The organism is Leifsonia sp. 10N434 (genome assembly GCF_056394405.1).
This window is the reverse complement of record NZ_JBFTHV010000007.1, coordinates 168,060-208,995: the sequence shown is the minus strand read 5'-3', so window position 1 is coordinate 208,995 and position 40,936 is coordinate 168,060. Positions and strand designations below refer to the sequence as shown.

42 protein-coding genes (1 of these 42 running past the window's edge) are annotated in these 40,936 nt (G+C 66.5%); 40 read left to right on the top strand and 2 right to left on the bottom strand.

All coding sequences use genetic code 11. The features are described 5' to 3' along the window. The first annotated feature begins 398 nt into the window (after window positions 1-398). The 13 genes from AC1DB1_RS17300 (at window position 399) to AC1DB1_RS17240 (ending at window position 15,056) form a co-directional block, all read left to right on the top strand. Window positions 399-2,069, top strand: a complete 1,671-nt coding sequence (locus AC1DB1_RS17300; protein ID WP_477201686.1) for a GspE/PulE family protein — start codon at window positions 399-401, stop codon at window positions 2,067-2,069. A gap of 26 nt (window positions 2,070-2,095) precedes the next feature. Continuing rightward, the gene (locus AC1DB1_RS17295; RefSeq protein WP_477201685.1) at window positions 2,096-3,979 is read left to right on the top strand and encodes a type IV pilus twitching motility protein PilT; all 1,884 of its coding nucleotides are present in this window, start codon (window positions 2,096-2,098) and stop codon (window positions 3,977-3,979) included. A 3-nt stretch (window positions 3,980-3,982) separates the two neighbouring features. Beyond that, window positions 3,983-5,209 (top strand): type II secretion system F family protein, encoded by a 1,227-nt coding sequence (locus AC1DB1_RS17290; protein WP_477201684.1) that lies wholly within the window; start codon window positions 3,983-3,985, stop codon window positions 5,207-5,209. Window positions 5,210-5,382: 173 nt separating this feature from the next. After that, a complete protein-coding gene (locus AC1DB1_RS17285) occupies window positions 5,383-5,823 on the top strand; it encodes a prepilin-type N-terminal cleavage/methylation domain-containing protein (protein ID WP_477201683.1) in 441 nt (146 codons plus the stop codon). Between the two features lie 136 nt (window positions 5,824-5,959). Continuing rightward, complete coding sequence (locus AC1DB1_RS17280; protein WP_477201682.1) at window positions 5,960-7,279, top strand: type IV pilus modification PilV family protein; 1,320 nt, start codon at window positions 5,960-5,962, stop codon at window positions 7,277-7,279. 2 nt (window positions 7,280-7,281) lie between these two features. After that, window positions 7,282-8,016: a PilW family protein gene (locus AC1DB1_RS17275; RefSeq protein ID WP_477201681.1), complete on the top strand. Its 735-nt coding sequence runs from the start codon at window positions 7,282-7,284 to the stop codon at window positions 8,014-8,016. A gap of 86 nt (window positions 8,017-8,102) precedes the next feature. Then, window positions 8,103-9,872 carry a hypothetical protein gene (locus AC1DB1_RS17270; protein WP_477201693.1) on the top strand — a complete coding sequence of 590 codons (1,770 nt, stop codon included), beginning with the start codon at window positions 8,103-8,105 and terminating at the stop codon, window positions 9,870-9,872. A 17-nt stretch (window positions 9,873-9,889) separates the two neighbouring features. Beyond that, window positions 9,890-10,717 carry a prepilin peptidase gene (locus AC1DB1_RS17265; RefSeq protein WP_477201680.1) on the top strand — a complete coding sequence of 276 codons (828 nt, stop codon included), beginning with the start codon at window positions 9,890-9,892 and terminating at the stop codon, window positions 10,715-10,717. A 41-nt stretch (window positions 10,718-10,758) separates the two neighbouring features. Then, window positions 10,759-11,808 carry a type IV pilus assembly protein PilM gene (pilM, locus tag AC1DB1_RS17260; protein ID WP_477201679.1) on the top strand — a complete coding sequence of 350 codons (1,050 nt, stop codon included), beginning with the start codon at window positions 10,759-10,761 and terminating at the stop codon, window positions 11,806-11,808. After that, complete coding sequence (locus AC1DB1_RS17255) at window positions 11,805-12,473, top strand: hypothetical protein (protein ID WP_477201678.1); 669 nt, start codon at window positions 11,805-11,807, stop codon at window positions 12,471-12,473. Before pilM ends, AC1DB1_RS17255 begins: the two co-directional genes overlap by 4 nt. 1 nt (window position 12,474) lies before the next feature. Further along, complete coding sequence (locus tag AC1DB1_RS17250; protein ID WP_477201677.1) at window positions 12,475-13,224, top strand: hypothetical protein; 750 nt, start codon at window positions 12,475-12,477, stop codon at window positions 13,222-13,224. Window positions 13,225-13,337: 113 nt separating this feature from the next. Then, a complete protein-coding gene (locus AC1DB1_RS17245; RefSeq protein WP_477201676.1) occupies window positions 13,338-14,528 on the top strand; it encodes a hypothetical protein in 1,191 nt (396 codons plus the stop codon). A gap of 33 nt (window positions 14,529-14,561) precedes the next feature. Then, the gene (locus AC1DB1_RS17240) at window positions 14,562-15,056 is read left to right on the top strand and encodes a DUF6121 family protein (RefSeq protein WP_477201675.1); all 495 of its coding nucleotides are present in this window, start codon (window positions 14,562-14,564) and stop codon (window positions 15,054-15,056) included. Between the two features lie 254 nt (window positions 15,057-15,310). Here the strand turns inward: AC1DB1_RS17240 and AC1DB1_RS17235 are convergent, their stop codons facing one another. Continuing rightward, window positions 15,311-19,795, bottom strand: coding sequence for an FtsK/SpoIIIE domain-containing protein (locus AC1DB1_RS17235; RefSeq protein WP_477201674.1), 4,485 nt, complete (start codon window positions 19,793-19,795; stop codon window positions 15,311-15,313). Window positions 19,796-19,908: 113 nt separating this feature from the next. Here AC1DB1_RS17235 and AC1DB1_RS17230 point away from each other — a divergent pair, with 113 nt between their 5' ends. Genes AC1DB1_RS17230 through AC1DB1_RS17215 form a run of 4 tightly spaced genes read left to right on the top strand, consistent with a single transcriptional unit; the run spans window position 19,909 to window position 22,794 of the window. Further along, window positions 19,909-20,193, top strand: coding sequence for a hypothetical protein (locus tag AC1DB1_RS17230; protein WP_271175725.1), 285 nt, complete (start codon window positions 19,909-19,911; stop codon window positions 20,191-20,193). Continuing rightward, entirely contained in the window at window positions 20,190-21,548 is a 1,359-nt protein-coding gene (locus tag AC1DB1_RS17225) for a putative T7SS-secreted protein (RefSeq protein WP_477201673.1), read from the top strand. The genes AC1DB1_RS17230 and AC1DB1_RS17225 overlap by 4 nt, the downstream gene beginning before the upstream one ends. 11 nt (window positions 21,549-21,559) lie before the next feature. Further along, a complete protein-coding gene (locus AC1DB1_RS17220; RefSeq protein WP_477201672.1) occupies window positions 21,560-22,192 on the top strand; it encodes a hypothetical protein in 633 nt (210 codons plus the stop codon). Continuing rightward, on the top strand, window positions 22,189-22,794 hold the full coding sequence (locus AC1DB1_RS17215) for a hypothetical protein (protein ID WP_477201671.1): 606 nt from the start codon (window positions 22,189-22,191) through the stop codon (window positions 22,792-22,794). The genes AC1DB1_RS17220 and AC1DB1_RS17215 overlap by 4 nt, the downstream gene beginning before the upstream one ends. On the opposite strand, the gene AC1DB1_RS17210 is transcribed toward AC1DB1_RS17215, so the two are convergent. After that, window positions 22,751-23,506, bottom strand: a complete 756-nt coding sequence (locus tag AC1DB1_RS17210) for a hypothetical protein (protein ID WP_477201670.1) — start codon at window positions 23,504-23,506, stop codon at window positions 22,751-22,753. The two genes, AC1DB1_RS17215 and AC1DB1_RS17210, sit on opposite strands and share 44 nt — an antisense overlap. 139 nt (window positions 23,507-23,645) lie before the next feature. Between AC1DB1_RS17210 and AC1DB1_RS17205 the strand changes: the two genes are divergently transcribed. From AC1DB1_RS17205 to rplF, 23 genes are all read left to right on the top strand, one after another. Next, window positions 23,646-23,942: a WXG100 family type VII secretion target gene (locus AC1DB1_RS17205; protein WP_271175720.1), complete on the top strand. Its 297-nt coding sequence runs from the start codon at window positions 23,646-23,648 to the stop codon at window positions 23,940-23,942. Between the two features lie 123 nt (window positions 23,943-24,065). After that, window positions 24,066-25,130, top strand: a complete 1,065-nt coding sequence (locus tag AC1DB1_RS17200; protein ID WP_271175719.1) for a hypothetical protein — start codon at window positions 24,066-24,068, stop codon at window positions 25,128-25,130. A gap of 372 nt (window positions 25,131-25,502) precedes the next feature. Continuing rightward, window positions 25,503-25,877, top strand: coding sequence for a 30S ribosomal protein S12 (gene rpsL / locus AC1DB1_RS17195; protein ID WP_055811472.1), 375 nt, complete (start codon window positions 25,503-25,505; stop codon window positions 25,875-25,877). Next, window positions 25,877-26,347 carry a 30S ribosomal protein S7 gene (gene rpsG, locus AC1DB1_RS17190; protein ID WP_163287610.1) on the top strand — a complete coding sequence of 157 codons (471 nt, stop codon included), beginning with the start codon at window positions 25,877-25,879 and terminating at the stop codon, window positions 26,345-26,347. The genes rpsL and rpsG overlap by 1 nt, the downstream gene beginning before the upstream one ends. A gap of 84 nt (window positions 26,348-26,431) precedes the next feature. Next, entirely contained in the window at window positions 26,432-28,546 is a 2,115-nt protein-coding gene (fusA, locus tag AC1DB1_RS17185; protein WP_271175718.1) for an elongation factor G, read from the top strand. Window positions 28,547-28,703: 157 nt separating this feature from the next. Next, window positions 28,704-29,897, top strand: a complete 1,194-nt coding sequence (gene tuf, locus AC1DB1_RS17180) for an elongation factor Tu (protein WP_271175717.1) — start codon at window positions 28,704-28,706, stop codon at window positions 29,895-29,897. Between the two features lie 253 nt (window positions 29,898-30,150). Next, complete coding sequence (locus AC1DB1_RS17175) at window positions 30,151-32,778, top strand: DUF7927 domain-containing protein (RefSeq protein WP_477201669.1); 2,628 nt, start codon at window positions 30,151-30,153, stop codon at window positions 32,776-32,778. A 688-nt stretch (window positions 32,779-33,466) separates the two neighbouring features. After that, on the top strand, window positions 33,467-33,775 hold the full coding sequence (gene rpsJ, locus AC1DB1_RS17170) for a 30S ribosomal protein S10 (protein ID WP_005050520.1): 309 nt from the start codon (window positions 33,467-33,469) through the stop codon (window positions 33,773-33,775). Window positions 33,776-33,783: 8 nt separating this feature from the next. Continuing rightward, window positions 33,784-34,443 carry a 50S ribosomal protein L3 gene (rplC, locus tag AC1DB1_RS17165; protein ID WP_271175715.1) on the top strand — a complete coding sequence of 220 codons (660 nt, stop codon included), beginning with the start codon at window positions 33,784-33,786 and terminating at the stop codon, window positions 34,441-34,443. 4 nt (window positions 34,444-34,447) lie between these two features. Beyond that, complete coding sequence (rplD, locus tag AC1DB1_RS17160; RefSeq protein WP_271175714.1) at window positions 34,448-35,098, top strand: 50S ribosomal protein L4; 651 nt, start codon at window positions 34,448-34,450, stop codon at window positions 35,096-35,098. Further along, window positions 35,098-35,394, top strand: coding sequence for a 50S ribosomal protein L23 (rplW, locus tag AC1DB1_RS17155; RefSeq protein WP_271175713.1), 297 nt, complete (start codon window positions 35,098-35,100; stop codon window positions 35,392-35,394). Before rplD ends, rplW begins: the two co-directional genes overlap by 1 nt. Before the next feature lie 25 nt (window positions 35,395-35,419). Continuing rightward, window positions 35,420-36,259, top strand: coding sequence for a 50S ribosomal protein L2 (gene rplB, locus AC1DB1_RS17150; RefSeq protein WP_271175712.1), 840 nt, complete (start codon window positions 35,420-35,422; stop codon window positions 36,257-36,259). Between the two features lie 9 nt (window positions 36,260-36,268). Next, a complete protein-coding gene (rpsS, locus tag AC1DB1_RS17145; RefSeq protein ID WP_157157198.1) occupies window positions 36,269-36,550 on the top strand; it encodes a 30S ribosomal protein S19 in 282 nt (93 codons plus the stop codon). Window positions 36,551-36,574: 24 nt separating this feature from the next. Continuing rightward, entirely contained in the window at window positions 36,575-36,967 is a 393-nt protein-coding gene (gene rplV / locus AC1DB1_RS17140; protein WP_271175711.1) for a 50S ribosomal protein L22, read from the top strand. After that, on the top strand, window positions 36,967-37,734 hold the full coding sequence (gene rpsC, locus AC1DB1_RS17135) for a 30S ribosomal protein S3 (RefSeq protein WP_271175710.1): 768 nt from the start codon (window positions 36,967-36,969) through the stop codon (window positions 37,732-37,734). Before rplV ends, rpsC begins: the two co-directional genes overlap by 1 nt. Before the next feature lie 2 nt (window positions 37,735-37,736). Beyond that, window positions 37,737-38,156, top strand: coding sequence for a 50S ribosomal protein L16 (rplP, locus tag AC1DB1_RS17130; protein ID WP_271175709.1), 420 nt, complete (start codon window positions 37,737-37,739; stop codon window positions 38,154-38,156). Beyond that, window positions 38,156-38,482 (top strand): 50S ribosomal protein L29, encoded by a 327-nt coding sequence (gene rpmC, locus AC1DB1_RS17125; protein ID WP_271175708.1) that lies wholly within the window; start codon window positions 38,156-38,158, stop codon window positions 38,480-38,482. Before rplP ends, rpmC begins: the two co-directional genes overlap by 1 nt. Continuing rightward, window positions 38,482-38,787, top strand: coding sequence for a 30S ribosomal protein S17 (rpsQ, locus tag AC1DB1_RS17120; RefSeq protein ID WP_271175707.1), 306 nt, complete (start codon window positions 38,482-38,484; stop codon window positions 38,785-38,787). Before rpmC ends, rpsQ begins: the two co-directional genes overlap by 1 nt. Further along, on the top strand, window positions 38,784-39,152 hold the full coding sequence (gene rplN / locus AC1DB1_RS17115) for a 50S ribosomal protein L14 (RefSeq protein WP_271175706.1): 369 nt from the start codon (window positions 38,784-38,786) through the stop codon (window positions 39,150-39,152). The genes rpsQ and rplN overlap by 4 nt, the downstream gene beginning before the upstream one ends. A gap of 3 nt (window positions 39,153-39,155) precedes the next feature. Then, window positions 39,156-39,518: a 50S ribosomal protein L24 gene (gene rplX, locus AC1DB1_RS17110; RefSeq protein ID WP_271175705.1), complete on the top strand. Its 363-nt coding sequence runs from the start codon at window positions 39,156-39,158 to the stop codon at window positions 39,516-39,518. Next, window positions 39,518-40,102, top strand: coding sequence for a 50S ribosomal protein L5 (rplE, locus tag AC1DB1_RS17105; RefSeq protein WP_271175704.1), 585 nt, complete (start codon window positions 39,518-39,520; stop codon window positions 40,100-40,102). Before rplX ends, rplE begins: the two co-directional genes overlap by 1 nt. Window positions 40,103-40,207: 105 nt before the next feature. Beyond that, the gene (rpsH, locus tag AC1DB1_RS17100) at window positions 40,208-40,606 is read left to right on the top strand and encodes a 30S ribosomal protein S8 (protein ID WP_271175703.1); all 399 of its coding nucleotides are present in this window, start codon (window positions 40,208-40,210) and stop codon (window positions 40,604-40,606) included. 6 nt (window positions 40,607-40,612) lie between these two features. Further along, window positions 40,613-40,936, top strand: partial view of a 50S ribosomal protein L6 gene (rplF, locus tag AC1DB1_RS17095; protein WP_271175702.1) — the 5' portion only. It continues 213 nt past the right edge of the window; only the first 324 of its 537 coding nucleotides appear in the window; its start codon is at window positions 40,613-40,615; its stop codon lies beyond the right edge, outside the window.

The following is a 40,936-nucleotide window of genomic DNA, read 5'->3' as shown; positions in this document are numbered from 1 at the left end:
CGTCGCCGCGCCGCGCGCCCGCGCCGCCCGCGCCCGCCGCGTCGCCGCGCCGCGCGCCCGCGCCCCCTCGCCGCCCGATCGACTTTCGCGAAACGTGCGGTCCCCGGCCTCCCGCACCGCACATCTGACGCAACTCGTCGAACGCCCCCGCCCGAGAGGTGCGTACGGTCGCTCATCCGGGGCGTTCGAGAGACATTTCGCACCCCTCGCGGGACGGGGTACACGGTGGCCCCCGTGAGCGTGGCACCCGCACGCGGGGCTGTTGTGCCTGTGACCCGTGCGAATAGTGTGACAACGCTTCACCCGACCGAAGCACCGAGTGCACCGCACTCCTTATCGCCGCACTCTGCCGTGGAACCCGAACCGCCTCGGCAGCGTCCTTGAACAAGGAGGCAACCGTGGCGTCCATGACGGAGATCCTCATTCTCCACGGCCATCTGCCGATCGAGTACCTCGACTCGGTCACCAGCGAGCCCGCGGCCGACGAGGCCGCCGTGACCGATCTGCTCGCGCGCGGCGCGATCAGCGAACTCCAGCTCGCCAAGGCCCGCGCCGCTCAGGCCGGCATGCCCTTCGTCGAGCTCGTCGACTACCCCGTCGACCGCACCGCCGTCGCCCTCGTCCCCGGCGCCATCTGCCGCCGCCACAACGTGCTCCCCATCGCGATCACCGACGGAACGCTCATCCTGGCGATGTCCGACCCCGGCAACGTGTTCGCCGTCGACGACGTGCGCGCCGCCGCCCGGATGCGCGTCTCGCCCGCTCTCGCCGACAGCGCCGACCTGCTGGCCGCCATCGACCGGTACATCCGCGCCGACGACGAACTCAGCGACCTGACGACCACCCTCGAGGAGGAGAACGCCCCCGCCGACGACTCCTCGATGAGCATCGGCGACGCCTCGGAGGACGATGCGCCCATCGTGCGCTTCGTCAACCTGCTGGTGAGTCAGGCGATCCAGGACCACGCGTCCGACATCCACATCGAGCCCGCCGAGCACGACGTGCGGGTGCGGTACCGCATCGACGGCGTGCTGCACGCCATGCAGAGCGCGCCGAAGAGCATCCAGAACGGCGTGATCTCGCGGCTCAAGATCATGAGCGACATCGACATCGCCGAACGTCGCAAGCCGCAGGACGGCCGCATGTCCGTCGTGCACGGCGGCCGCCAGATCGACCTCCGCGTCGCAACCCTCCCGACCGTGTGGGGCGAGAAGGTCGTCATGCGAATCCTGGACAACACCAACACCGGGATGACGCTGCGCGACCTCAACCTCCTCGAGCGCAACTTCGAGACCTACCGCACGTCGTACTCCAAGCCGTACGGGATGATCCTGGTCACCGGTCCGACGGGCTCCGGCAAGTCGACGACCCTGTACACGACGCTGAACGCGGTCGCCCGTCCCGAGATCAACGTCATCACTGTCGAAGACCCGGTGGAGTACCGGATGCCCGGCATCAACCAGGTGCAGGTGAACCCCAAGGCCGGCCTCACCTTCGCGAGCGCGCTGCGCTCCATCCTGCGAAGCGACCCGGATGTCGTGCTGCTCGGTGAGATCCGTGACCACGAGACCGCGCAGATCGCCATCGAGGCATCGCTGACCGGCCACCTCGTGCTCTCCACGCTGCACACCAACGACGCGCCGAGCGCCATCACTCGACTTACCGAGATGGACATCGAACCGTTCCTCGTCGGCTCGGCTCTGGACTGCGTCGTCGCCCAGCGCCTCGCGCGCCGCCTCTGCGACCGCTGCAAGCAGCCGGCGCAGTACTCGGCGGAGGACCTGCACGCGCTCCGCTTCGGCGTCTCGGCAGGCGAGATTCCGCCGGTCGTCTACGCGCCTGTCGGCTGCGCTACCTGCTCGAACACGGGCTACCGCGGACGCATCGCGGTGCACGAGGTCATGGCGGTGAGCGAGGACATCGAGCGTCTCGCCGTTGCCCGCGCATCCAGTGCCGAGATCGGGCGCGCCGCGCGCGAACAGGGGATGCTCACCCTGCGCGAGGACGGCTGGGAGAAAGCCAAGCTCGGGCTGACGAGCGTCGAAGAGATCTTGAGGGTGGTCGCGTAGTGAACGATTCCGAGTGGGGAGACCGCATGAGCCAGCCGATCTACGAGATTCCGGTGACACCGCCCGGTCAGGATGCCGACGGCTGGCATCCGGGCACGCCGGTGCCGCTCCCGGATTCCGCGGTGGGCTCGCAGCCGTCGTTCGACGCGATGCTGGGGCTGACGCCGCCGGCTCCGCCCGTGTCGGCGGTACCGCCGGTGTCTGCGGTGCCTCCGGTGTCGGCGGTACCGCCGGTGTCGGCTGCGCCGCTGGCAGCGTCCGCGCCGGTTCCGCCTGCGTCCTCCGTCGTGCCGCCGACGCTTCCGCTCCCCGTGCCCGCGGCGGCTCCGGCATTCCCTGCGCCGACCTCGGCTCCGGTCACCTCGTTCGCTCCGCCGGCCTCCGCGCCGGTCACGCCCGAACCCGCCGTCTCCGCGCCGAGCGCTCCGGCGGCCTTCCCGCCCCCGACCACCGCGCCGATCGCCGCCGACATCGCCCCGCCGGCGTTCACCGCACCGCTGCCGCCGGCCGCCTCGTTCGATCCGCCCACCGGATCCTGGTCCCTCACCTCGCACGAACAGCCCGCGCAGACGGCGCAGCCCGGCCAGACCGCGCACCCCGAGCACGCCGGGCAGACCGCGCCCGTGCAGCGCCTGGTGCCCGAGGGTCGCCGCGCCGCCGAGGTCGCTCCGGAGACACTCACCGAGACCACGCCGGCCCCACGCGCCCCTGAGCCGATCGACGAACGTCTGACCGCCGCCGAGCGCGAGGCCCTCGAACGCGCGGACAAGGAACTCGTCGCCGCCCTGCACGAAGTCGTGTACCAGCGGGCCTCCGACCTCCACATCACCGTCGGCGCACCCCCGACCATCCGGGTCGATGGCGGCCTGCGCCCCGCAGCCAGCACCGAGCCCTGGAACAACGACCGCACCATGAAGGCGCTCACCAGTCTGCTGAGCGAGCGCCAGGCCGAGATCTTCAAGCGCGAACTCGAACTCGACTTCGCCTTCACCATCTCGGCCAACGCCCGCTTCCGTGTGAACTTCTACCAGCAGCGCGGCGCCGTGGGTGCCGCGTTCCGTCTCATCCCGACCGAGATCAAGCAGCTCAAGGAGCTGGGCGTTCCGGAGAGCGTCGGCGGCTTCTCGCAGCTTCCGCGTGGGCTCGTGCTCGTGACGGGACCGACCGGTTCGGGCAAGTCCACAACCCTCGCTGCGATGGTCGACCTCGTCAACAGCACGCGCGCCGACCACATCGTGACGGTCGAGGACCCGATCGAGTTCATGCACGTGCACAAGAAGGCGATCGTCAACCAGCGCGAGGTCGGCCACGACACCCACAGCTTCAACAACGCGCTCAAGCACGTGCTGCGGCAGGACCCCGACGTCATCCTGATCGGCGAGCTCCGCGACCTCGAGACCATCTCGGTGGCCCTGACCGCCGCCGAGACCGGCCACCTCGTCTTCGCCACCCTGCACACCCAGGATGCCGCGCAGACCATCGACCGCGTCATCGACGTCTTCCCGCCGCATCAGCAGGACCAGGTGCGCGCCCAGCTCGCCGGCACCCTGCAGGGCGTCGTCTGCCAGACCCTCGTCAAACGTGCGAACGGCCGCGGCCGTGTCGTCGCCACCGAGGTGCTCATGATGACCCCCGCCATCGCCAACCTCATCCGCGAGGGCAAGACCTACCAGATCGCCTCCATGATGCAGGCCGGCCGTGACTCCGGGATGCACACCATGGACCAGCACCTCGCCGACCTGGTCAACAACGGCACCATCACCCGCAAGGCGGCCCTCGAGAAGGCACACGACGTCGAGGGCATCCACCGGCTCATCCAGCGCGTGGAGTCGCCGACGGAAGCCTCTGCACGGGCATTCGCGACCGCCGGTCCGGACTTCGGAGACACCTACTCAGGGACGGTGAGGTAACCCGTGGCGGGAGCAACCGCGTACGCGTACAAGGGACGCGACGCCGCAGGCAAGATCGTCAAAGGCCGGGTGGATGCGCCGAGTGAGTCCGCCGTCGCGTCGCGGTTGCGCACGATGGGGCTGTCGCCGGTGTCGATCGCCGAAGCGCCGGAAGGGACCGGGCTGAGTCGCGAGATCAACATCGGGTTCGGAACCGGCGTCAAGCTCAAGGACCTCGCCATCATGAGCCGCCAGATGGCGACCATGATCGGCTCGGGCCTCTCACTGCTGCGCACGCTCAACATCATCGCCGAGCAGACCGAGAACAAGAAGCTCGCGACGATCATGGGCAACGTCCGCGACGATGTGGAGACCGGTGTCTCGATCTCCGACTCCCTCCGCAAGCACGCAGAAGTGTTCCCCCCGCTCATGATCAACATGGTGCGGGCCGGAGAGACGGGTGGCTTCCTCGACAGCTCGCTCGAGGCCATCGCGACGAACTTCGAGAAGGAGGTCAAGCTCCGCGGCACGATCAAGTCGGCGTTGACTTACCCGGTCATCGTGCTGATCATGTCCCTCGTCGCCGTCATCGCGATGCTGCTGTTCATCGTGCCCGTGTTCGAGAACATGTTCAAGGGCCTCGGGGGACAGCTCCCGTTGCCCACCATGGTGCTCGTCGAGCTCTCGCACGCCATGGTGTGGATCGCGCCCGTGCTGATCGTCGGCGGCATCGTCGGCGGCGTCTGGTGGTCGAAGAACAAGAACACCGAGAGAGTCCGGATGCGTGTCGATCCGATCAAGCTCAAGCTTCCGGTCTTCGGCCCTCTGCTGAAGAAGATCGCGGTGGCCCGGTTCAGTCGCAACTTCTCCAACATGATCGGCGCCGGCGTTCCCATTCTGCAGGCCCTGAAGATCGTGGGGGAGACCAGCGGCAACTGGGTGATCGAGAGTGCCCTCGTGAAGGTGGCGGACTCTGTGCGCCAGGGAGAGTCGATCGCCGTTCCGTTGTCGGAGCAGCCCGTCTTCCCCGCCATGGTGACGCAAATGATCGCCGTGGGGGAGGACTCCGGATCCCTCGAGGTGATGCTCGACAAGATCGCGGACTTCTATGACCAAGAGGTGGAGTCTGCCACCGAGCAGCTCACCGCGATGATCGAGCCGCTCATGATCGCGTTCCTCGGAGTCGTCATCGGCGGCATGGTCATCGCTCTCTACATGCCGATCTTCCAAATCTCCAGCCTAGTCAAATAGGACCCCCCAACTGGGAGTCAGCTCACCGTTTTCTCCCCCTTACTGGGGTGAAAACTGAGTGATATTCCCCCCTTTCGTGGGATTCTGCCGGGAGTTTTCTGCCAAATACCATCAAGCCAACGGACGGGACTCGCCCCATCCGGACCCGCATTCCCGACCGAATGGACACCGCAATGTACTTCCGACTCATGGGCAAACTGAACGCCCGCCGCAAGGGCCTGCTCGAAGAGAACGAAAAGGGCTTCACGCTCATCGAGCTCCTCGTCGTGGTCATCATCATCGGCATCCTCGCCGCCATCGCCATCCCGGTGTACATCGGGCTCCAGAACAACGCGAAGGATGCCGCCGCGCAGTCCGACCTGAACAACGCCAAGACGGCGGTCGTCGCGTACTACACGCAGACCACCACCGGCACGCCGAACTTCACCACCGACCTTGGCAAGCTCGGCTACACGCAGAGCAAGGACGTTCAGTCCGTCGCCTTCTCGAGCACCGCGCCCACCAAGGCCGGCGACGCGTTCTGCCTCACGGTCCCCAAGGTCAGCGACGCGACGAAGTCCTACTGGGTCACCGACTCCGGCAACGTCACGGACACCAAGCCCTCCGGCTGCTAGAAGCGCGCCAGTCCCTCGGTGGGGTGCCGCACAACGGCATCCCACCGAGGCGTATCGGTGGCGAGGCCCTCAGCCCGTCGCCAGAGCCCCACAGAACGACCCGCCCCGGATACCCGAAAGTCGAGGGAGGTGAACCATGCTCGCATTGCGTAGACGTCTGCGCTTCGACGTTCGTGCGGACGACGGATTGACTCTCATCGAGATCCTCGTCGCGATGATGATCTTCGCGTTCATTTCCGTCGGGGTGGCGATGGCGCTGACGGCTTCTCTCGCCGCTGCCCGTGACAACAGGTCGCGAATCACCGCCGCGAGCCTCGCGGCTGCTGAGATCGATCGCGTACGAGCGATCGGTGATCCCTTCAAAGTGCACGATGTTCCCTCGACCGCAATCGGACCAAGCAACGCGTTCACCCTGACCACAGACACTTCCTGGGTCTCCGCCAGCGGCGCCGACGCTACCTGTGGAACGAGCGGTGGGCCTCTCCAATACAAGCTGGTGACTGTCACGGTGAAGTGGACCGGCGCTCGATCCAACGTCACCTCGGACACGTTGATCGCTCCAACGGGCCGGATCAACGACCCGAAAATGGGCACGATTCTCGTCGCTGTCAAGAATGCAATCGGCACAGGCAGCGCCGGCGTGTCGTTCACCGCAGGATCGTTGGACACGACGGCAACCGACTCCGACGGTTGCTCGTATGTCCTCAAGGTCCCGCCGGGAAACTACACAGTCACTCTCAGCCAGCCGGGCTATATCGACTACCTGCAGAACGTTTCGCCCTCGCAGACCCTCCCTGTGACCGCGGGTGCAGCGACCTCCTATTCGTTCCAGTACGACAAGGCAGGCAAGTTCACGATCGTCTGGGGGTCCGGCTCGCCGGTACCGTTGCTGCCCACGAACCTCGACACCACCTTCCTCAACACCACTCTCGGTGCCTTTGCGCCGATGAAGGTCTCGACGACGACGAAGATCGCCCAACTCCACCCGTACAAGGAGGGCTATCAGGCGGTCGCAGGCGCGTATCGTCCTTCGACGTGTGCCACGCCGAACCCCACGGAATGGGCGCCCGACACGCGAGCGACACCCGCGCTGGTCGGAAAGCTCAACCCCTCGATCGCGGCCGCTCCGGGAGGTTCGGCGACGCTCCAGGCTCCGATGGGTCTCGCGACGATCAGCCCTGGATCCGAGCCCTTCCTGACAGCGGTGTCGCAGCCCGTGGCAGCTGTACCGGGTGAGCCGGTCTGCAACACGACGATGACGTACGATTTCGGATCGGTCATCCCCACCTCTGGCGCCGGCGTGAGGATCGCGTTGCCGTACGGGACGTGGCAGCTCTACTCGAGGACCTCCGCGACCGGCGCGATGCATGCGTTGACAGGTGGACGCGTGACTCGTGTGTCCTCGGGAATCTACACCTCATCATCCGGCGCGTTGACCCTGGATCCGAGGCAATAACCATGTCGGCCACCGGTACGAAGCACCAAGCGCAGAAGCCTGCCTTCAGGAAGAGCCAGGCAGGATTCTCCCTGATCGAGTTGATCACTGCCATTGCGCTTCTCTCGCTCGTGCTGGCTCTCATTACGGGCCTTTTCGTGAGCACCACAAGGTCGACGGCCCTCGCTAAGTCGATGGATGCCAGCACACGTGTCGCGACCAACGCGATGGACGAGATCAGTCGTGTGCTGCGCGTCGGAACCACAGTCAGCCAGAGCGGATCCACCACTCCGAAATCGGCTTTCGTCTACGCGGACAAAGAGGCGCTCATCGTTTACAGCAATGTCGACGTCGACGCGTACGCGTCCGTCGTCACTCTTCCGCCGAAGCCGACGATGGTGAAGTTCGCCCTCGATGCCGGGAGGCAGTTGTGGGAAAGCCGCTGGAACGGAACGGCGTCCGGTGTCTATTGGACGTTCCCCGCCCCAGCGACGACTCCAGCATCTGCTCGGTCACTCGGTGGCACCGTGCTGGCGGCAGCCGCGGGAGAGGACCCGTTCTTCACCTACTACGACAGCACGGGGGCTCCCCTTGTCGTTCCAGCCTCCGGGGGGCTCGGCCCAACGCAACTCGCGAATGTCGCTTCGGTGAAGATCACCCTCCGCATTCGAGCCAATAGCGCCCAGGCGGGCAACCCGGTTGTCATCAACAACACTGTTCTGCTCCCGAATCTCTCCGTCGCGAAGGTCACATCATGATCAGGTTGTGTTCGCGCCGGCTCGGCGCACGTGCGGGCTTCCTCACCAAGAGGGGACTCACCACGGACGAGAGCGGCGTGGCTGTCATGACGGTGGTCGGTCTGGCTGCCGTGATGCTGATCCTTGTCACGACAGCGCTGTCATATTCGGTCGGCGGCATGACGAAGGCGCGCAACGACCAGAACTGGAATGCTGCGCTCGCTGCCGCGTACGCAGGTGTGGATGAGTACGCCAGTCGCCTCGCGAATGACAGCACGTACACCAAATATGGAAACCCGGCCTCGAAATTCACGATCAAGAACGGCAGCGCTACCACCGTCACTATGCCAGCCAGTTCGGCTTCTAACCCGGCATTCACTGTCACTCCCGGCGGACCAGGAACCTGGGCAGCTGTCAGTGGAACCGATGGGCGAGCATCATTCCGCTATGAGGTCGACAACTCGCAATACTCGCGCAACGGCGTTATTCGTGTCCGTTCGACAGGCAAGGTCGGCCAGGAGACGCGCAGCGTCGTCGCCAACCTCAAGCAGCAGGGGTTCTTGCAGTTCCTCTACTTCACCAAATACGAGATACAGGACCCGCAGGTCAGCGACACCCGATGTGTCCCGTCCTACGCGTTCATGTCGGGCGGCACCATCCAGCACAATGACTACTGCAGCGAGATTACGTTTGCCAAGGGTGACACCATCAACGGCCCCCTGCATTCGAACGACGAACTGCGCATCTGCGGCACCACCTTCAACGGCGATGTGTCGACCAGCAGCACGCTCACCCCGAACTGGGTGAACACGTGCTCCTCCGGCACTCAACCCACGTGGATTCCGGGCAAGACCGGCCCCGGTTACAAGTCGGCGCTTGATATTCCCCCTACTAACATCGCGATGGCGAACGAGACGCGGGTCGACCTTGCGGATGTACCTCGACCCGGCTGTCTCTACACCGGTCCAACGACCATCACCCTGCTCAGCAACGGGATGATGAAGGTGATTTCTCCGTGGACCAAGCAGTCGCAGCCGTCATTCACCGCCGGTATCCCCAACGGAAACGGGACCGCGATGTGTGGAAAGCCCGGGACGGGCGCCGGTAATCTCGGTGATGCTAACGGTGCGACCATCCCCGTGCTGGATAGCAATCTGATCTACGTCCAGAACGTGCCGGGCGCTCCCCCGTCCGGCACTCCCGCGGATCCCAACTACAGTGCGACCCCACCTTCAGGCATGACATGCCTCAATGCTGGGCAGCCCACCTCGGGATGGAGTTTCGGCGGCCTGCAGTATCCGGCCACGACCGAGGCGAATCCAACCTCGTCGTCGGCGACAAATCCGGCATATGACTGCCGGCACGGGGATGCTTTCGTCAAGGGCGACATGAAGGGTGCGTTGACGATCGCTTCGCAAAACTTCATATACGTGACCGGAAACATCAAGTACGCGGACAAGGCGTCCGACATGCTCGGGCTCGTCGGCCAGAACTCAGTCTGGGTGCTCAACCAGATGAAGACCTGCACGACCTCGAACGGCAATCGAACGTGCACTGCGCTGAAGGCGGCCGCGGACCTCGAGATCGATGCGGCTATCCTTTCAGTCGCTCACACGTTCATGGTGCAGAACTACGACGTCGGCGGCGTTCGTGGCACGCTCACGATCATCGGAGCGATCGCCCAGCTCTTCCGAGGAACCGTGAGCTCGGTCAGTAGCGGGACGGTCGTCCAGGGCTATAAGAAGGACTATTACTACGACTCGAGGTTGCGGTCGGCCGCCCCTCCGAAGTTCCTCGCACCGACGTCGACCACCTACGGTGTCACTCAGTATGTCGACGTCGCGCCGGCGTACTCATGGGACGGGACTGCGCGATGATTGCGGATATTGCCCTTATGGGAACCATCGTCCTCGTGTTCGTTGGCGTCTTCGGGACGCTTATCGGCTCGTTCGCCAACGTTGTGATCTACCGCGTTCCCGCCGGGATTTCCGTTGTTGCACCGCGAAGTGCCTGCCCAGGATGCGGGACGCCGATCCGAGCTCTCGACAACATCCCCCTGCTCTCTTGGATCGCATTGCGCGGTCGGTGCAGGGACTGCCGTGAGCCGATCTCCGCACGGTACCCGCTCGTCGAATCGGCGGTCGGAGTGCTCTTCGTCGTTGTGGCGCTCTGGAGGTGGCCTTCGATCGCCGACGATCACAGCACGGCTGCGATCGTCGGCGAGCTGCTAACCCTGGCCGCCTTTCTCTACCTGGCTGCGATCAGCGTGGTGCTCGCGATGATCGACATCGACACTCGTACATTGCCGAACGCCATCGTTCTTCCTGCTTACGTCGTCGGGGCGCTCCTCCTCGGCCTGTCGGCAATTCTCACGGACAACATCCCGGGTCTCCTGAGCGCCGTGATCGGCGGCGGAGCGGCATTCGCCTTCTATCTACTGCTTGCAGTCGTGTATCCGGGCGGAATGGGATTCGGCGACGTGAAGCTCGCGGGCGTGATCGGGTTGTTCTTGGGCTACCTCGGCTGGGCGCCGCTCGTCGTCGGCGTCTTCGCGGCGTTCATCCTCGGCGGGATCTTCAGCGTAATCCTTGTGGCTCTCCACAGAGCAGGCCGGGGAAGCGGCATTCCCTTCGGCCCGTGGATGCTCGGCGGTCTGTGGATCGGGGCACTCGTCGGCCCGACGATCGGTTCCGCCTATCTATCACTGTTCGGGCTGGGATGACCCTTGCTCGCACCTGACGAATCCAGAAAGAAGAGGACGATATGGCATCCAGCGTCGTAGGGATCGACATCGCCAGCACCTCGTTGCGCGCCGTCGAGGTGGGTGATGTGAACAAGTCCAAGCCAACCCTCCTGAGATACCACGAAGTCGGATTACCCGACGGGGCTGTCAGCCGAGGAGAGGTGCTCGAGGCGAACACAGTCGCGGCATCACTCAAGCAGCTGTGGAGCCAAGGCGGATTCAAAAGCAAGAACGTCGTGCTCGGGATGGGAAATCAGCGAGTGCTCGCCCGGGACCTGACCGTGCCGAAGATGTCGCTCGCCCGGATCAAGGAATCCCTTCCATTCCAGGTACAGGAGATGTTGCCCGTACCGGTCGCCGACGCCTTGCTCGACTTCTATCCGGTGTCCGAGCAGCAGACTGAGAACGGCCCGGTCGTGAATGGCCTCCTCGTCGCCGCGGTCAAGGAAGTCGTGCTCGGCAATGTGAAAGCGACGCGGCTGGCAGGGCTATCGACCATCGACGTCGATCTCATTCCGTTCGCTGTCAGCCGGGTCCTGCTCAGCCGGCCGAAGGTGGCCGGATCGGTCGCCATTGTCGAGATCGGCGCGAACACGACAAGCGTCGTCATCGCTGCCAATGGAGTGCCGCAGTTCGTGAGGATCATCCCGACAGGCGGAGCGGACCTCACGCAGGCTCTTCGCAGCGGCCTCGAGGTGGAGCAGGCTGAGGCAGAGAGCATTAAGCGCACACTCGGATTGGCGACGCAGGTTGCGACGACGGACGAGCATCGTGCGGTCGAAATTATCTATCAGGTGTCCAGCGAATTGCTGACGAGCCTGCGCAACACCATTAATTTCTATATCAACACGCGCCCGCAAGCAGGAATGGATCAGATCGTCCTTACGGGTGGGGGCGCCCAACTCCCCGGCCTCCCGGAGGCACTCGCCGAAATGACGCGAATTCCCGTGGTTGCGGGGGATCCGTTCACGACGATTGCGTTGTCGAGAAGCTTGGACGCGTCGGACCTCCGTCTACGGCGTTCCTCGTTGACGGTTGCCCTGGGTCTCGCGTTGGGAGGCGCAGCGTGAGCGGAAAGCCGAAGACTGTCGGACTCGTTATCGGCGGTGTACCGCGGGTTGATCTCCTGCCTCCCGAAGTCCGGGCGCATGGAAAGTCGAAGACACTTCGACGTGGGCTCGTCATGGGTGTGCTCGGTGTCACCCTTTTGGTCATCCTCGGTGTGGGCGGAGCGTCGTTCCTCGCGTTGCAATCGCAGAGTGCGCTCGCAGCCGAGCAGGCGCGCACTACCAGCCTCCTGTCGCAGCAATCGAAGTACGTGGAACTGCGAAAGATGCAGAGTGAGGCGACCCTCATTAAGGCCGCACAGTCGGTGGGCGCGTCGACGGAGATCGACTGGAAGGCGTTTCTCGACAACATTCAGGCCACACTGCCGGCCAACGTCGTCGTCAACACTGTGACCGTTGACTCAGCGACACCGCTCGCGATCTATGAGCAGCCGACGGCGCCTCTTCAAGGAGAACGCATCGCCACAGTTTCCTTCACCGCGACCAGTCCTACTCTGCCCGAAATCCCCAAGTGGCTGACCGCTCTCTCCAGCCTGAAGGGCTATTCCGACGCGAATCCCGACTCGGTGACGCTGGACACGACGACGGGCTCATACACGGTGACGATCTCCATGCACGTCAACACGGACGCGTTCGACAATCGCTTCCTCGAAAAGAAGGAGAAGTAGCGTGGATGCCAATCGGATCTGGATCATCGGCGCAGCGATCGCGACCGTGGCTATCGTCGTGCTCGGGTGGTTCCTCGGAATCCAGCCGCAATTGAATGCGGCGGCGTCGGCAACTGTGCAGCAGTTCGGCGTCGCCTCTATGAACTCGGCCTATCAGGCCGCCCTCTCGAAACTCGAAGCAGACAACAAGAACCTGTCCACTATCAAGGACCAGCTAGCTGCGCTTTCGGCTTCTGTGCCGAGTGATGGCCAAGTTCCGGCCTTTTATGACGAAGTCAACGCCCTCGCGGGCGCGAACGGTGTCGTGGTCGTAGACATCACGGCAGCGGACGCCGTTCCGTACTCGCCGGTCAAGCCGCCCACGATTTCGGCCGAGGCATCGAGTGGTTCGAGCTCTACGGCGACCCCAAGTCCGACACCGACCCCTTCGGCATCTGCGTCGTCGGGAACGGCTACTCCGACTCCCGGAGCGACCGCCGCCCCGGTGGCTGGGGCTCCGGAGGTGACGAGTCCACTCATCACGCCGACCACGTTCGCCGCGATTCCGATCAAGATGTCGATCACCGGTGATTCGCCGAACATCCTCTCGTTCGTCAAGGGGCTTCAAACAGCGAAGCGACTGTTCCTCGTCTACGGACTCACCACATCGGTACCTCCAACAGGATCGACCATCGTGGGAGTGCAGGCAACGGTGTCCGGCTTCATTTATGTCGTCCCGACCGCGGTGAAGGCTCCGATCGGCGCAGGATAGCCCTCAATGTCAGGGAGGGCCTTCCCAGCGGGCCCTCCCTGGACTTCGTGCACCTCGTTGCTACAGTGGGCACCACTGACGGAGCCCACCGTGGGCCGATCGAGGAGTGGCACATGAGCAACACGACGCCGGAGAAACCGGACGCACGTTCGGGCGACGCCGCCGCGCAGACCGACTCGGCGACCGGTCAGGTGGCGCCAGCAACGGCTCCCGCCGAGTCCGCCGCGGCCGCACCAGCCCCATCCACTGCGCCCGAGGCGGCCAGCTCCGCCGAGCCGCACGACACCGATCCGGATGTCGCCAACCCGCCGTCCAAGCCCGTCGCAGCCCGCGGCCACGTGAACCACCCCGAGACGCCCGTCGCGGAGGTCCCGGCGACGCCGGCCAAGGCCGCCAAAGCAAAGGCCGCCGCCCCGGCGCCCGTCGAGCCCGAGCCGGTCGTCACGTCCGACGACGACGTCGCCGCCGCGGTCGCGCGTTCGAACACCGCAGACATTCCGGATGTCGAGACCGCTCCTGCCGCCGCTGCCGGCACCGCGACCATCGACACGGCGTCTCCTGCCGAGTCCGCGACCCCCGTGATCGTCGCCGCAGAAGCCGCGACCGCAGGCGCCGCCACGGCAGGCGCCGCAGCAGCGACCGCGCCGTACGCCGGCGAGGCGACGGCCGCGCCCACGGCCGCCTATTCGCAGCAGCCGCAGCCGGTCACTCCTATCTACGTGCAGCGCCCCGAGCCGCCCAAGAAGAAGAGCAACCGCGGCGTGGGCATCCTGATCGCGCTCGTCGGCACGGTCGTGTTCCTCGCCCTGTGGGCTGCCGCGGTCGTCATCGTCGGCAACATCCTGACGCCGGGGACCGCCTTCGTCGACAACCTGAACCTGTTCGTCCGGTCGTATGCGGGCTGGGTGCCCGTCGTGGTGTTCTTCGTCGCGATGGTGGTGCTGATCCAGATCCTGAACCGAGCACGCTGGTGGGCGTACATCCTGGGCGGTCTGTTCGTAGCCGTGCTGGTGTACCTCTCTTACATCGGCGCGGTCTTCCTCGACGCGAACCCCGGCAAGCTCACCCAGAACGAGGCGGGCATCCTGCTGAGCCGCCTGTGGGTGAACCCGTTCGCCGTGCTCGCCGGTGTGATCGCCCGCGAGGTCTCGGTGTGGACCGGCGCGTGGCTTGCAGCTCGCGGCCGCAAGCTCAAGGTGCGCAACGCCGAGGCGCAGGCGGACTACGACCAGCAGCTCGCCGACGCCCAGAACCAGGCGGTCTCGGCTTACGCGACGCCCGCTCCCGCGCAGACCGGGTACTGATCTCTCGAGAGCAACGCACGAGGAGTGCCGGCCATGCGTGACGAGCGTGCGTATGCGGCGGTCGTCGCGGCCTTTGCGGCGTTCCTCTACCTCGCGATCGTGGTCGCGGCCTTCGGCCTGATCTCGCTCGCCACCAATACCGAAGTGATCGCCGACCCCGACGTCGGAACCCTCGTCGGTCCGGTGATGACCGGGGCGGCGACGCTGACCGTGTTCGCGTTCCTGCTCTCCCTGGGCCTGCGGGTTCCCGCGGACAAGCAGCGGGTCATGCCGGGGGTCGCCCTCGGCGTCGGATTGGCGGCCTACTTCGTCTACGCCGCGGCGGGTGGCATTGCGGGGGCGGCCGGCGACCCATCGCAGCCGTTCCACTACTTCCTGTTCACGTTCGCTCAGCTCGGCAGCTGGTACGCGATCACGGTGGGCATCGCCGCGTTCCTCGTGACCCTGCTCTACCAGCTCGTGCTCGTCGGACGCTTCCGCCAGCGCGGCCGGCCCCGCTGGCCGTGGGAGAGCGACGACGACGAGTAGCTCCGGCTCCGGCTCTCCGGCCCTCCGGCTCTCCGGCTCTCCGGCTCCGTGAGTCGGCACTGATTGTCGCGCAGACCCGGATTCCGGGGTCTCACGCGACAATTAGTGACAGCTCATGCTCGTGCATGCCTGGATCCTGTGGATAACTGCCACCCGCGAGGACTGCCACCCGCGAGCACTGCCACCCGCGGGCGCCGCCACCCGCGCGCGCTGGCACCGCGAGCACCCCACCCACGAGCGCCCCCGCACAACACTCACCCGACCAGCGGCACCTGCACCCGCGCGAACTTCCCCTTCGCGATGTACATCCCGCGCCCCGGAGGGAACTCCGCCCGGTTCAGCCGCGGGAGCGGCGTCTTCAGCAGCAGGTCGCCCTCCACCGAGTCCGGCTGCAGCAGCAGTCCACGGCGGCCGTTCTTGACCTCGCCGAGCAGCGGCCACGACGAACCCCACGCACTGGTCTCCGCCTCGGCCACCAGCAGGTGATCGCTCCGCCGAACGGCCCGCACCAGCTCGACGATCGGCGAGTCCGCCGGCGTCTGCAGGAAGTCGCCGATGCTCTCGACGAACACCGCGATCCGCCCCTCGGTATCCGGGTCGGCGACCGCCGCCGCGAGGTCGCGGGCGAGCGCAGCCGCCTCCTCCGGTGTCGTCGCCGTGTCCGTCCAGTGCGCGGCCGAGGCGAGCGGTGAACGCGCGTTGCCCATGTAGTAGAGGCGCGTCTCGGGATCGAAGCGGGCGACGGATGCGGCCAGCGCCGCCAGCGTGCTGGTGCGGCCGCTCGCGGGAGGGCCGGCGACGAGCAGCGTGCCCGACGGTTCGAAGCCGAACGGGCCGAGGTCGAGGTCGCTCACGCCGAGCACCGGTGCGCCGTCGTGCGATGTTGGAAGGCCCGAGAACTGCAGTTCCTTCGGCAGCGCGCCGATGGGCGGAGCGGAAGGCACTCCGGCACGCACCATCGCCTCGGCCAGGCGGGTGGTCGCCGCGGACTGGTCGGAGACCGACGTGCTGCCGCCGAGGATCGCGATCTGCGTCTCATAGTCGCCGACGATCGCGCGTCCGGGAGGCGACGACGGACCCAGGATGTCGCTCGGTACGTCGAGCATCCCGTAGCCGTCGTCCGCGAGCCGCAGCACCACCTTGCGCTGCACCATCGAGCCGATCGAGGTGGGCACCGCGCCGGCGCGGTCGCCGGTGAGCGCCACGTGGATTCCCAGCTGCCGCCCGTCGCTCAGCACGTCCTTGAAGACGTCGTACCAGATCGAGCGGCCGGCGGGGATCTCGAAGTCCTCGCGGAAGTTCGGGAAGCCGTCGATGAGCAGCAGGATGCGCGGCTCCTCCGGGCGTCCGGCGAGGCGGCGGTACTCCGTGATGCTCGAGGCGTTGGCCTCGGCGAAGCGCGGTCCTCGATCGTCGAGCTCGGTCTTGAGCATCCGGAACAGGCGGATGATGCGCTCGGCGTCATCGCCCGGGATGATCGATCCGACGTGCGGCATCGCCTCGAGCATCCGGAGGCTGCCGGCGCCGAAGTCGAGGCCGTAGACGCGCACCGGGCCGCCGCGCGGAGTGATCGCTGCCGCCGAGGCGAGCGTGCGCAGTGCGGCGGACTTGCCGGAACCGCCCGTGCCGTAGATCGCGATGTTGCCGTCGACGTCGGGCGAGAAGTACACCGGCACCTGCTGCTGGCGGTCGGGCACGTCGCTCACGCCGATGAGCAGTTCGGCGTCGGTGCGCTGTCGCAGCAGACCCAGGTCGTAGACCGCCGCGAGCTCGTCGAGCCACGGTCGCCGCGGGCTCGGGATGTGCGCCGCGGCCTGGGCGTGGATGATCGACGTCACGAGACGCTGCTGGTCGGTCGGCCCGAGGTCGCGCTCCTCGTCGACGACGCCACCAGGCTCGTCCCAGCGGATCTCGCCGCCGAAGCGCAGTTCGGCAACCTCGACGCCCGCGCGTTCCGGCTCGCGCGCGGTCCAGCCGCCGGCGTAGGCCGACTGGAACTGCGTGAGCCGCCCCGGACCGGTCTTGGCCATGCCGCGCCCGGGGATGCCCGGATCGAAGTGCGCGGCATCGCTCACGCCGACGACGTCCTGGCTGTCCGACTCGTCCGCCATCCGCAGCGCGATGCGCAGGTTGGTGTTCGCGCGCAGGTTGTCCTTGATCACGCCGGCCGGTCGCTGCGTCGCCATGATCAGGTGGATGCCCAGCGAGCGGCCGCGCTGGGCGATGTCGACGACGCCGTCGACGAACTCCGGCACCTCGCCGACGAGGGCGGCGAACTCGTCGATCACCAGCACCAGGGCGGGCGGGCACTCGGGGTCGCCGCGCTTCTCGAGCTCGAGCAGGTCTTTGGCCTTCTTGCGGTTGAGCAGGTGCTCACGGTAGTGCAGTTCGGCGCGGAGGCTGGTGAGCGCGCGGCGCACGAGGTGCGGGCTGAGGTCGGTCACGAGGCCGACGCAGTGCGGAAGCGTCACGCAGTCGGCGAAGGCCGAGCCGCCCTTGTAGTCGACGAAGAGGAAGGTCACCCGGTCGGAGCTGTATTCGGCGGCCATCCCGAGCACCCACGCCTGCAGGAACTCGCTCTTGCCCGCGCCGGTCGTTCCGCCGACCAGCGCGTGCGGGCCCTGCGTGCGCAGGTCGAGGTGCATGGCGTCGACACCGCCGGAGCCGATGATCGCCCGCAGCGTTCCCGCGCGGCGCTTGACGGGCCGGATGCCCGGAGTCCGGTCGTGGATCGAGGCGTTCTGCCGCCAGCGGTCCACCACCGCGTTCGACGACTCGACCAGCTCGTGACCGAGCAGGCTCACGAGCGAGATTGAGCGCGGGAGGTCGCTGGAGTCGGCGACGAGCGCGCCCGCGTCGATCACGGGGGCCATGCGCTTGGCGAAGTCGAGGGCGACGGCCGCCTGCACCGGCTCGGTGACGACATCCGGGATGGTCTCGCCGACGCGCACGAAGCCGACGGTCGCCCGGTCGGCGCGATCGTCGTGCGCCAGGTAGGTGCGGCAGACCGCGGGCAGCGACGCGGTGTCGTTGCTGAGCCAGACCGGGAAGACCCCGGCGTCGGCGGCGACCTCGGCCAACTGCACGAGCCGTGCGCGGTCAACGGAGACGTCGTCGGAGATGACCACGACGATGGCCGGGATCGGCGAGGGGGTGCCGTCGACCGTCTCCGAGCGGCCGACGTCCGCGCCGCGTTCGAGGGCGGCGCGCTCCTGCTCCATCGCGCCGCGTCGTCGAGCGCCCGTGGCCTCGGCGAGCCTGGCCTCGATCACGCCTTCGAGCGCGCTGAGCACGGTCGCGGCGCTCGAGGCGCTGTCGGCGAGATGGCTGCCGCCGAGCGGGCTGTGCGGCGACGACGTGTGCGGCAGCCACTTGAGCCACTCCAGCTCGCGCGACCAGCGGGGCGACACCAGGGAGGCGACGACGAGCTCGGCGGGGGAGTGCAGGGCTGTGAGCTGCACGAGCGTGGCGTTCAGCGACCCGGCCGCGAGCTCGTCCGGTCCCGCGATGCCGAGGGCGCCCGACTCGTACAGGTTGTCCAGCACGGGAACGCCGTCGACGCGTTCGTGCTCCCGGATGACCGCGTCGAGTCGCTCCTGGAACTCCACGAGCATCTCGCCCCGGTCGACGGCGGCGATGGTGTTACGCGAACGCATCGATCCGATCCCGAGCTGCACGTTGAGGAACGACCAGTGCTCCGGTCGTCTCGTCCAGAGCAGCGGGCCGCGCTGCACGGCGTCTGCCAGCGCGGCGGCGGTCGTCGGCGACTCGGCGCGGCGCAGCTCGATCTCGCGGGTGCGCTCCGACTCGAGCTTCTCCGCGAGGGCGTCGAGGCGCTTGTCGAACACCGCGATCGCCTTCTTCAGCTGGCGTTTCGCTCGCGTCCGGCCGGTGACGTAGTTGCCGATCAGCATCACCGGCGAGAGCAGGATGAACAGCAGCGACGACGCATTGTGCGTGACGAAGAACAGCGCCCCACCGAGCAGCAGGGGGGTGAGCATCGCCAGGAGCGGGAAGGGCGGGTCCTCCTTCTCGGCCGGCACCTCCGGCGCCTGGAACGTCTGGCCGGCGTACCGCTGCTCCACGCGCGGCGACCGGTTGAAGAAGATCGGTCCGGCCTTCGGGGCCGCCGCCGGAACATCGGTGAGCCCGAGCACGGTGATCCGCACCTCGGAATCGCCGATCAGCAGGGTCTCGCCGCGCCGGATGGTGAACCGCGAGACGATCCCGCCGTCCACGACCACTCCGTTGGCCGAACCCAGATCGACCACCTCGACGCCGTCCGCCGCCTCGAAGCGCACGTGCTTCTTCGACACGAGCGGGTCGTGCAGCACGATGTCGCTCTGCTCGTCGCGCCCGAGCACGGTGGTGCCGCGACGCAGCGGGAACTCGCGCCCGGCATCCGGACCGCTCACGACCGCGAGCGTCGCCACGACGGGCGCGTCGGCGAGATCGTTCGGTGCGTAGTAGACGCCGGCATCGGCGAGACTCACCGTGGCGCCGCTGCCGATCCAGGCCTCGCCGATCGGGGCGTCGGGCGGGAGCACGAGCGGCTCGGCCTGCCCGGGCAGTGCCGCGCGCAACGTGAGCGCGCGCGCATCCGTCGTCATCGCCTCTGTTCGGGGATCGAGGCGGCGGATCGTCGAGGCGACCTCCGAGATGCTCGCGGCGGCGTCGGCGGTGACGACGATGTCGTCCCCGGGGCCGGACGCGCGGGACAGCGTGAGTTTGAGTCGCACGGTGAAACGATACCGACTGCCCGGCAGAGAGCCGATGGGGACCCCTCCCCATCGCCCGTCGCGGCGCCGTTGGGTAGCGTGGCGGAGGCAGACATCCTAGGAAGGGGACCGGTGTGGCCGATCTGAAGCTCAACCTCGCGGAGCTCGTGCAGCTGCGGGACGACCTCGACGCCGTCGTGCGCGAGTTCCACAACGCCGACGATTTCAGCGACTCGGTCGCCGACGCCACCGGTCACGACGACCTGGCGAGCCATGTGCGCGAGTTCGCCCACAAGTGGAACGAGAAGCGCAAGAGCATGACCGAGAACGTGGAGAACGTGCAGAAGACGATCGCCGCCGTAGCCGACAACTTCGTCAAGGTCGACGGCGACCTCGCCAAGGCGGTGGAAGGCAAATGAGCGACAGGGAGTTCGCGCCCCTCACGGGCGACCCGGCGGTGCTCGAGGCGAAGGCGGCCCACTACGCGTCCATCGCCGAGGCGATCCAGCGCTCCACCAAGGAGCTCAACAAGATCCACGACCTCGACGGGATGACGTCGCAGGCCGTGTCGAAGCTGCAGGAGATGTCCAAGGATGTCGCCGAGGACATCACCAAGGCCCACGACCGCTACTCCAAGACTGCGGCGGCGCTGAAGACCTACGCGTCGGAACTGCGCGACGCGAAGGACGACGCCGACAAGGCCATCACCCTCATCAACGACAAGCAGAGCGAGGCGGATGCGGCGAGCACGGCCGCCTCGACCGCCCACACCGCCGTCGGCACCGCGAAGGGCGACGACGTCGCCACCGCGAAGGCCGACGCCTCGAAGGCCGACCACGCCGCGCACTCGGCCGACGCCGCGCTGAAGAGCGCACACCAGGCCTGGTACGACGCGCGTGACAAGAAGAACCGCGCCGCTGAGAAGGCCGTCACCGCGATCGTCGACGTGGTCGACCACCACAACAACGGCCTCAAGAACCCCGGGTTCTGGGACAAGGTGATGGACGTGATCTCGACCATCGGCGACATCGCCGGCGTGCTCGCGATCTTCCTCTCCTGGGTGCCGATCCTCGGCCAGGTGCTGCTGGTGATCGCGCTCGTCGCGTCGGTCATCAAGCTGATCGATGCGGTGGTCAAGTTCGCGAACGGCGAGGGCAGCTTCCTGGGCATCCTGGGCGCGGCCGTCGGCGTCGCGCTGAGCCTGTTCGGCGGCCGGATCTTCACGTTCCTCGGCAAGGCGGCCAAGATCAAGGGACTCGCACGAGTGCCCCGGATGGTCGGCGGCGTTCACACCTCGCCGAACGCGATGCTCAAGATGCAGATGGGCAAGCGCCTCATGAAGTCGGCGACCAAGAAGCTGTTCGAGAAGCCGCTGAACGACGTGAACCCCGCCAAGATCTGGCAGGCGGCGGGCGAATCCGCCGCGGGGCAGCGCGAGGCGTACAAGGCGCTCTTCACCAACGGCGCCGACAAGATGAAGGCCGTGCGCACGCTGCTCGGAGTCGACAAGAACGTGGTCAGCGCCATCTCCCACGACGTCGGCAAGCGCGAGCTCAACCCGCTCACCGTCGTCGCGGGCTTCCAGCAGGGGCAGTCCCTGTGGAACAAGGGGGCGGACCTGGTGAGCGTGCCGGCCAAGATCGACGACATCGTGAACAAGTTCGACGGCGGCAACCACACCGACCTCCCGAAGGTGCCGACTCTCGACCTCACGAAGTTCGCCGTGGCCAACGCAGACAAATACACTCCCACGTACGTGAGTCACAACAGCTAGGAGCTCCACGCATGTCGAACCCGACCTCCCTGCGTCCGCGCGACATCGTCGACTTCTCGTTCGAGACCCCCGACGGCTGGTACGACGTCGTGCTGCTCGGCGAGGAGGGGGCGGAGGAGTGGCCGACGGCCCTGGCCGCCGAGCTCGGTGCCGGCGACCTGGCACCCGGCGTCGTCGAGCAGCTCACCGTGCTGCAGCAGGTGCTGTACGGGCAGGATGCGAGCGGCGGCACGCGCGCCCGCGTCTACCTCCCGGTGCCGGAGGCCGGGGTGCTGAGCGCCTACCAGACGTTCGAACTGCTCGAGCTCGAGGCCGACGACTCGCCCGAGAGCTTCCTGGCGGCGACGGATGCGCAGGCCGGGCACCGCGAGCCCGGGTACGAGGTGCGCGGGTACCAGTCGTGGCGTTCCGCGCATCCGGCCGGTGAGCTCGTCGGCTTCACCCACCTGACCGCTCTGGCCGAGCCCGACGCCGACGACGCCGTGCTCGAGCAGCGCGTCGTCTTCGTGATCTTCCCGGTCGGGGCGGCGCAGGCCTTCCAGATGGAGTTCCGTTCGGCGTTCATCGGCGGCTTCGACGACATGGTCGCCGAGACCCAGGCCATCGCCGACAGCCTGGTCGTCACGCTGGGAGACGCCCGATGACGGATGCCAGGCTCACCGCCCTCGACAGCGAGCTGGCGATCGTCTTCCCCGGAACCTGGGCGACCATCCCCTTGCACGACGAGGAGGCGGCCCGCCGCCGCGTCGCACGCCTCGTGACCGAACGGGTCGGTCGTGCCGACCGCCTGGCGCGGACGCGCCGGACCGTGCGCGACGAGCTCGACAAGCTGGTCGCACTCGCCATCGATAGCGATGCCTTCGCGCTCGCCCTCTCGATGGAGATCCTTCCCGGCGTGCCGTTCCCGGCGTCGATCGTCATGGGGCGCGAGAAGTGGCCTGATGGTTCATCCGGCTCCGTGCAGGAGCGGCTGGCGGCGGCGTTCCCCGCCGGCGATCCGCTCGACCTGTCGTTCGGGCCGGCACGCCGTTCGTCCACCGTCAGGCAGACTCGGTACGAGGAGCAGAGCGCTCCCGAGCTGCTGGCCGACTACCGGTTCGCCGCGCCCGACGAGTCGTGCGTCATCCACGTGCGGGTGAACGCCCCGATGGCGGTGGAGCCCGAGCTCTACCTCGAGCTCTTCGACGCGATCGTCGACTCGATCAGCTTCCGGCCGCCACTGGAACGCCCCGCCGAGCCCCGCTGAACCGCACGCGGGCGGCACGCACGACGAGCACGACGGTCGCGACCACCAGGACCAGCGAGACGATGCTCCACACGACGGCCGCCGCCGGACCGACGGGCCAGAGCAGCCACCCCGGCACCAGGAACGACACGAGGCCGTACGGGATGGCCGCCAGCAGCAGGTCCTTGCCGGGGATCCAGCCGAGGAACATCAGCTGGGTCCAGAACCGCGTCCACGGCGTCACGCGCAGCGGCAGCAGCGACATCGCGGTCGGGTAGACCGTGATCGGGCCGATCGCCTCGCGGGTCCATCCGGTCGCCGACAGGCGCTCCGAGGCGTACGACGGCCGCAGCGACCGCACGACGTAGGTGAATGCGAGCACCGCGAGCGGCACGGATGCGAGGGGGAGCGCGATGAACGCGTAGCCGAGCAGGGGCACGAGCACGACGACGGCGAAGAGGCCGGCCAGGATGAGCACGAAGATGTCGCCGTTCTGCACGAAGTCCTTGGTCGTGAAGGAGTCGCTGGACGCCAGGCCGACGGTGAGCAGCGCAGGCAGCGAGAGGGTCACGGCGCCGATGATCGTCCACACCAGCCCGATCAGGAGGTACCCGACGGGGCGGAGTGCCCTGGCCGTGGCCGAGGGCGGTGTCTCGTAGCGCTGAGCACGGGAACGTTTCGCCTGGCCGGCCGACGATTGCGGGTTCGGCTTCATCGGTGAGTACGAAGGCATGGTGACCAGGCTAGTCAAAGACCGGATGCGCGACATGGGGAGTCCTCCCCATTCCACCCCGGCACCGGGCGCCGATAGGTTACCGGTAGCTGGTCGGCCCGAGGGGTTGGCCGTTCAGAACACGAAGGGATTGAACGTCATGGCAAACATGAACGTCACGTACGGCGAGATGACCGATGCCGCCAACCGCCTGACCTCGGGCAAGGACGACATCACCGCGAAGCTCCACGAGCTCCAGAACCTGGTGAACGGCCTCGTGAACGGTGGCTTCGTCACCGACCAGGCCTCGGGCGCGTTCCACAGCTCGTACGAGCAGTTCACCAAAGGCACCACGGAGGCCGTGAACGGCCTCGACGGGATGTCGCAGTTCCTCACCAAGGCGGCCGACGCGCTGCAGAACGTCGACAGCGAGCTGGCCAAGGGCATCGGCGGCTAGTCCTCCGACGGCACCGGAGCCGCCGACGGCTCCGACTTCCCGGAGCGCGGGCACCTGAAAAGGGGCCCGCGCTCCGCCGCGTCCGGTCGCTACACTCGACAACGTTGTGACGAGGGGGAGCCGATGAGCGAGACGATTCCGAGCGCGCCGACGGCCACCGCGAGGCGATCCCGCTCCGGCCTGCTCTGGTGGCTCGTCGGCGCCGCAGCGGTTCTGGTCACGGCCGGGGCCGTCGCCCTCGGTATCGTCACCGTGTCCGCGTACCAGAACCTGCCGAAGACCCTCGTCGGCAGCTACCTGTCCGACCTCGAGCACGCCCACGCCGAAGACGCCCTCCGGCTGGCCGGCATCAGCACGAACGCATCCGACGTCCTCCTCACCGATGCCGTGCTCGCCAAGGCGACCGATCGCATCGCCTCCTTCTCGCTCTCCCGCACCGTCACGCATGGCGACAGCGCCACGATCACGGCGACCATCCGCCGCAGCGACGGCCCGTACGAGCAGGCCTTCACCGTGGAGCGCGCCGGCGGACTGCCCTTCCTTCCCCTGTGGCGGCTGGTCGGCGTCCATCCGGATGTCGTCGGCGTCAGCGTCTCGGGCCCGCGTGGCATCACCTACACGGTCGGGGGCGCCACGCCGGTGAGCACTCCGCTCGGTGTCGCGGTGACTCTGCGGGCGTTCCCCGGCAGCTACCCGGTGATGGTGAAATCGGCGAGCGCGGAGTTCGACGTCTGGAACGCCGACGCCTCCTCGGCGCCGCCCGGCCGGGACCACAAGCCGGCGACGTTCGCCGCGCACCTCACCCCGGACGGCGAGGCGCGGGCGGAGAAGGCGGTCGACGACTGGCTGGATGCATGTCTCGCATCGCACGACGCCGCCCCCGCCGACTGCCCGTTCGGTGTCGTTCCCGACGACGGGATCGACCTCAGTGATCTGCAGTGGCACCTCGACCACCGTCCGTACACCTCGATCGCTCCGCAGTACACGAAAGCGGGCGGCTGGCCGGCGGCGAGCGGCGAAGACGGACGCGTCGAAGCGACCGCGACGCTGACACGCTCCTCCGACGGCGCCACGGGTTCTGGCACCAGTGAGGTGATCACCTTCGGCTTCCAGGGCGTCATCACGTTCGACGGATCGAAGGCGGTCTTCACGCCCTATTTCGCAGATTCACAGGATCAGCAGGGTTGATCGGTGCCCGCGGGGTGCGCGGCGCACAGCCCATACTCCCGAACGGCGCGGTGGTGCCACGCGCCGCGCCGGTGCGGCCTGCATCCGTTTGACCGTCACCCCGCAGTGAGCTAAGATTTATCGGGTGTGCGCTTTGTCGCGCGCTCGTTCGCTGCCCAGAAATGGGCGGTTGCGAGTGGGCAGGCACGTACTCATCCGAATGGGCCGGAACAACCGCACGGTAGTTCCGCGCCCCCACGGCATATCGACGATCACTACGAACCATTCCGACCGATCGTCGATTCCCCGAGAATCCCACTTGTGCCCGCGAGGGCGTGATCTGGCTCGGGTCAGCAACACCTGTCACCGTGCAGTCCATAAAAGGAGAAGTCAGTGCCAACCATTCAGCAGTTGGTTCGGAAGGGCCGCAGCCCCAAGGTCACAAAGACCAAGGCGCCCGCCCTGAAGTCCAACCCCCAGCAGCGCGGTGTTTGCACCCGCGTCTACACCACCACGCCCAAGAAGCCGAACTCTGCTCTGCGCAAGGTGGCCCGTGTCAAGCTCTCGAACGGTACCGAGGTCACGGCCTACATCCCCGGTGAGGGCCACAACCTGCAGGAGCACTCGATGGTGCTCGTGCGCGGCGGTCGTGTGAAGGACCTCCCCGGCGTGCGCTACAAGATCGTCCGTGGCGCTCTCGACACCCAGGCCGTCAAGAACCGCAAGCAGGCTCGCAGCCGTTACGGCGCGAAGATGGAGAAGAAGTAATGCCTCGCAAGGGACCGGCTCCTAAGCGCCCCGTCGTCGCAGACCCCGTCTACGGCGCACCGATCGTCAGCCAGCTCGTCAACAAGATCCTCCTCGACGGCAAGAAGGGCCTTGCCGAGCGCATCGTCTACGACGCGCTCGAAGGCGTCGCCGCGAAGAACGGCCAGGATGCTGTGGCCACCCTCAAGAAGGCGCTCGACAACGTGCGCCCGACCCTCGAGGTCCGCAGCCGCCGCGTCGGTGGTTCGACCTACCAGGTGCCCGTCGAGGTCAAGCCTCACCGTGCCAACACCCTCGCGCTGCGCTGGCTCACCAGCTACGCCAAGGGTCGCCGCGAGAAGACCATGACCGAGCGTCTCACCAACGAGATCCTGGACGCGTCCAACGGTCTCGGCGCCGCCGTCAAGCGTCGTGAAGACACGCACAAGATGGCCGAGTCGAACAAGGCATTCGCGCACTACCGCTGGTAATGATTTCTGTCCGCCGGGTGTTGTACCCCATGGGGGCCAGCACCCGGCGGAACCCCCTCAACTTCTACTTTTCGGAGGAACCCTGTGGCACAGGACGTGCTCACCGACCTGCATAAGGTCCGCAACATCGGCATCATGGCCCACATCGATGCCGGCAAGACCACTACGACCGAGCGCATCCTGTTCTACACGGGCGTCAACCACAAGATCGGCGAGACCCACGACGGAGCCTCGACGACCGACTGGATGGAGCAGGAGAAGGAGCGCGGCATCACCATCACGTCCGCGGCCGTGACCTGCTTCTGGAACAAGAACCAGATCAACATCATCGACACCCCGGGCCACGTGGACTTCACCGTCGAGGTGGAGCGTTCGCTCCGCGTCCTCGACGGCGCCGTCGCCGTCTTCGACGGCAAGGAGGGCGTCGAGCCCCAGTCCGAGACCGTCTGGCGTCAGGCCGACAAGTACAACGTCCCGCGCATCTGCTTCGTCAACAAGATGGACAAGCTCGGCGCCGACTTCTACTACACGGTCGACACCATCGTCAGCCGCCTGGGCGCCAAGCCGCTCGTGCTGCAGCTGCCGATCGGCTCGGAGTCGAACTTCGAGGGTGTCGTCGACCTCATCGAGATGCGTGCCCTCACGTGGCGTGGTGACGCCAAGGGTGACGTTCAGATGGGTGCGAAGTACGCCATCGAGGAGATCCCCGCCGACCTGGTCGAGAAGGCCGAGGAGTACCGTCAGGCTCTCCTCGAGACCGTCGCCGAGACCGACGACGCACTGCTCGAGAAGTTCTTCGGTGGCGAGGAGCTGACCGTCGCCGAGATCAAGGGCGCGATCCGCAAGCTCACCATCAACAGCGAGATCTACCCGGTCCTCTGCGGCTCCGCCTTCAAGAACCGTGGCGTCCAGCCGATGCTCGACGCTGTGATCGATTTCCTCCCGTCGCCGCTCGACGTGCCCGCCATCGAGGCGCACGACCCGCGCGACGAAGAGAAGGTCATCCTGCGTCACGCCGACGCGACCGAGCCGTTCTCGGCTCTGGCCTTCAAGGTCGCCGTGCACCCGTTCTTCGGTCGCCTGACCTACGTGCGCGTGTACTCCGGCCGTGTCGACAGCGGCGCCGGCGTCGTGAACTCGACGAAGGGCAAGAAGGAGCGCATCGGAAAGATCTTCCAGATGCACGCCAACAAGGAGAACCCGGTCGACTTCCTGACCGCGGGCAACATCTACGCCGTGATCGGCCTCAAGGACACCACCACCGGTGACACCCTGAGCGACCCGGACAACCAGGTCGTCCTCGAGTCGATGACGTTCCCGGAGCCCGTGATCGAGGTCGCGATCGAGCCGAAGACCAAGGCCGACCAGGAGAAGCTGGGCACCGCGATCCAGAAGCTCGCCGAGGAAGACCCGACGTTCCGCACCGAGCAGAACCAGGAGACCGGTCAGACGGTCATCAAGGGAATGGGCGAGCTCCACCTCGACATCCTGGTCGACCGCATGAAGCGCGAGTTCAACGTCGAGGCGAACGTCGGCAAGCCCCAGGTGGCCTACCGCGAGACGATCCGCCGCGCCGTCGAGAAGTACGACTACACGCACAAGAAGCAGACCGGTGGTTCGGGTCAGTTCGCGAAGATCCAGATCACGATCGAGCCGATGGACGTCACCCCCGAGACGAGCTACGAGTTCGTCAACGGCGTGACCGGTGGCCGCGTCCCGCGCGAGTACATCCCGTCGGTCGACCACGGTATCCAGGACGCCATGCAGGTCGGCGTTCTCGCCGGCTTCCCGACGGTGGGCGTCAAGGCGACCCTCGTCGATGGTGCCTCGCACGACGTCGACTCCTCGGAGATGGCGTTCAAGATCGCCGGCTCGATGGCCTACAAAGAGGCTGCTCGCAAGGCGAACCCTGTGCTCCTCGAGCCGCTCATGGCGGTCGAGGTTCGCACGCCCGAGGAGTACATGGGCGATGTGATCGGTGACCTCAACTCACGTCGAGGCCAGATCCAGTCGATGGAGGACGCGAGCGGGGTCAAGGTGATCCGCGCGAACGTTCCGCTTTCGGAGATGTTCGGATACATCGGTGACCTGCGGTCGAAGACCTCGGGCCGCGCGGTCTACTCGATGACCTTCGACAGCTACGCGGAGGTCCCGAAGGCAGTCGCCGACGAGATCGTCCAGAAGAACAAGGGCGAGTAGTAGCAGAGCCCCTGACAGATTGGGGATGCCGGTCCGCTGGTTCGCCAGCGTTCCGGTATCCCGGATCGACCAAGTAACATAGGTAAACAATCCCGTAGAGTTGCCGGCCGAAAACCATCGGCCGGGGTTTCTACACGAGAGTCCTGAGGAGGACCCAGTGGCTAAGGCCAAGTTCGAGCGGACTAAGCCGCACGTCAACATCGGAACCATCGGTCACGTCGACCACGGCAAGACGACGCTCACCGCGGCGATCTCCAAGGTGCTTGCTGACAAGTACCCGTCGGCGACCAACGTTCAGCGCGACTTCGCGTCGATCGACTCGGCTCCGGAAGAGCGTCAGCGTGGTATCACGATCAACATCTCGCACGTCGAGTACGAGACCCCGAAGCGCCACTACGCGCACGTTGACGCCCCTGGGCACGCCGACTACATCAAGAACATGATCACCGGTGCCGCTCAGATGGACGGCGCGATCCTCGTGGTCGCCGCCACCGACGGCCCGATGGCTCAGACCCGTGAGCACGTTCTGCTCGCCAAGCAGGTCGGCGTTCCGTACCTGCTCGTCGCGCTGAACAAGTCCGACATGGTGGACGACGAGGAGATCCTGGAGCTCGTCGAGCTCGAGGTCCGCGAGCTGCTCTCCAGCCAGAACTTCGATGGCGACAACGCCCCCGTCGTTCGCGTCTCGGGCCTCAAGGCTCTCGAGGGCGACGAGAAGTGGGTCGAGTCGATCGTCGAGCTCATGGACGCCGTCGACAACTCCATCCCCGACCCCGTGCGCGACAAGGACAAGCCGTTCCTGATGCCGATCGAGGACGTCTTCACGATCACCGGTCGTGGAACCGTCGTCACCGGCCGCGCCGAGCGTGGAACCCTCGCCATCAACTCCGAGGTCGAGATCGTCGGCATCCGCCCGACGCAGAAGACCACGGTCACCGGTATCGAGATGTTCCACAAGCAGCTCGACGAGGCATGGGCCGGCGAGAACTGCGGTCTGCTCCTCCGTGGAACCAAGCGTGAGGACGTCGAGCGCGGTCAGGTCGTCGTCAAGCCGGGTTCGGTCACGCCGCACACCGACTTCGAGGGCACTGCCTACATCCTCTCGAAGGACGAGGGTGGACGTCACAACCCGTTCTACGCGAACTACCGTCCGCAGTTCTACTTCCGTACCACCGACGTCACCGGCGTCATCACGCTGCCCGAGGGCACCGAGATGGTCATGCCCGGCGACACCACCGACATGACCGTCGCGCTGATCCAGCCGATCGCCATGGAAGAGGGCCTCGGCTTCGCCATCCGTGAGGGTGGCCGCACCGTGGGCGCTGGTACCGTCACGAAGATCATCAAGTAGTCTTCGACTGCTGAGACAGAAAGGGGTCGGGCCTTCGGGCCCGGCCCCTTTCTGCATGCCGTGACGCCCCCGTTCTGGGGCCTATGCACAAGTGAGCAATTCTCGATAAGAGAAGACAACGCAGGGTCGCTTCCCGTAAGCTGAGAAAACCTCAAAACCCGATCCGAGGTTTGTCGCGCTTGCCAAGGGGGTCTCGACCATGCGACGTAACACGCACCACTCCGTCTCGTCCGAATCACGTGAACCCGACCGCATGAGGTCCCCGTTCACCGTCGCCGGAACCTGGGCCGCACGCATTGTCGCGCCGGCCATCGTTCTGGCGCTCGCGATCACCGGCTTCACCGCCCCGGCCTACGCCGACGATGCTCCGGCCGCCGACCAGCCCGCGGCAACGGCACCTGCTGTGCCCGCGGCCGATCCCGCATCCGCTGCGGATCCTGCGCCCGATCCGGCCCCCGCGCCCGCCCCCGATCCGGCTCCAGCGCCGGATCCCGCACCCGCGCCCGCTCCAGCGCCAGCGCCCGATCCTGCTCCGGTGACGGCTCCGGACCCCGCGCCGGCGACCTCGCCCGACCCCGGGCCGGCATCGGCGCCCGAAGCCTCTCCCGACAGCTCCACGCCCTCGACGCCTCCGAAGGCCCCGTCGACCTCGACGCCGTCGGCCCGATCGGCGGCTCCGACGGCGAAGGCACTCGCGGCGGTCACCACGACCGTCACGGTCAAGAAGTACATCCAGGACGCATCCGGGGCGCTCATCGACGCGACCCCCGCCGGCTGGGCGTTCACCGCGCAGAGCGCCGGACTCCCGACGAGCCCGCAGGCGCTCACCACCGACGACGCGACCGGCGCCGTGGTCTTCTCGCTGACGCTCCCCGAAGGGCAGTCGAGCGTCCCCATCACGATCACGGAGACGCAGCAGCCCGGCTATGAGCTCGTGCAGCAAGGCGGCAAGAACGCGACCTGTGTGTACGGCTACAGCGGGGTCACGAACGCGGGCGCGCTCGGCTTCACGGTCAGTGCCGCGAGCCAGAACGTCACCTGCACCGTCATCAACAAGAAGGTGCCGGCGACGTGGACCGTCTCGAAGTCGAGCGATCCTGTGTCGGGCTCCACCGTGGTCCCCGGCCAGGTGATCGACTACACCCTGACGCTGAACTACAGCGCCGGAGAGATGCCGGCCTCCATCACGCTCACCGATGACATGTCCGAGCTGCTGAACAACGCCGCACTGGTCGGCGTGCCCGTCGCCAGCCAGGGAACCGCCACCATCACGGGCACCACCCTCAGCTGGACGATCACCACGTTCACCGGGCCGATCACCCTCACCTACTCGGCACGGGTGAACCAGGGCGCCTACGGTGTGCACCTGGTCAACGTGCTGACGGTCCCGCCGGGCGGCAGCTGCTACGGCAGCTGCACGACCGACCATCCGACTCCGCACTGGATCCTGACCAAGACCGCCGATCCCGCGAGCGGGTCCGTCGTTCAGCCGGGCCAGACCATCACCTACACGCTCACCGCGCGCAACGACTCGGATGCCACGGTCGCCGCGGCCACGGCCGTCGACGCGATGGGCAACGTGCTGGATCACGCGACCCTCTCCGGCGCGCTGCCCGTCGCACTGAGCCTCGCCGGCAAGAACGCCACCTGGCACGTGCCGTCGCTCGCGCCGGGGGAGACGAAGTCCGTCTCGTTCAGCGTGGTCGTCGACCCCGACGCCTCGGGCATCATCATCGACAACGTCGTGGCTCCCGGGCCGGGCGGATCCTGCCCGACGCCGTCGACGGGGCCGCAGCCCCAGGGACCGCCGAGCTGTGAGACGACCCACCGCGTCCCCGTCGTGAACCTCTCCATCGTCAAGACCCACTCGACCGCCGACGGCGGCCAGGGCGGTGTCGTCGACTCCGGCAAGGGCGACTCGATCGACTACCAGCTCACCGTGGCCAACAGCGGCCCGGATGCGGCCACCGGCGTGACCGTGAGCGACCCGCTCCCGCAGGGCGTCACCTACGTCGCGGGATCGTTCACCGGACCCGCCGGCTGGACGGCCTCCGTCTCCGGCGGCGTCCTCACGGCGACCTATTCGGGAACGCTGGCCGCCGGCGACTCCGCCGAGTTGCACTTCAACGCGACCGTCGGAACGCTCAGCCGGCCGGGGATCGACTCACCGTACCCGGACATCGACAACTCGGCGTGCGTGACCAGCACCGAGCACGACTCGGACACCTCGGACAACTGCTCGCACGACACCACGAAGGTGAAGGCGATCGCCGTCAGCACTCAGTCGCTCTGTGTGAACGATGCACCGGTCGTCTCGTACTCGCTGACCCCGTTCAACCTCACCTCGGCCCCGACGATCGCGCTGATCTGGTGGACGAGCGACGGCTACGCGAACCGTGACCCGAACATCCCGGCCGGCGATCAGGCCGCACTGCTCGCCGACGGTGCGCAGCAGGTCGACTACGTGGCGCTGCCGGCCGGCTGGATGAACGGGCAGACCATCAGCGGAACGCAGCTGTGGCCCGGTGCCAGTGTCGACGCCAACGGGCGCGGCAACGGCTGGCCCGGATGGCGGCAGCTGGGTGACGGCACCTGGGTGCTCGATCCCGCCGCGCCGTTCTACAACCTGCGCAACGACGCGATCGTCGAGGTGAGGATCAACCCGACCTCGGCCGAGACGGTGGCGTACCCGCCGGCCTCCACCCACTGCACGCCGACGACGTCCACGCCGCCGACGACGGTGACGACGACCGGCACTCCGACCGGCCTCGCCGCCACCGGCAGTGACCTGCCTCTGCCGACGATCGCCGGGCTCGCGCTGATCGCACTGGGCGCTGCGTTCATGCTCTGGATGCGCCGTCGCCGCGGTGAAGCGAGCTAGGGGGTTTACCTCCCGTTCATCCGGACGCACAATGAATGGACCGTTCGTACCGAACGGACCGCCGACGAAAGGAGCGCGTATGGATACCCACAGCCTCGCAAACCAGGCCGACCCGCACACAGGGCCTCGGGCGGAAAGTTCGGGAGCCGCGTAAGCGGACCAGTTGGCATCAGAAGGGAGTGACGGCGCGAGGCGTCACTCGAGCGGGATCGGCAGTGAAAGCCGGTCCCGCTCCTTCGTTTCCGCACCCCGCACCGCGAGCGCGGGGCGAGTGCGAGGCGAGCGCGGGACAATACTCCCGGCACCTTGCCAGCGGGCGCGACACGCCCGGGTTGCAGCAAAGCCGAGAGTCTGGCAAACTTGTCTAGTTCAACATTCCGGAACGAGTGCGCTCACGTGTGCTCCGAACGGATCACTGCCAGGCAGTGCATAGCCCACCGCGAGGTCGTTATTCGACCGGCGGCAGATGGTTAGGCCGCGGGTAGCAGAACAAAGCTTAATCGACAACCTCAGGGAACATGGGTCATCCATGTCTCCGATCCGGGCGACACGCCCGGGCGCGGGGGTCGGTGAGTTGACAGAAGAACAGTGGCGTAACACAGCGTTCGTCGCATCCGCGTCCAATGCGAGAACGGTTCCTCACGGGACCGCGTCTCGTACGACGCCATAACAAGAGAGTGAGTCAGACATGGCGGGACAGAAGATCCGCATTCGGCTTAAGTCGTACGACCACGAGGTCATCGACACCTCGGCGCGCAAGATCGTCGACACCGTGACCCGTGCGGGCGCGACCGTTGTCGGCCCCGTGCCGCTTCCGACCGAGAAGAACGTGGTGTGCGTCATCCGTTCGCCCCACAAGTACAAGGACAGCCGCGAGCACTTCGAGATGCGCACGCACAAGCGCCTCATCGACATCATCGACCCGACGCCCAAGGCCGTCGACTCGCTCATGCGTCTCGACCTGCCCGCCGACGTCAACATCGAGATCAAGCTCTAGGGGGGATCATGTCTGCTATCGAGACCAAGATTTCCAAGGGCCTGCTCGGCAAGAAGCTCGGCATGACGCAGGTGTGGGACGAGAACAACAAGCTCATCCCCGTCACTGTCATCGAGATCACCCCGAACGTGGTCACCCAGGTGCGCACCCCCGAGGTCGACGGCTACAACGCCGTGCAGATCGCCTACGGCCAGATCGACCCGCGCAAGGTCAACAAGCCGTCGGCCGGTCACTTCGACAAGGCCGGTGTCACCCCCCGTCGCCACCTCACCGAGGTCCGCACCGCTGACGCCGCCGACTACGCGGCCGGCCAGGAGCTGACCGTCGACGCGATCTTCGAAGCCGGCCAGCTGGTCGACGTCGTCGGAACGTCGAAGGGCAAGGGCTTCGCCGGTGTCATGAAGCGCCACAACTTCAAGGGTGTCTCCTCCTCGCACGGTTCGCACCGCAACCACCGCAAGCCGGGCTCCATCGGCGCCTCCTCGACCCCGAGCCGTGTCTTCAAGGGCATGCGCATGGCTGGTCGCATGGGTGGCGAGCGCGTGACCGTTCTGAACCTCAAGGTTCAGGCCGTCGACGCCGAGAAGGGCCTCCTGCTGGTCAAGGGCGCCGTTCCCGGCGCGCGTGGCCGCATCGTTTTCGTCCGCAACGCAGTGAAGGGGGCCTAGTCGTATGGCTACCTCAATTGACGTCCTCGATGTCAAGGGCAAGAAGGCCGGCTCTGTCGAGCTTCCCGCCGACCTGTTCGACGTCCAGACCAACATCCCGCTGATCCACCAGGTCGTCGTGGCACAGCTCGCCGCTGCACGCCAGGGCACCCACAAGACCAAGCGTCGTGGTGAGGTCTCCGGCGCCGGCCGCAAGCCGTTCAAGCAGAAGGGAACCGGTCGCGCTCGTCAGGGCTCGATCCGCGCCCCTCAGATGACCGGCGGTGGCATCGTCCACGGACCGGTGCCCCGCAGCTACGCGCAGCGCACCCCCAAGAAGATGATCGCCGCTGCTCTGCTCGGTGCACTCAGCGACCGCGCCCGCGGAAGCCGTCTGCACGCTGTGGAGTCGCTCGCCCTCGGTGAGACCCCGTCGACCAAGGCCGTCGTGGAGTACCTCTCCGGAGTCGCCACCTCGAAGCACGTTCTCATCGTGCTCGAGCGCGACGACGCCGTGAGCGCTCTGAGCGTCCGCAACATCCCCACCGTGCACGTGCTGCACCACGACCAGCTGAACGCCTACGACGTTCTGGTGAGCGACGACATCGTCTTCACCAAGGGCGCCCTCGAGGCCTTCATCGCTGCGAAGACCAAGAAGGAAGAGGTGAACGCGTAATGGCCGTCAACAAGGACCCGCGCGACGTCATCATCGCTCCGGTCGTCTCTGAGAAGAGCTACGGCCTCATCGACGAGGGCAAGTACACCTTCCTCGTCGACCCGCGTTCGAACAAGACCGAGATCAAGCTCGCCATCGAGAAGATCTTCAAGGTCGAGGTCGCTTCGATCAACACCCTGAACCGTCAGGGCAAGACCCGTCGTACCAAGTTCGGTACCGGAAAGCGCAAGGACACCAAGCGTGCGATCGTCACGCTGAAGTCCGGTTCCATCGACATCTTCACGGCAGTTGGCTAAGGCCGGGATCTAGAGGAAAACAGACATGGCTATTCGTAAGTACAAGCCCACGACCCCCGGTCGTCGCGGTTCGAGCGTTGCCGATTTCGCCGAGATCACCCGATCGACGCCTGAGAAGTCGCTGCTCCGCCCGCTCTCCAAGACCGGTGGCCGCAACAACCAGGGCCGCATCACGACCCGGCACATCGGTGGTGGCCACAAGCGCCAGTACCGCGTCATCGACTTCCGTCGCAATGACAAAGACGGCGTGAACGCCAAGGTCGCTCACATCGAGTACGACCCCAACCGCACGGCGCGCATCGCGCTGCTCCACTACGTGGACGGCACCAAGCGCTACATCCTGGCCCCGAACAAGCTGGCGCAGGGCGACATCGTCGAGTCGGGTGCCGGCGCGGACATCAAGCCGGGCAACAACCTGCCGCTGCGCAACATCCCCACCGGTACCGTGATCCACGCGATCGAGCTGAAGCCGGGCGGCGGCGCCAAGATGGCCCGCTCCGCCGGTGCCTCGGTGCGTCTCGTCGCCAAGGACGGCCCCTACGCGCAGCTCCGTCTGCCGTCGGGCGAGATCCGCAACGTCGACGCCCGCTGCCGCGCCACGATCGGCGAGGTCGGCAACGCCGAGCAGTCGAACATCAACTGGGGCAAGGCCGGCCGCATGCGCTGGAAGGGCGTCCGCCCGACCGTGCGTGGTGTCGCCATGAACCCGATCGACCACCCGCACGGTGGTGGTGAGGGCAAGACCTCCGGTGGTCGCCACCCGGTCAGCCCGTGGGGCCAGAAAGAAGGCCGCACCCGCCACCCCAACAAGGAAAGCGACAAGCTCATCGTTCGTCGCCGTACCGCCGGCAAGAAGCGTAAGTAGGAGTAGAAGATGCCACGCAGTCTCAAAAAGGGCCCCTTCGTCGACGACCACCTGCTTCGCAAGGTCGTCACGGCGAACGAGGCCAACAGCAAGAACGTGATCAAGACCTGGTCGCGCCGCTCGATGATCGTCCCGGCCATGCTGGGTCACACCATCGCGGTGCACGACGGTCGCAAGCACATCCCGGTGTTCGTCACCGAGACCATGGTTGGGCACAAGCTCGGCGAGTTTGCCCCCACCCGCACCTTCCGTGGACACGTGAAGGACGACAAGAAGGGTCGTCGCCGCTAACGCGGTGACGTAAGGAGGAGAGAAATGGTGGAGTCGATCGCACGCGTGCGTCACATCCGCGTGACCCCCCAGAAGGCTCGTCGCGTCGTCAACCTGATTCGCGGCAAGCAGGCACAGGAGGCCCTGGCCATCCTGAAGTTCGCCCCGCAGGGTGCGAGCGAGCCGGTGTACAAGCTCGTCGCCTCGGCGATCGCCAACGCGCGAGTCAAGGCCGACGCCTCGAACACCTATCTGGACGAGCAGGACCTGTACGTGAGCAGCGCATTCGTCGATGAGGGCACGACCCTCAAGCGTTTCCAGCCGCGCGCACAGGGTCGGGCCTTCCGCATCAACAAGCGCACCAGCCACATCACGGTCGTCCTCGCGACGCCGGACGAGGCGGATGCTGCCAAGGCTACGAAGAAGGCGAGCAAGTAATGGGTCAGAAAGTCAATCCATACGGCTTCCGTCTGGGAATCACCACCGACCACGTGTCGCGCTGGTTCTCCGACAGCACCAAGAAGGGTCAGCGTTACAGCGACTACCTCGCTGAGGACGTCAAGATCCGTCGTCTGCTGCAGACGTCGCTCGACCGCGCGGGTGTCTCGCGCATCGAGATCGAGCGCACCCGTGACCGTGTCCGCGTCGACATCCACACCGCCCGTCCGGGCATCGTGATCGGTCGTCGTGGCGCCGAGGCCGAGCGCATCCGCTCCGACCTCGAGAAGCTCACCGGCAAGCAGATCCAGCTGAACATCCTCGAGGTGAAGAACCCCGAGGCCGACGCTCAGCTCGTCGCTCAGGGCATCGCCGAGCAGCTCTCCGCACGTGTGGCCTTCCGCCGCGCGATGCGCAAGGGCCTGCAGGGTGCTCAGCGCGCCGGCGCCAAGGGTGTCCGCATCCAGGTCTCGGGCCGCCTCGGTGGCGCCGAGATGAGCCGCTCGGAGTTCTACCGCGAGGGTCGTGTGCCGCTGCACACGCTCCGCGCGAACATCGACTACGGCTTCTACGAGGCCAAGACGACCTTCGGTCGCATCGGTGTCAAGGTGTGGATCTACAAGGGCGACATCACGAACAAGGAACTCGCTCGCGAGCAGGCGAACACCAAGTCCACCCGCCCCGAGCGTAACGACCGTCCGCGTCGCGGCGGGCGCAACAGCGCCCCGGCCGAGACCGCGCCGGCCGCAGCAGGAGTTGAGGCATAACCATGTTGATCCCACGTCGAGTCAAGCACCGCAAGCAGCACCACCCCGGCCGTTCCGGCCAGGCCACTGGTGGCACCAAGGTCTCCTTCGGTGAGTTCGGTATCCAGGCACTGACCCCCGCGTACGTGACCAACCGTCAGATCGAGTCCGCTCGTATCGCGATGACGCGTCACATCAAGCGTGGTGGAAAGGTGTGGATCAACATCTACCCCGACCGTCCGCTCACGAAGAAGCCGGCCGAGACCCGCATGGGTTCCGGTAAGGGTTCCCCCGAGTGGTGGGTCGCCAACGTCAAGCCGGGTCGAGTCCTCTTCGAGGTCTCCGGCGTCAACGAGGAACTCGCTCGTGAGGCCATGACCCGTGCAATCCACAAGCTGCCCCTCAAGGCACGCATCATCAAGCGCGAGGAGGGCGACGCGTAATGGCGATCGGATCCAAGGAGCTCGCATCCGCTGAGCTCGACACTTTCGAAGACGAGCGACTCGTCGACGAGCTGAAGAAGTCCAAGGAAGAGCTGTTCAACCTGCGCTTCCAGTCGGCCACCGGCCAGCTCGAGAGCCACGGCCGCCTGCGTGCGGTCAAGCGCGACATCGCTCGTATCTACACAGTCATCCGTGAGCGCGAGCTCGGCATCCGGGCCACCCCGGCCCCCGCCGACATCGCTCCGAAGGCTGAGAAGAAGACCAAGGCCAAGAAGGCGGCTCCGGCTGCCGAGGCGGCCGAGACTGAGACTGAGGAGGCCAAGTAATGGCTGAGACCACCAAGGCTGCGGCCGCGGAGTCGGCGGCCGACGAGGCCCTCGCGCGCGGTTACCGCAAGGCCCGCCGCGGTTACGTGACCAGCGACAAGATGGACAAGACCATCGTCGTCGAGGTCGAGGACCGCGTGAAGCACCCCCTGTACGGCAAGGTCATCCGCCGCACCTCCAAGGTGAAGGCGCACGATGAGAACAACTCCGCCGGCATCGGCGACCTCGTTCTCATCAACGAGACCCGTCCGCTGAGCGCCTCCAAGCGGTGGCGCCTGGTTGAGATTCTGGAGAAGGCCAAGTGATTCAGCAGGAATCCCGACTCAAGGTCGCCGACAACACGGGCGCCAAGGAGCTGCTCACCATCCGTGTTCTGGGTGGTTCCGGTCGCCGTTACGCGGGCCTGGGTGACACGATCGTCGCCACGGTCAAGGACGCGATCCCCGGCGGCAACGTCAAGAAGGGCGACGTCGTCAAGGCCGTCATCGTGCGGGTGGTCAAGCAGACCCGTCGTGCCGACGGCTCGTACATCAAGTTCGATGAGAACGCTGCAGTGATCTTGAAGAACGACGGCGACCCCCGTGGTACCCGTATCTTCGGGCCGGTCGGTCGCGAGCTCCGCGACAAGAAGTTCATGAAGATCATCTCGCTGGCACCGGAGGTTATCTAAGTCATGGCGAAGAACATCAAGAAGGGTGACCTCGTCCAGGTGATCTCGGGCGCGAGCCAGGCTCGCGGCGGAGACCGTGGCAAGCAGGGTCGCGTCATCGAGGTGCAGGTCGAGAAGAACCGCGTGATCGTGGAGGGTGTCAACTTCGTCACCAAGCACGTGCGCGTCGGACAGACGCAGCGCGGCACGAAGACCGGTGGCATCGAGACCCACGAGGCTCCGATCCACGTTTCGAACGTGGCGCTCGTCGACCCCGAGACCAAGAAGCCGACCCGCGTCGGCTTCCGCAGCGAGACCGTGACGAAGGACGGCGTCTCCAAGACGGTCCGCGTTCGCTACGCCAAGAAGTCAGGTAAGGACCTGTAATGACCGACACTGCAACCGCTGCTGGCAAAATCCAGCCGCGACTCAAGCAGAAGTACAAGAACGAGATCTCGGCTCAGCTGACCAAGGACCTCGGCTTCACCAACCCGCACCAGGTGCCGGGTCTCGTGAAGATCGTCGTCAACATGGGTGTCGGCGAGGCAGCTCGCGACGGCAAGATCATGGACGGTGCGGTCACCGACCTCACCAAGATCACCGGCCAGAAGCCGCAGGTCACGAAGGCCCGCAAGTCCATCGCGCAGTTCAAGCTGCGCGAGGGTCAGCCGATCGGCGCACACGTCACGCTGCGCGGCGACCGGATGTGGGAGTTCCTCGACCGGCTGCTCTCGCTCGCGCTGCCCCGTATCCGCGACTTCCGCGGCCTCTCGGACAAGCAGTTCGACGGCACCGGCAACTACACCTTCGGTCTCACGGAGCAGTCGATGTTCCACGAGATCGACCAGGACAAGATCGACCGTGTTCGCGGTATGGACATCACTGTGGTGACCACCGCGAAGAACGACGACGAGGGCCGCGCGCTGCTCAAGCAGCTCGGCTTCCCGTTCCGTTCGAACGACGCGGCCTAGTCCCACCCCCTGTCGGGCCGGCCGAACCGGCCGGCCCGCTTCCACCACAGGTCGTCAGTCGTGTAACGGCTGGACGAAACCTGGTGAACAAAGGAAACAACTGTAATGACAATGACAGATCCGGTCGCAGACATGCTGACCAGACTGCGCAACGCGAACTCGGCGCACCACGACACCGTGTCGATGCCGCACTCGAAGCTCAAGGCGCACATCGCCGACATCCTCAAGGCCGAAGGTTACATCGCCGGCTGGGAGGTCTCCGATGCACGCGTTGGTCAGACTCTGACCCTGAGCCTCAAGTTCGGACCGAACCGCGAGCGTTCCATCGCCGGTATCAAGCGCGTCTCGAAGCCCGGACTCCGCGTCTACGCGAAGTCCACGGAGCTCCCCACGGTGCTCGGCGGGCTCGGCGTCGCCATCCTGTCCACCTCCTCCGGTCTTCTGACCGACCGGCAGGCTGAGAAGAAGGGCGTGGGTGGGGAAGTCCTCGCCTACGTGTGGTAGTTCGACATGTCGCGTATTGGAAGACTGCCCATCGACGTCCCTGCGGGAGTCGATGTGAAGATCGACGGCCAGGTCGTCACCGTCAAGGGTCCGAAAGGTGAGCTCTCGCTCACCGTCGCCAACCCCATCGAGGTCAAGCTGGACGAGGGCAAGGTGCTCGTCACCCGTCCCGACGACGAGCGCTCGTCGCGTTCGCTCCACGGCCTGACCCGCACCCTGATCAACAACCAGATCATCGGCGTCACCGAGGGCTACTCGAAGGGCCTCGAGATCGTCGGCACCGGTTACCGCGTGGCGCAGAAGGGCGCGGGCGTCGAGTTCGCTCTCGGC

Bases quoted from the DNA above. Each gene is read 5' to 3' on its own strand.
- AC1DB1_RS17295 (WP_477201685.1), top strand. From the start codon at position 2,096: ATGAGCCAGCCGATCTACGAGATTCCGGTGACACCGCCCGGTCAGGAT.
- AC1DB1_RS17285 (WP_477201683.1), top strand. From the start codon at position 5,383: ATGTACTTCCGACTCATGGGCAAACTGAACGCCCGCCGCAAGGGCCTG.
- AC1DB1_RS17280 (WP_477201682.1), top strand. From the start codon at position 5,960: ATGCTCGCATTGCGTAGACGTCTGCGCTTCGACGTTCGTGCGGACGAC.
- AC1DB1_RS17275 (WP_477201681.1), top strand. From the start codon at position 7,282: ATGTCGGCCACCGGTACGAAGCACCAAGCGCAGAAGCCTGCCTTCAGG.
- AC1DB1_RS17270 (WP_477201693.1), top strand. From the start codon at position 8,103: ATGACGGTGGTCGGTCTGGCTGCCGTGATGCTGATCCTTGTCACGACA.
- AC1DB1_RS17265 (WP_477201680.1), top strand. From the start codon at position 9,890: ATGGGAACCATCGTCCTCGTGTTCGTTGGCGTCTTCGGGACGCTTATC.
- pilM (WP_477201679.1), top strand. From the start codon at position 10,759: ATGGCATCCAGCGTCGTAGGGATCGACATCGCCAGCACCTCGTTGCGC.
- AC1DB1_RS17245 (WP_477201676.1), top strand. From the start codon at position 13,338: ATGAGCAACACGACGCCGGAGAAACCGGACGCACGTTCGGGCGACGCC.
- AC1DB1_RS17240 (WP_477201675.1), top strand. From the start codon at position 14,562: ATGCGTGACGAGCGTGCGTATGCGGCGGTCGTCGCGGCCTTTGCGGCG.
- AC1DB1_RS17225 (WP_477201673.1), top strand. From the start codon at position 20,190: ATGAGCGACAGGGAGTTCGCGCCCCTCACGGGCGACCCGGCGGTGCTC.
- AC1DB1_RS17220 (WP_477201672.1), top strand. From the start codon at position 21,560: ATGTCGAACCCGACCTCCCTGCGTCCGCGCGACATCGTCGACTTCTCG.
- AC1DB1_RS17215 (WP_477201671.1), top strand. From the start codon at position 22,189: ATGACGGATGCCAGGCTCACCGCCCTCGACAGCGAGCTGGCGATCGTC.
- AC1DB1_RS17210 (WP_477201670.1), bottom strand. From the start codon at position 23,506: ATGCCTTCGTACTCACCGATGAAGCCGAACCCGCAATCGTCGGCCGGC.
- AC1DB1_RS17205 (WP_271175720.1), top strand. From the start codon at position 23,646: ATGGCAAACATGAACGTCACGTACGGCGAGATGACCGATGCCGCCAAC.
- AC1DB1_RS17200 (WP_271175719.1), top strand. From the start codon at position 24,066: ATGAGCGAGACGATTCCGAGCGCGCCGACGGCCACCGCGAGGCGATCC.
- rpsG (WP_163287610.1), top strand. From the start codon at position 25,877: ATGCCTCGCAAGGGACCGGCTCCTAAGCGCCCCGTCGTCGCAGACCCC.
- AC1DB1_RS17175 (WP_477201669.1), top strand. From the start codon at position 30,151: ATGAGGTCCCCGTTCACCGTCGCCGGAACCTGGGCCGCACGCATTGTC.
- rpsJ (WP_005050520.1), top strand. From the start codon at position 33,467: ATGGCGGGACAGAAGATCCGCATTCGGCTTAAGTCGTACGACCACGAG.
- rplC (WP_271175715.1), top strand. From the start codon at position 33,784: ATGTCTGCTATCGAGACCAAGATTTCCAAGGGCCTGCTCGGCAAGAAG.
- rplD (WP_271175714.1), top strand. From the start codon at position 34,448: ATGGCTACCTCAATTGACGTCCTCGATGTCAAGGGCAAGAAGGCCGGC.
- rplW (WP_271175713.1), top strand. From the start codon at position 35,098: ATGGCCGTCAACAAGGACCCGCGCGACGTCATCATCGCTCCGGTCGTC.
- rplB (WP_271175712.1), top strand. From the start codon at position 35,420: ATGGCTATTCGTAAGTACAAGCCCACGACCCCCGGTCGTCGCGGTTCG.
- rpsS (WP_157157198.1), top strand. From the start codon at position 36,269: ATGCCACGCAGTCTCAAAAAGGGCCCCTTCGTCGACGACCACCTGCTT.
- rplV (WP_271175711.1), top strand. From the start codon at position 36,575: ATGGTGGAGTCGATCGCACGCGTGCGTCACATCCGCGTGACCCCCCAG.
- rpsC (WP_271175710.1), top strand. From the start codon at position 36,967: ATGGGTCAGAAAGTCAATCCATACGGCTTCCGTCTGGGAATCACCACC.
- rplP (WP_271175709.1), top strand. From the start codon at position 37,737: ATGTTGATCCCACGTCGAGTCAAGCACCGCAAGCAGCACCACCCCGGC.
- rpmC (WP_271175708.1), top strand. From the start codon at position 38,156: ATGGCGATCGGATCCAAGGAGCTCGCATCCGCTGAGCTCGACACTTTC.
- rpsQ (WP_271175707.1), top strand. From the start codon at position 38,482: ATGGCTGAGACCACCAAGGCTGCGGCCGCGGAGTCGGCGGCCGACGAG.
- rplX (WP_271175705.1), top strand. From the start codon at position 39,156: ATGGCGAAGAACATCAAGAAGGGTGACCTCGTCCAGGTGATCTCGGGC.
- rplE (WP_271175704.1), top strand. From the start codon at position 39,518: ATGACCGACACTGCAACCGCTGCTGGCAAAATCCAGCCGCGACTCAAG.
- rpsH (WP_271175703.1), top strand. From the start codon at position 40,208: ATGACAATGACAGATCCGGTCGCAGACATGCTGACCAGACTGCGCAAC.